At 73.5% G+C, this 42,613-nt stretch carries 35 protein-coding genes, 2 pseudogenes and 1 other annotated feature (1 of these 38 cut by a window edge); of the genes and pseudogenes, 8 read left to right on the forward strand and 29 right to left on the reverse strand.

Annotated features, from left to right (window positions below; genetic code table 11):
• The 3 genes from IH09_RS08340 to IH09_RS36780 form a co-directional block, all read right to left on the reverse strand.
• A protein-coding gene (locus IH09_RS08340; protein WP_240151026.1) for a hypothetical protein crosses the window boundary here: on the reverse strand, nucleotides 1-585 show its 5' portion. Its footprint begins 456 nt before the window's first position; 585 of the gene's 1,041 nt are visible here — the first part of the coding sequence; its start codon is at nucleotides 583-585; the stop codon falls past the left edge of the window.
• A complete protein-coding gene (locus IH09_RS08345) occupies nucleotides 582-899 on the reverse strand; it encodes a hypothetical protein (RefSeq protein WP_052855462.1) in 318 nt (105 codons plus the stop codon). Before IH09_RS08345 ends, IH09_RS08340 begins: the two co-directional genes overlap by 4 nt.
• 222 nt (nucleotides 900-1,121) lie before the next feature.
• Entirely contained in the window at nucleotides 1,122-1,703 is a 582-nt protein-coding gene (locus IH09_RS36780; protein WP_240151027.1) for a transglycosylase family protein, read from the reverse strand.
• A gap of 285 nt (nucleotides 1,704-1,988) precedes the next feature.
• Between IH09_RS36780 and IH09_RS08355 the strand changes: the two genes are divergently transcribed.
• Both IH09_RS08355 and IH09_RS08360 read left to right on the forward strand, forming a co-directional pair.
• Complete coding sequence (locus IH09_RS08355; protein WP_052855463.1) at nucleotides 1,989-2,786, forward strand: hypothetical protein; 798 nt, start codon at nucleotides 1,989-1,991, stop codon at nucleotides 2,784-2,786.
• A gap of 189 nt (nucleotides 2,787-2,975) precedes the next feature.
• Nucleotides 2,976-3,260, forward strand: coding sequence for a hypothetical protein (locus tag IH09_RS08360; protein WP_052855464.1), 285 nt, complete (start codon nucleotides 2,976-2,978; stop codon nucleotides 3,258-3,260).
• Between the two features lie 27 nt (nucleotides 3,261-3,287).
• Here the strand turns inward: IH09_RS08360 and der are convergent, their stop codons facing one another.
• The 14 genes from der to IH09_RS08430 all read right to left on the reverse strand — a co-directional run bounded on the left by der (nucleotide 3,288) and on the right by IH09_RS08430 (nucleotide 19,564).
• Nucleotides 3,288-4,748: a ribosome biogenesis GTPase Der gene (gene der / locus IH09_RS08365; RefSeq protein ID WP_052855465.1), complete on the reverse strand. Its 1,461-nt coding sequence runs from the start codon at nucleotides 4,746-4,748 to the stop codon at nucleotides 3,288-3,290.
• A gap of 96 nt (nucleotides 4,749-4,844) precedes the next feature.
• Complete coding sequence (locus IH09_RS08370; protein ID WP_052855466.1) at nucleotides 4,845-5,501, reverse strand: lysophospholipid acyltransferase family protein; 657 nt, start codon at nucleotides 5,499-5,501, stop codon at nucleotides 4,845-4,847.
• Nucleotides 5,498-6,229, reverse strand: a complete 732-nt coding sequence (gene cmk / locus IH09_RS08375; RefSeq protein WP_052855467.1) for a (d)CMP kinase — start codon at nucleotides 6,227-6,229, stop codon at nucleotides 5,498-5,500. The genes IH09_RS08370 and cmk overlap by 4 nt, the downstream gene beginning before the upstream one ends.
• An 85-nt stretch (nucleotides 6,230-6,314) precedes the next feature.
• Complete coding sequence (locus IH09_RS08380; protein ID WP_052855468.1) at nucleotides 6,315-7,400, reverse strand: prephenate dehydrogenase; 1,086 nt, start codon at nucleotides 7,398-7,400, stop codon at nucleotides 6,315-6,317.
• Nucleotides 7,397-7,759 carry a chorismate mutase gene (aroH, locus tag IH09_RS08385; RefSeq protein WP_052855469.1) on the reverse strand — a complete coding sequence of 121 codons (363 nt, stop codon included), beginning with the start codon at nucleotides 7,757-7,759 and terminating at the stop codon, nucleotides 7,397-7,399. The genes IH09_RS08380 and aroH overlap by 4 nt, the downstream gene beginning before the upstream one ends.
• Before the next feature lie 387 nt (nucleotides 7,760-8,146).
• A complete protein-coding gene (locus IH09_RS08390; RefSeq protein WP_052855470.1) occupies nucleotides 8,147-9,283 on the reverse strand; it encodes a pseudouridine synthase in 1,137 nt (378 codons plus the stop codon).
• On the reverse strand, nucleotides 9,283-9,948 hold the full coding sequence (gene scpB, locus IH09_RS08395; RefSeq protein WP_052855505.1) for an SMC-Scp complex subunit ScpB: 666 nt from the start codon (nucleotides 9,946-9,948) through the stop codon (nucleotides 9,283-9,285). Before scpB ends, IH09_RS08390 begins: the two co-directional genes overlap by 1 nt.
• Before the next feature lie 143 nt (nucleotides 9,949-10,091).
• Complete coding sequence (locus IH09_RS08400) at nucleotides 10,092-11,162, reverse strand: segregation/condensation protein A (protein WP_052855471.1); 1,071 nt, start codon at nucleotides 11,160-11,162, stop codon at nucleotides 10,092-10,094.
• Between the two features lie 166 nt (nucleotides 11,163-11,328).
• Nucleotides 11,329-11,979 (reverse strand): hypothetical protein, encoded by a 651-nt coding sequence (locus IH09_RS08405; RefSeq protein WP_052855472.1) that lies wholly within the window; start codon nucleotides 11,977-11,979, stop codon nucleotides 11,329-11,331.
• Nucleotides 11,976-13,139 carry a ParA family protein gene (locus IH09_RS08410; protein ID WP_094794467.1) on the reverse strand — a complete coding sequence of 388 codons (1,164 nt, stop codon included), beginning with the start codon at nucleotides 13,137-13,139 and terminating at the stop codon, nucleotides 11,976-11,978. Before IH09_RS08410 ends, IH09_RS08405 begins: the two co-directional genes overlap by 4 nt.
• Nucleotides 13,140-13,480: 341 nt before the next feature.
• Nucleotides 13,481-14,596 (reverse strand): alanine dehydrogenase, encoded by a 1,116-nt coding sequence (gene ald, locus IH09_RS08415; protein ID WP_052855506.1) that lies wholly within the window; start codon nucleotides 14,594-14,596, stop codon nucleotides 13,481-13,483.
• 166 nt (nucleotides 14,597-14,762) lie between these two features.
• A complete protein-coding gene (locus IH09_RS08420) occupies nucleotides 14,763-16,949 on the reverse strand; it encodes a tetratricopeptide repeat protein (protein ID WP_110952160.1) in 2,187 nt (728 codons plus the stop codon).
• 200 nt (nucleotides 16,950-17,149) lie between these two features.
• Nucleotides 17,150-17,776 carry an NUDIX domain-containing protein gene (locus IH09_RS08425; protein ID WP_052855474.1) on the reverse strand — a complete coding sequence of 209 codons (627 nt, stop codon included), beginning with the start codon at nucleotides 17,774-17,776 and terminating at the stop codon, nucleotides 17,150-17,152.
• A 117-nt stretch (nucleotides 17,777-17,893) separates the two neighbouring features.
• Entirely contained in the window at nucleotides 17,894-19,564 is a 1,671-nt protein-coding gene (locus IH09_RS08430; protein ID WP_052855475.1) for a CTP synthase, read from the reverse strand.
• Nucleotides 19,565-19,930: 366 nt separating this feature from the next.
• Here IH09_RS08430 and IH09_RS08435 point away from each other — a divergent pair, with 366 nt between their 5' ends.
• Both IH09_RS08435 and IH09_RS08440 read left to right on the forward strand, forming a co-directional pair.
• Nucleotides 19,931-21,772, forward strand: coding sequence for a glycoside hydrolase family 15 protein (locus tag IH09_RS08435; RefSeq protein ID WP_052855476.1), 1,842 nt, complete (start codon nucleotides 19,931-19,933; stop codon nucleotides 21,770-21,772).
• Nucleotides 21,773-21,950: 178 nt separating this feature from the next.
• On the forward strand, nucleotides 21,951-23,588 hold the full coding sequence (locus IH09_RS08440) for a PucR family transcriptional regulator (RefSeq protein WP_052855508.1): 1,638 nt from the start codon (nucleotides 21,951-21,953) through the stop codon (nucleotides 23,586-23,588).
• 124 nt (nucleotides 23,589-23,712) lie between these two features.
• Here IH09_RS08440 and IH09_RS08445 read toward each other — a convergent pair whose 3' ends face one another.
• The 6 genes from IH09_RS08445 to IH09_RS08470 all read right to left on the reverse strand — a co-directional run bounded on the left by IH09_RS08445 (nucleotide 23,713) and on the right by IH09_RS08470 (nucleotide 30,617).
• Entirely contained in the window at nucleotides 23,713-24,873 is a 1,161-nt protein-coding gene (locus IH09_RS08445) for a glycosyltransferase family 4 protein (protein WP_052855477.1), read from the reverse strand.
• 411 nt (nucleotides 24,874-25,284) lie between these two features.
• Nucleotides 25,285-26,073 carry a hypothetical protein gene (locus IH09_RS08450; RefSeq protein WP_052855478.1) on the reverse strand — a complete coding sequence of 263 codons (789 nt, stop codon included), beginning with the start codon at nucleotides 26,071-26,073 and terminating at the stop codon, nucleotides 25,285-25,287.
• 172 nt (nucleotides 26,074-26,245) lie between these two features.
• Nucleotides 26,246-27,973 carry a DNA repair protein RecN gene (gene recN, locus IH09_RS08455; RefSeq protein WP_052855479.1) on the reverse strand — a complete coding sequence of 576 codons (1,728 nt, stop codon included), beginning with the start codon at nucleotides 27,971-27,973 and terminating at the stop codon, nucleotides 26,246-26,248.
• A gap of 505 nt (nucleotides 27,974-28,478) precedes the next feature.
• Nucleotides 28,479-29,357: an NAD kinase gene (locus tag IH09_RS08460; protein WP_052855480.1), complete on the reverse strand. Its 879-nt coding sequence runs from the start codon at nucleotides 29,355-29,357 to the stop codon at nucleotides 28,479-28,481.
• A gap of 59 nt (nucleotides 29,358-29,416) precedes the next feature.
• Nucleotides 29,417-30,232 carry a TlyA family RNA methyltransferase gene (locus tag IH09_RS08465; protein WP_052855481.1) on the reverse strand — a complete coding sequence of 272 codons (816 nt, stop codon included), beginning with the start codon at nucleotides 30,230-30,232 and terminating at the stop codon, nucleotides 29,417-29,419.
• A 7-nt stretch (nucleotides 30,233-30,239) separates the two neighbouring features.
• Nucleotides 30,240-30,617 carry a hypothetical protein gene (locus IH09_RS08470; RefSeq protein WP_052855482.1) on the reverse strand — a complete coding sequence of 126 codons (378 nt, stop codon included), beginning with the start codon at nucleotides 30,615-30,617 and terminating at the stop codon, nucleotides 30,240-30,242.
• A gap of 74 nt (nucleotides 30,618-30,691) precedes the next feature.
• On the opposite strand from IH09_RS08470, the gene IH09_RS08475 reads away from it, so the two are divergent.
• The gene (locus IH09_RS08475) at nucleotides 30,692-31,039 is read left to right on the forward strand and encodes an SCP2 sterol-binding domain-containing protein (protein WP_052855483.1); all 348 of its coding nucleotides are present in this window, start codon (nucleotides 30,692-30,694) and stop codon (nucleotides 31,037-31,039) included.
• A gap of 534 nt (nucleotides 31,040-31,573) precedes the next feature.
• Here the strand turns inward: IH09_RS08475 and IH09_RS08480 are convergent.
• The 3 genes and pseudogenes from IH09_RS08480 to IH09_RS08490 all read right to left on the reverse strand — a co-directional run.
• Nucleotides 31,574-32,374: pseudogene (locus IH09_RS08480) on the reverse strand (ABC transporter ATP-binding protein); the annotation flags it as partial.
• A 277-nt stretch (nucleotides 32,375-32,651) separates the two neighbouring features.
• Complete coding sequence (locus tag IH09_RS08485) at nucleotides 32,652-33,698, reverse strand: FecCD family ABC transporter permease (protein WP_052855509.1); 1,047 nt, start codon at nucleotides 33,696-33,698, stop codon at nucleotides 32,652-32,654.
• A 137-nt stretch (nucleotides 33,699-33,835) separates the two neighbouring features.
• Nucleotides 33,836-34,894 carry a FecCD family ABC transporter permease gene (locus tag IH09_RS08490; RefSeq protein WP_172451111.1) on the reverse strand — a complete coding sequence of 353 codons (1,059 nt, stop codon included), beginning with the start codon at nucleotides 34,892-34,894 and terminating at the stop codon, nucleotides 33,836-33,838.
• 80 nt (nucleotides 34,895-34,974) lie between these two features.
• Here IH09_RS08490 and IH09_RS08495 point away from each other — a divergent pair, with 80 nt between their 5' ends.
• Together IH09_RS08495 and IH09_RS08500 are read left to right on the forward strand one after the other, a co-directional pair.
• On the forward strand, nucleotides 34,975-36,003 hold the full coding sequence (locus IH09_RS08495; RefSeq protein ID WP_052855485.1) for an ABC transporter substrate-binding protein: 1,029 nt from the start codon (nucleotides 34,975-34,977) through the stop codon (nucleotides 36,001-36,003).
• Nucleotides 36,004-36,155: 152 nt separating this feature from the next.
• Nucleotides 36,156-37,046, forward strand: coding sequence for a siderophore-interacting protein (locus IH09_RS08500; protein WP_052855486.1), 891 nt, complete (start codon nucleotides 36,156-36,158; stop codon nucleotides 37,044-37,046).
• Nucleotides 37,047-37,207: 161 nt separating this feature from the next.
• Here the strand turns inward: IH09_RS08500 and IH09_RS08505 are convergent, their stop codons facing one another.
• A complete protein-coding gene (locus IH09_RS08505) occupies nucleotides 37,208-38,233 on the reverse strand; it encodes an HAD-IIA family hydrolase (protein ID WP_052855487.1) in 1,026 nt (341 codons plus the stop codon).
• A 172-nt stretch (nucleotides 38,234-38,405) separates the two neighbouring features.
• Here IH09_RS08505 and IH09_RS08510 point away from each other — a divergent pair, with 172 nt between their 5' ends.
• The gene (locus tag IH09_RS08510) at nucleotides 38,406-39,671 is read left to right on the forward strand and encodes a DUF1015 family protein (RefSeq protein ID WP_052855488.1); all 1,266 of its coding nucleotides are present in this window, start codon (nucleotides 38,406-38,408) and stop codon (nucleotides 39,669-39,671) included.
• A 278-nt stretch (nucleotides 39,672-39,949) separates the two neighbouring features.
• On the opposite strand, the gene IH09_RS08515 is transcribed toward IH09_RS08510, so the two are convergent.
• Both IH09_RS08515 and IH09_RS40565 read right to left on the reverse strand, forming a co-directional pair.
• Nucleotides 39,950-40,819 carry a tetratricopeptide repeat protein gene (locus IH09_RS08515; protein ID WP_052855489.1) on the reverse strand — a complete coding sequence of 290 codons (870 nt, stop codon included), beginning with the start codon at nucleotides 40,817-40,819 and terminating at the stop codon, nucleotides 39,950-39,952.
• A 327-nt stretch (nucleotides 40,820-41,146) separates the two neighbouring features.
• A pseudogene (locus IH09_RS40565) lies at nucleotides 41,147-41,920 on the reverse strand (hypothetical protein); the annotation flags it as partial.
• A 501-nt stretch (nucleotides 41,921-42,421) separates the two neighbouring features.
• Nucleotides 42,422-42,613 (reverse strand) — a sequence feature (most likely nonfunctional fraction of RNA operon).

Genomic DNA, 42,613 nt, shown 5'->3' on the forward strand with positions numbered 1-42,613 from the left:
ATGCGGGCCGCGCAGCCAGCTGCGCAGCGCGAGATTGCCGAACCTGGTCGCGTACGGGATGCGCACGCCGAGCCGGCCGATGCCCGCCAGCGGTCGGCGGCCCACCAGTGGCCGCAGGTCGTTGACGCCCGGCAGCAGGCGCCGCGGCTCGCGGCCGTCGCCCAGGTCCGCGTAGGCGTGCCAGCGGCCCTCGGCGAGCGCGACGGTGCTGGGCAGTACGGCGCGCAGCCGGCCCGAGCCGTTCGGCCCGAGGGGCAGCCGCACCTCGTCGGCCGCGCCCTCATCGCCGCGCAACCGCAGCACCAGCGCCGCGCTCCAGGTGGTGTCGGCGTCCTGAGGCGCGGTCAGATCGAAGGTGAGGCCGCCCGCGGAGTCCGCGATGCAGTCGGCCCGCAGCTCCCCCGCCACCGGCGCTTCGCGCCCTTCCCGGCCGGCCGCCGGTCCGCCGCCCGTGAGCCCCGGCCCTGCGCCCTCCGGCCCGGTGTCCTCCGGCCCGGTGTCCTCCGGAACGTCCGGCCCCGGGCCGCTGCCCCCGGGCTCGTCGGCCTCGGCTCCGGCCGCGGGCAGCCACGTCGACGCGTTCATCCCGTCCGCACCTCTCTCACCACGGCACCCGCCGCGTCCTCGGTGGCGTATGCGCCGCTCGACAGTGCGCCCCGGGCGCACCACGGGGCACCGCCCCACCGGTGGCCGGGCGCCGGGGCTGCGCCGCCGCGGGCGGGGCCGCTCTCCCGGAGGTCCGGGAGCCGCCGCGGGCCGGGGACCGGCGCGGCGCGGTGGCGCCGTACGGGGACGGTCCCGGCGCCGTGCCGCGCGGCCCCGGTACGGGCCGGGGTGCGGGCCGTCCGGAGCTCTTCCCCGACGCCGTGGGCGTGGTGAATCAGGAGTGAGAGGTGCATCCCGTCCGTCCTGTGTCCCTGCTCTTCCGGTCGTGCCTGGCCGTCCCGTCCCCGCGGCTCGCCACCGGCCCTCGGTGACGTCACGCGTCCAACTACTGAACGTCAGGACCGCGCGCGAGGGTTCCGAGTTGAGGGCTTTCGCCAAGTTGTGCCGCGAAAGTTAGGGCATCGGTAGGCGGGCTGGGCAACCACACGGCCGCGCGATGCGTCCGGCCGTCGGCCCTACCAGGGCCGGCAGGCGCCCGGGAGGAAGGCGAGGCCGCCGCAGACCGGGACACCACTCCGGAGGGCCGGGACGGTTCCGGCCGCCGCGGTCCCCCCGGACGGGCCGCCGCGCCGTGCGGCATAGGTCCTGCCGCTCAGCCCGTAGTGCCCGGAGCAGCCGGGCCAGGCGGTCCAGCCCTGGTCGGCCAGCACCTTCTCCGCGATCTCGGTCTGCTGGCCGCGGGTGGCGAGGTCGGCGCGCGGCGCGTGGACGAGGCCCCCGTAGCGCTCCCAGGTGGGCTGCCCGAACTGGAGGCCGCCGTAGTAGCCGTTACCGGTGTTGATGTGCCAGTCACCGCCGCTCTCGCACTCGGCGATGCAGCCCCACGGCCATCCGTCGACGGCACAGGCGTACGGGGCCGGGCCGTCGCCGTCGCCACGCGGACCGGCGGCCGCGGCGCCGCCCGGCAGCCACAGGGCCAGCGCGGCGGCCGCCCCGGCGAGCAGCCCGGCGGCTGTCGCGCGGCGCCGGGGCACCGAGGTGGCGGGCGGCGCCGAGGAGCCGGCAGTCAGGAGCGGCATGACCGACGTGAGCAGCATGGCCGGTCACGTTAGGCAGCCGTACGGCGCGGACCGGCGGCGCCGCGCGCGGGGTGCGGCCGGCCCACCCGGTCCGGTGTACGCGGCACCGCCACCTGCGCCAGGTATTGCGCGCAAATTGACGGTGCGTGACCGGTTTCGGGACGCCTTTTCACCGATTCCCCCTGGGCGCCGAATGGTTCGATTCCGTTCCCGTCCACGCGTGACCCCTGCCCGAGCTCGCCCGTTGTTGTTCTACGAGCCGGGAGACCGCCCGGCCGCCGCTCAGAAAACGAGGAGCCACCCGTGCCGCGCATGCTCGACGTCAGTGACGACGTTCGCGCCGAGATCGGCGATGAAGAGGCCGACCGACTGCTGGCCGGTAACGGCGCCCCCGGCAGCTACGACTGCACCTCCTGCCGCACCCCGGGCGACAGTGAGCAGGAGCGCACCAGCACCGTCCTGTTCGTGGGCGAGGAGACCGCGGTGCTCGCGTTCGCGCACGCGACGTGCATTCCCTCGCAGGTCGTCCCGGTGTCGGAGGAGCAGCTCCAGGGAGCCGTGCGCTCCATCACCGGCGAGGACACCGCCGGTGCGGCGCCCGCACCGAGCACACCGATCCCCACCGGCGACCGCCAGGCGACCCTCGGCATCACCTGCGGCCTGGTGCTCATCGAGAGCGAGCTGCGCCCCGCGCTGGTCGTCGAGCCCAACGGCCCGATCGCCCGCCCCGGTTCGGTGAGCCTGGACGACGACTTCCTTCCCCTCCTCCTGGAGCAGGGCTTCCACGCGGTGAAGGACATGAACGAACTGCCCGTCCTGAATCCGGGCTGGTCCGCACTGCTGGCCATGGGCAAGCTGCACGCCGTCCTGCAGCCGGGCTCGGCCGGCAGCCAGTCCGCGTGGTGGCAGGCCCATCAGCCGCTGGCCGTCTCCGACGGCTGGCGCGCCGCCGCGAACAAGGCGCAGAGCGTGCTGATGTACGCCGCGCCGGCGGGCACCATCGGGCACCAGCCGCGGGAGGACCTGATGCGGCAGGCGCTGGAGCAGGCGGCCGCGCAGGGCGTCCTGGTCGCCGCGATGATGCCGCTGGCCGGCACCTGACCGGTCCGGCGCACCGCCGGACCGGCACACCGCACGCGGGGGCAGCACCGCCTGATACGGCGGTCCTGCCCCCGCGTGCATCCATTTCCGCCCGAAAAGCCGCATCCCGACGGCATCGGGATCGTTTGCACATACGTGCACACATACGACGCTTCTTCGCGTGCCCCGTACCCTCCCCCGATTCCCGGTATGCGCCCGCCGCATGATCCGGGAGCGCACACCGGCCTCGGTTCGGCGACGCCGATCTACGACGCGCTGTACGCCGAGTACCGCCGCTCCTTCCGGGCGCTGCCCGGGGACCGTACGGACGAGCCACCGGGCCCGGAGCTGCTCGGCGGTCACCGGGACTGGGCCCGGACGACGGCGTCGTCCGGCCACTGGGAGGTCGTGGCCCGGCAGCCGTACCCCTTCCGGGGCCATGTCCCGGCGGCACTGCCGCCGGGGCCGCGCGACTCCCGGCTGCACGGGCGCTGAACGCCCGCCGCGGCCGGGCCGCCGCCGCTACTTCTTCCGGCCGCGCTTCTCGCGCACCCGCACGGAGAGGTGGATCGGCGTCCCCTCGAAGCCGAACTCCTCGCGCAGCCGGCGCTCGATGAAGCGTCGGTAGCCGGCCTCCAGGAACCCCGAGGCGAAGAGCACGAAGCGCGGCGGCTTCGTGCCGGCCTGGGTGCCGAAGAGGATGCGGGGCTGCTTGCCGCCGCGGATCGGGTGCGGGTGGGAGGCGACGATCTCGCCGAGGAAGGCGTTCAGCCGACCGGTCGGGATACGGGTCTCCCACCCGGCAAGCGCGGTCTCGATCGCCGGGACCAGCTTCTCCATGTGCCGTCCGGTGCGCGCGGAGACGTTCACCCGCATCGCCCACGGGATCTGCACGAGGTCGCGCTCGATCTCCCGCTCCAGGTAGAAGCGGCGCTCCTCGTCGAGGTTGTCCCACTTGTTGTACGCGATGACCAGGGCGCGCCCGGCCTCCACGGCCATCGTGATGATCCGCTGGTCCTGGACGCTGATGGAATCGCTGGCGTCGATCAGGACGACCGCGACCTCGGCCTTCTCCACGGCCGCCGCGGTGCGCAGCGAGGCGTAGTAGTCGGCGCCCTCCTGGAGGTGGACCCGGCGGCGGATACCGGCGGTGTCCACGAACTTCCAGGTCTTGCCGCCGAGTTCGATCAGCTCGTCGACCGGGTCGCGGGTGGTGCCGGCCATCTCGTTGACGACCACCCGCTCCTCGCCCGCGACCTTGTTGAGCAGCGACGACTTGCCGACGTTCGGACGGCCGATCAGCGCGATCCGGCGGGGGCCGCCGAGTGCGGCGCCGAAGGTCTGCGCGGGCGCCTCGGGCAGCGCCTCCAGGACGGCGTCCAGCATGTCGCCGGTACCGCGGCCGTGCAGCGCCGAGACCGGGTGCGGCTCGCCGAGGCCCAGCGACCACAGCGCGGTGGCGTCGGCCTCACCGGACAGGCCGTCGACCTTGTTGGCGACCAGGACGACGGGCTTGCCGGAGCGGCGCAGCAGCTTGACGACGGCCTCGTCGGTGTCGGTGGCGCCGACCTTGGAGTCCACGACGAAGACGACCGCGTCCGCGGCCTCGATGGCGAATTCGGCCTGGAGGGCGACGGACGCGTCGATGCCGAGGACGTCCTGCTCCCAGCCGCCGGTGTCCACGACCTTGAAACGGCGGCCGTTCCAGTCGGCCTCGTAGGTGACGCGGTCGCGGGTGACGCCCGGCTTGTCCTCGACGACGGCCTCACGGCGGCCGATGATGCGGTTCACCAGGGTCGACTTGCCGACGTTGGGGCGGCCGACGACGGCGAGGACGGGCAGCGGTCCGTGCCCCGCCGCGGCGATGTCGCCCTCGACCTCCTCGGGGTCGAAGCCTTCCTCCGCGGCGAGCTGCATGAACTCCGCGTACTCGGCGTCGCCAAGCGCACCGTGCTCGTCGCCGGTGTGGATCTGGTCGTTCATGAAGTCCGTTCCTCGCCCTACTGAAATATGCGGCTGGCGCCGCGTGGCTTCGTCATCGGTGGACCGCCCGCAGGCGGCCCACTACTCAAGTGTCGGTCAGCGCCCGGTCAGGCGCCTGGCCGCCGCCAGGTGGGCGGTCAGCCGCTCCTGGATCCGCACGGTCGCCTCGTCCAGCGCCTTGCGGGTGCGCCGCCCACTGCCGTCGCCCGCCTCGAAGCCGTCACCGAAGACGACGTCGACGCGGCCGCGCAGTGGCGGCACGGCCGGGGTGAGCCGGCTCTTGCGGTCCGTACTGCCGAGCACCGCGACCGGGACGACCGGGGCCCCGGAACGCACCGCGAAGTAGGCGAGGCCGGCCCGCAGGGACGCGAAATCCCCCTCGCCGCGCGTGCCTTCCGGGAAGATGCCCAGCACTCCGCCGGCCTCCAGCACCCCGAGTGCGTCGGTGATCGCTTTGCGGTCGGTGGTGTCGCGGTCCACCTTCAGCTGCCCGATGCCGCGCAGGAACGGGTCCAGCGGGCCGACGAAGGCTTCCTTCTTGATCAGGAAGTGCACCGGCCGCGGCGCGGTGCCCATCAGCATCGGGCCGTCGAGGGCGTGCGCGTGATTGACCGCGAGGATCACGGGGCCCGCGGACGGTACCCGCCAGGCGCCCAGCACCCGGGGCTTCCAGAGCCCGTACATCAGGCCGATGCCGATCCGGCGGCCGACCGCGGCGCCCGCCGGGCTCGGTGCCGTGCCGCGTCCGGTCACCGGGTGACCCCGGCCCGTTCGGCGCAGGCACCCTCGATAAGGGTGACCACGCACTCGATGACCTGGTCCAGCGTCAGGTCGGTGGTGTCCACCTCGACGGCGTCGGCGGCCTTGGCCAGCGGGGAGGTCTTCCGGGAGGAGTCGGCGGCGTCCCGCTTGATCAGCGCCTCGCGGGTGGCGGCCAGGTCGCCGGCCTCCTTGCCCTTGAGTTCGCCGCTGCGGCGGGCCGCCCGCGCCTCGGCCGAGGCGGTCAGGAAAACCTTGAGGTCGGCGTCGGGCAGGACGGTGCTGCCGATATCCCGGCCCTCCACGACGATGCCGTGCGGCGCCTCGGCGGCGATACCGCGCTGGAGGTCGGTGATCAGGGTGCGCACCTCGGGGACGGCGCTGACGGCGCTGACCGCGGCGGTGACCTCCTGGGTCCGGATGGGGCCCGCGGCGTCCAGACCGTCCACCGAGATCGTCGGGGCGGCCGGGTCGGTGCCGGAGACGATCACGGGCTTGGCGGAGGCGTCGGCCACCGCGGTCGCGTCGTTCACGTCGATGCCGTTGGAGAGCATCCACCAGGTGATGGCGCGGTACTGGGCGCCGGTGTCCAGGTAGCCGAGGCCGAGCTTGGCCGCCACGGCCCTGGACGTGCTGGATTTGCCCGTGCCGGCAGGTCCGTCGATGGCGACGATCACTGCGGCCGGGGCGGTCCGGGCGGCGGTTTCCACGGTGACGAACACCTTTCTCGTACACAGGGCGGCGGGCTGAGGCCATACAGACCTCGCACAAGGTTACTGGCTCACCCGCGCCCCGCCGTCCATGGTGTCACTGCCGGATGGACCAGCCCCGTTCGCGCAGCTCCGCGGTGAGCACCGGCACCGCCTGCGGCTCGACCATGAGCTGGATGAAGCCCGCCTGCTGGCCGGTGGCGTGTTCGATACGGACGTCTTCGATGTTGACCGCGGCGCGGCCGGCGTCGGCGAAGATCCGGGCCAGCTCGCCCGGCTGGTCGCCGATGTAGACGGCGACGTTCTCGTACACGGCCGGGGCGGTGCCGTGCTTGCCCGGCACCCGCTCGCGGCCGGCGTTGCCGCGCCGCAGCACGTCCTCGATACCGTCGGCGCCGGCCCCGCGCGCGTCCTTGTCGTCGCTCTCCAGGGCGCGCAGCGACCGTACGGTCTCGTCCAGGTCGGCGGCGACCTCGGCGAGCACATCGGCGACCGGGCCGGGGTTGGCGGACAGGATGTCGATCCACATCGCCGGGTCGGAGGCGGCGATCCGGGTCACATCCCGGATGCCCTGGCCGCACAGCCGTACGGCGGTCTCGTCGGCGCCCTTGAGGCGGGCGGCGACGAGGCTGGAGAGCAGCTGCGGGGTGTGCGAGACCAGGGCCACGGCGCGGTCGTGGGCGTCCGCGTCCATCACCACCGGGACGGCACGGCAGAGCGCCACCAGCTCCAGGGCGAGGTTCAGGACCTCGGTGTCGCCGTCGCGGGGCGGGGTCAGCACCCACGGCCGGCCCTCGAAGAGGTCGGCGGCCGCGGCCAGCGGTCCCGAACGCTCCTTGCCGGCCATCGGGTGCGTACCGAGATAGCGGGACAGGTCGCAGCCCGCCGCCTCCAGCTCGCGGCGCGGGCCGCCCTTGACGCTCGCGACGTCGAGGTATGCGCGCGCCACGCCGCGCCGCATCGCCTCGGCGAGCGCCGTCGCGACATGGGCGGGCGGCACGGCGACGATGGCCAGATCGACCGGGCCGGGGGGCGCCTCGGCGATGCCCGCACCGAGCGCGGCAGCCGTCCGGGCCTGGGCCTGGTCGTGGTCCTCCAGGAACACCTGCACACCCCGCGCGTGCAGTGCGAGCGCGGCCGAGGTGCCGATCAGGCCCGTACCGATGACGAGGGCGGTCCTCACTGCGCGATGTCCTTCCGCAGCGCCCCGGCGGCGCCGAGGTAGACGTGGGCGATCCCGGTCTTGGACAGACCGGTCTCGACATGGGCGAGCACCCGCACCACGCGCTCCATGGCGCCGGTGACGTCCAGCTCCTGGGCGCAGATCAGCGGGACGTCCGTGATGCCCAGGCCGCGCGCGGCGGCGGCCGGGAAGTCGCTGTGCAGATCGGGGGTGGCGGTGAACCACACACTGATCAGGTCGTCGGGGACGAGGCTGTTGCGCTCCAGGATGGCGGTGAGCAGCTCCGCGACCCGCTCCCGCATGTGCTCCGCGTCGTCCCGCTCCAGCTGGACGGCCCCGCGGACCGCTCGTACCGCCACGTCACTGCTCCCTGTGTTGTGTACCGCTTCCGACGTGCCCCCGCACGCACGGTCAAGCGTATCCAGGGGCACCGACAGCCGTGCGCGGCGCCCGTCCGCCCCGTGCCGCACCGGAACCGGGTGGCGGCCACCGCCCCACCCGCCGCCGATTCGCCATGGCCACGGGTCACGGCCTGGTCGCCGAGCACACCGGCGGTGCGTAGAGGCGAGCACGGAGGGCTTCTGCCAGGGATGGACGGTTCCGCGAACCGGCGCCCGGTGAACGGGGCGCCGCGAGCCCGGTCGCCCGGGACGGACGGCGACTCCCGGGCTCCGGTGCACGGGTCCCGTACGGCGACCGGGCCTCCCGTACGCGGCCGGAATGGGCGGCCCGTGGGCCGCGCCCTCCTAGAGCTCGACCTCGCGCATCAGCATGCCGACCTCGGTGTTGGTCATCCGGCGCAGCCAGCCGGACTTCTGGTCGCCCAGGGCGATCGGGCCGAAGCTCGTCCGGACGAGCTTGTCGACCGGGAAACCGGCCTCGTCGAGCATCCGGCGCACGATGTGCTTACGGCCCTCGTGGAGCGTGACCTCGACGAGGTAGTTCTTGCCGGTGTTCTCCACGACCCGGAAGTGGTCGGCGCGGGCGTAGCCGTCCTCCAGCTGGATGCCGTCCTTGAGCTGCTTGCCCAGGTCGCGCGGGAGCGGGCCCTGGATCGCGGCGAGGTAGGTCTTCTTGACGCCGTAGCGCGGGTGCGTCAGGCGGTGGGCCAGTTCACCGTGGTTGGTGAGCAGAATGATGCCCTCGGTCTCGGTGTCCAGCCGGCCGACGTGGAACAGCCGCGTCTCGCGGTTGGTGACGTAGTCGCCCAGGCACTGGCGGCCGTCGGGGTCCTCCATCGTGGAGACGACACCGGCCGGCTTGTTCAGCGCGAAGAAGAGGTACGACTGGGTGGCGACGGTCAGGCCGTCGACCTTGACCTCGTCCTTCTCCGGGTCGACCCGGACGCCCTGCTCCCTGACGATCCGGCCGTTGACCTCGACCCGCGCCTGATCGATCAGCTCCTCGCAGGCCCGCCGCGAGCCCATACCGGCCCTGGCCAGCACCTTCTGGAGCCGCTCGCCTTCCTGGTCTCCGAAGGTCTTGGGGGTCTTGATCTGCGGCTTGTCGTGGCGGGCGCGGTTGCGCTCCTCCACCTGGGCGTCGTACTCACGGGGCCGCGCCGGGGCCTGGCCGCGGCCGCGCCCCGCTCCGCCCCGGGCGCCGGGGCCGGACTTCGCTCCCGTACGGGGGCCGCCCTTGGCGCCGCCGCGGGCCGCCGCGCCCCGGCTGCCGCCCTTCGGCGCGCCCTTGCGCTCGTCGTCGCGGCCCGCGCCGCCCTGGCCACCGGATCCACCCACGTCGTAGCGGCGCTCCTCGGGACGGGGCCGGCCCGCGCGCTTCTGCTGGTCGTCGCGGCCCCCCGTGCCCGAACGCCGGCGGTCACCGCCGGCGCCCGCGCCTCCGTTGTTCCGGTTTCCGCTGTTCCTGCCGCTGCTTCGCATCAATGATCCGTCTGAGAGTCGCCGCTGTCGTCTACGTCGAACGACGGGATACCTTCCGGGGAGTCACCCTCGACCGCGTCCGCCTCCGGGAGGAACGGTGCGAGCTCCGGGAGCTCGTCCAGGCCGCGCAGGCCCATCCGCTCCAGAAAGTAATTCGTCGTCCTGTACAGGATCGCACCTGTTTCAGGTTCCGTCCCCGCCTCCGCCACCAGACCGCGCTGGAGGAGGGTGCGCATCACGCCGTCGCAGTTCACGCCGCGTACGGCCGAAATCCGGGAACGGCTGACCGGCTGACGGTACGCGACCACGGCCAGAGTCTCCAACGCGGCCTGCGTGAGCCGGGCCTGCTGCCCGTCCAGGACGAAGCTCTCCACCGCGTCCGCGTACGCGGCCCGGGAGGAGAACCGCCAGCCGCCGGCCACCAGCCGCAGCTCGAAACCGCGGCCCTGGCGGGCGTACTCGTCGGACAGCTCGCGCAGGGCCAGCGCGACGGCACGGCGGGGCCGCTGCAAGACCCTGGCCAGGTGCTCCTCGGTCGCGGGCTCGTCGACGACCATGAGGACGGCCTCCAGGGCCGGCTTCAGCGCCAGCTCCGCGACGCCCAGCGCCCCGGCGGGCGCCGTCGCGGCCCGCTCCTGCGGACCGGGCTCCGCGCCGTGCCCCACACCGGGCGGGGCGCTGCTCGCCGCTCGGCCGTACGCATCGGCCGTGCCGATCGCGTCGGCCGTATCCGTCGTGGCGGCGTCACCCGTTCCGTACGTGCCGACTCCGTATGTGTCGTCGCTCTCGCCTGCCTCGTGCCCGCCGGTCACGTGCGCTCCGTCTCCGTTCCGTCCTCGTCCTCTGCTGCTCTTTCCGCCTCGGCCGGCTCGTCCGGCATCGGCGCCTCGGTGGCGCGCGCGTCCGGTTTCCGGTCGAACTCGTCGGTGACGACCGGGTCGGCGTCCGTCGTACCCGTCCAGCGGACCGTCAGCGGCCCCAGGGCCTCCTCCTGGTCCAGCGCCACCACGCGCTCCCGGTAGAGCTCCAGCAGCGCCAGGAAACGGGCCACGACGGTGAGGGTGTCCGGCGCGTCCGCGACCAGTTCCCCAAAACCGGCCTCGCCCGCCTCCCGCAGCCGCGCCACCACCACCTCGGCCTGCTCCCGCACGCTCACCAGCGGCGCGTGGATGTGGTCGAGGTGGAGCTGCGGCCTGGCCCTGGGCCGCATCGCCCGCACCGCCAGTTCGGCGAACCCGGCCGTCCCGATACTGATGACGACCTCGGGCAGCAGCTCGGCGTGGTGCGGCTCCAGTCCGACCGTACGGGGGAAGCGGCGCGCCTCGTCCGCCAGCCGCCCGCTGAAGATGTCCGCGATCCGTTTGTACGCGCGGTACTGGAGCAGCCGGGCGAAGAGCAGGTCGCGGGCCTCCAGCAGGGCCAGATCCGCCTCGTCCTCGACCTCGGCGGCGGGCAGCAGCCGGGCCGCCTTCAGGTCCAGCAGCGTCGCCGCGACGACCAGGAACTCGGTGGTCTGGTCCAGGTCCCAGTCCGGCCCCATGGCGCGGATGTGCGCCATGAATTCGTCCGTCACCCGCGACAGCGCGACCTCGGTGACGTCCATCTTGTGCCGGGAGATCAGCTGGAGGAGCAGATCGAAGGGGCCCTCGAAGTTGTCCAGCCGGACGGTGAACCTGCCGTCGTCGCCCCCGGGGGACGGTGCTCCGTCCGGTGCCGGCCCCCGCGGCTCGTCCGGACCACGGGGAGGTGCCGCCGACGGCCCGTCCCCGGGGGCGGGCGGCTCGGCGGGCCGGCCGGGATCCGGTTCGCCGTCCGGCCCGCGGCCGATGGTGCGCCGCGGCGCGCGGAGGGAGCGGGCGTCGTCGTTGGTCGTCGGCATCGCGGTCCATGGTGCTGCGGTCCCCGCGCCGGGGCGACGGGCTGGTCACGGGCGGGATTCCCGGCGGCTCCGCCAGGGGTGCCCCGCCGAAAAGGCAGGCTATCCCGCCGGTCCGCCCCGCCGGGAACGCCGCACGGCCGGGGCCCCGGCGGGGCGGCAGGACGTCCTAGCGTCCGCGCAACCGCCGTACGAGGATGCTGGCGTCGCCGCGCGACTCCAGGTCGGCGAGGACGACGGCCACCGCCTCGCGGACGATCCGGCCGCGGTCGACGGCGAGGCCGTGCTCACCGCGCAGCACCAGACGCGCGTGTTCGAGGTCCATGAGCTCCTCGGCGGAGACATAGACGGTGATCTTCTCGTCGTGCCGCTCCCGGCCGCTGGGGCGCCGGTTGGCCCCGCGGCCGCCGCGACGGCGGCCCGTCCCGGCCGCCTCTTGACCGTTCTGTCCGGCCTGTCCGGTCGAGCCGGTCTGGCCTGGCGTCCCGGCGGGCTGGCCCGCCTGGTGGCGGTGACCCTTGGGGCCTCCCTGGTCCGCCTCGCGGCCGCTGTGCTCGGCCGGGGCGCCGGCCGGAGCGTCCGTACCCGCGCCCGGCCCACCGTCGGCGGCCGACGGGCCACCGGCCTCCGGCTGCCGCAGCCGGACGGCGGTGGACGCCTCCGGCGCGTCCACGGCCGGATCGGCCTCGCCGGCCGGCGCGGGCACCCGGGGTGCCTCGCCGCCGGCCGCGGAGCCGTTCACCGCGCGGCGGGGAGACGAGGACTGGAGCCCCATCCCCCCGGTGGTGCGGAACAGTTCGTCGGCTCCGGGCAGACTCACTCGGCGTGACACCGGGCGAGCACCTCCCTGGCGAGCTGACGGTAGGCGGCGGCACCGACGGAGTTGGAGGCGTACGTGGTGATCGGCTCGCCTGCGACGGTGGTCTCGGGGAAGCGGACCGTACGCCCGATGACGGTGTGGTAGACGTGATCGTCGAAGGCTTCCACGACGCGTGCCAGGACCTCGCGACTGTGCACGGTGCGGGAGTCGTACATCGTCGCCAGGATGCCGTCCAGCTCCAGTTCGGGGTTGAGCCGCTCCTGGACCTTCTCGATCGTCTCGGTGAGCAGCGCCACCCCGCGCAGCGCGAAGAACTCGCACTCCAGCGGGACGATGACCTTGTGAGCCGCGGTCAGCGCGTTGACGGTGAGCAGACCGAGCGAGGGCTGGCAGTCGATGACGATGTAGTCGTAGTCGGCCAGCAGCGGCTTGAGCGCCCGCTGCAAGGTCGATTCGCGCGCGACCTCGCTGACCAGCTGGACCTCCGCCGCCGACAAGTCGATATTGCTGGGCAGCAGGTCCATGTTGGGGACCGCGGTCTTCAGCAGCACCTCGTCGGCCGACATACCCCGCTCCATGAGCAGGTTGTAGACCGTCAGGTCGAGCTCCATCGGGTTGACGCCGAGGCCGACCGAGAGCGCGCCCTGCGGGTCGAAGTCGACGAGCAGTACGCGTCGTCCGTATTCGGCGAGGGCGGCGCCCAGGTTGATGGTCGAGGTGGTCTTGCCGACCCCGCCCTTCTGGTTGCACATCGCGATGATCTTGGCGGGGCCGTGATCCGTCAGCGGTCCCGGGATCGGGAAGTACGGGAGCGGGCGCCCGGTCGGGCCGACCCGTTCGCGGCGCTGGCGCGCGGCGTCCGGCGCGAGCGTCGCCGCGTATTCGGGGTCCGGCTCGTACTCCGCGTCCGGGTCGTAGAAGTGCCCCTCGGGCAGGTCGTCGTAGTCGGCGAGTCGGGCGCGTTCTCCACTGCCCCGGTCGCCGGCCGTGGCGTTCACGTGATGGCCGTCCATGCTGTGGTGGGCTGTCGTGGTCATGCCCTGACGGGCTGCGAAGGTGTGGACTGCGACGGAGCCGACAGCCTCCGGCCCCGAGGGACCTGGGCCCCGTCCAACCGCTCCTGGCCGGCCACCTCCGGGAGTAAATGTCGACTCATTCACAAGTCGTCTTACCTCCTTGGATGTGACCAGGAAACTTATCGATAGGTCAGCGTGGCACCATGCCGACGGTTGGCGACTCTATGGCGTGTCGGGCATCCGCAGCAACACAATCCACCGGACCCGGCGCGATGTGTCGGTAACGGAACCCCGCAATGTCAAGGGTGCAAGCGGCATGAGCCCGATGTTTCGAGGGTGGGCGAAGCGGTTAAAGGGTTACGTTCACGGCGAGTTGGGAGCCGCCGGCCCGGCGACGGGGTCTCGGCGTGTCGCACACGCGACCGGCCGGGCCTTGTCGACAAGGCCCGGCCGGTGGTACAGCGTTGACGTGCGCGCTTGACGCGTCAGCCGAGCAGCGTGCGCAACTCGATCGATTCCAGACCGTGCGCCTCGGCGACGGAGGTGTAGACCACCTTGCCGTCGTGCGTGTTCAGGCCCTTGGCCAGCGCCGGGTCACGGCGCAGCGCCTCGACCCAGCCGCGGTTCGCCAGCTCCACGATGTAGGGCAGCGTCGCGTTGGTGAGCGCGTAGGTGGAGGTGTTCGGGACCGCGCCGGGCATGTTGGCGACGCAGTAGAAGACCGAGTTGTGGACCGGGAAGGTCGGCTCGGCATGCGTCGTGGGGCGGGAGTCCTCGAAGCAGCCGCCCTGGTCGATCGCAATGTCGACAAGGACACTTCCGGGCTTCATCTTGGCGACGAGCTCGTTGGTGACCAGCTTGGGGGCCTTGGCGCCGGGGATCAGGACGGCACCGACGACGAGGTCGGCCTCGACGACGGCCTTCTCCAGCTCGTAGGCGTTGGAGACGATCGTCTGCACCTTGGTGCCGAAAATCTTGTCCGCCTCGCGGAGCTTGTTGATGTCCTTGTCGAGCAGCGTGACGTGGAAGCCGAGGCCCACGGCGATCTGCACGGCGTTCCAGCCGGAGACGCCGCCGCCGATGACGACGGCCTTGCCCGCGGAGACACCGGGGACGCCGCCGGGCAGCACGCCGCGGCCGCCGGCCTGGCGCATCAGGTGGTACGCGCCGACCTGCGGGGCGATCCGGCCCGCGACCTCGGACATCGGGGCGAGCAGCGGCAGCTGGCGGCCGGCCGTCTCGACGGTCTCGTAGGCGATGGCGGTGGTGCCGGAGGCCAGCAGCGCGTCCGTGCACTCCCGGGAGGCCGCGAGGTGCAGGTAGGTGAAGAGGGTCTGGTCCTTGCGGAGGCGGTGGTACTCCTCGGCGATCGGCTCCTTGACCTTCAGCAGCAGGTCGGCGGTGGCCCAGACCTCGTCGGCGGTGTCCAGGATGCCGGCGCCGGCCGCGGCGTACTCCTCGTTCGTGATGGACGAGCCGAGACCGGCGTCCTTCTCGACGAAGACCTGGTGGCCGTGGCGGACGAGCTCATGCACTCCGGCGGGCGTGATAGCCACCCGGAACTCGTTGTTCTTGACCTCGCGGGGGATGCCGACCTTCACGTCGATCACGGTCCTTGGAAGAGTGCTTGCAGGAGAATCCATCCCTCATGCCAGGCATGGGGAACCGACCGCGAAGAACGCGGTGGATCCAGTCTATTGAAGGATCTCCTGTTGTCTAGCCTTGCAAAGCCATAAATTTCGTGAGGCGTGCTACCGATTTCGTAGGTCACTGCGGGTGATCTTCGAGGAGCCGCTCCCCCACGGCCCGGTGGAGCCGTGCGGCTGCTGGGTCGCCGAGCCGTTCGAGGGTGTCCGCAATCCGCAGTTGCAACGCCGCTTCCAGCCTCCCGTCGCCCGCGTTCCGGGCGAGGTGCACCGCCTCGCGACAGGTCCGCAGCGCCTCCTCGGGCCGGCCCGCGTACTCCTGCACCCGCGCCACCTCACCGGCCGCCCGCGCCTGACCCACGAGATCCCCGAGCCTGCGGTACGTGCCGGCGGCGGCCCGCCACTCCCGCAGCGCCTCGCCCCACCGCCCCGCGTAGGTGTGCGCGCCGCCGATCCGGCCGTGCAGCCGCGCCGCGTCCGCGCTCTCACCGCGGGTGAGCCGCAGCTCCAGCGCCCGCCCGTACCAGTCGGCGGCCCGCTGCCAGTCGCCCAGCTCGCCGTACGTACCGCCCAGCGACTCCAGCGCCCGGCCGGTGGCCACCGGGTCCTTGACCGAACGGGCCACCGCCAGCGCGGCCCGGTAACGGGTGAGCGCGTCCGTGTTCCGCCCGGCCTGGCCGTCCAGGTCCGCGAGGTTGAGCAGGGCGGCCGCCTTCTCGTGCGGCAGGCCGCGCCGTTCGGCGACCTCCAGGACGAGCCCGTGCAGGACATAGAGGTCCGGCGCGGCCGCCGGGCCCCGGTGCACGAGCAGCGTCCTGGTCAGCGCGGCCATCAACCGCCGGTCCAGGGTGTCGAGTTCACCGTCCGCGACGGCGATCCGGGCCGCGTCGAGCAGCGCCGCGCGGCGGCCGCGCAGCCACTCGGCGGCGGACTCGCGGGAGGCAAAGCGCAGCGAGCGCGGCAGCCCGGCCGTCTTCTGCCGGACGGCGGAATCGGCCGGTTCGCCCATCGCCCGGCAGGACAGGAGCAGCCGGACGGTCCGCTCCAGCATCCGGGCGCGGGCCAGCTGGACATCGGCGGGCCGCTCGTGCTCCTGGAGCAGCGCCCGCACCATCGCCTCCAGGCAGCCGGGCAGCCGGTAGCGGGGGTGTGACGCGGTCTCGGCGGTCCGGGCCGCGGCGGGCCCGTCGTCCTGCGGGGCCGGGCCCGCCGCGGCGCCCTCCGCCCGCAGCAGGCCCAGCGTGGCGAAGTCGCGCAGCGCCGCCCCGGCCGCGGCGACCGAGCAGCCGGCCAGCGCGGACGCGAGGTGCGCGTCCACCAGGCCGGCCGGTGCCAGGGTGAGCAGCCGCAGTATCCGGGCGGCCGGCGGCGGCAGCGCCTCGTAGGCCAGCCGGAAGGCGCGGTGCAGCGGACGGGCGCCGGTGGGCAGATCCGGCGGCAGGTCGATGGCGCGCAGCGCCTTGCGCAGGTCGGAGAGCGACGCCCGGGGGCGGGCCGCGAGCCAGCCGCCGGCCAGTTCCAGTGCGGCGGGCCGGCCGCCGCACTCCTCGGCGACGGATTCCGCGGTGCGCGGATCCACGGCGATCCGGGTCGGTCCCACGTAGCGGCGGAGGATGGCGACCGCGGCGGCGCACTCCAGACCGCCGAGGGCGCACGGCCGCACGTCCGGGACGCCGGTCAGCGGTCCGTGGGAGACCACCACGACCAGGGAGTCCGAGGCGTCCGGGATCAGCGGCCCCACCTGGTCGCCGCCCGGCGCGTCGTCGAGCAGCACCAGGGCGCGGCGGCCGGCGAGCGCGCCGCGCAGGAGCTCGGTCAGCTCGTCCTCGGTGGCGCCCGGCGGGGCGTCGGTGCCGAGCGCGGTGAGCAGTTCGCGGGCGGTCTCGTCGGTGGGGACCGGTGCGCCGCCCGGTCCGGTCAGCAGGGCCCGCACGACCCCGTCGGGGTAGTCGTCCGCGAGCCGGCGGAGCAGTTCCTCGGCGAGGGCGGTACGGCCCGATCCGGGGACGCCGGCGATCAGCAGGACCCGGCTGCGGGTGCCTTTGCGGCCGGAAAGGGTGTCGAGGCCGGGGCGTTCGATATCGGCGTGGAGCGCCTCCAGTTCGCGCTCGCGGCCGGCGAACCGGGCCGCCGGAAGCTCACCGAGAGCCACGGTGGCGCTGCGCCCGGCGGCGGCGCGGCGGCTCGGGTGGTGCGGCGCGAGGCCGTCCCGGCCGGGCTCCGCGGTCCGGCGGCCGGGTGCCGTGGGGGCCGCGTTCTCCGTCGCTCCGGGCGGGCGGTGTCCGCCGCCCACCGCCTGATCCGTCACGGGCCACTCTCCCGTCCAGCTGCGCCTGCGAGCCCGCCGCGGCCGCGGACGGGAACGCGACCGAGCGTAGTTCACCGCCGGTCACGCCCCGTGCGGAGCACGGCGGTTGGGTCACCCGACCGGAACAGCCGATGATCCGACCGGTGGCGGCGGGGGACGGTGCGGCGCCCCGCCATCGCCCCCCGTACCGGACCGGTGGCTCAGGACGCGAAGGGCCGGGCCGGCCACGGCGCGTCGGCCGGCCGCAGGGCGTCGGGGCCCGCGTCGTGCCGGGCCGCGGCGAGCGCGAGGACGCCCACGACGAGACAGTTGTTGTGCAGTTCGCCGGCGAGCGCGCCGCGGACCAGATCGGCGAGCGGCACCCGCGCCAGCTCCATGTCGGCCTCCTCCTCGGAGACCTCGAACCGCTCCCCCTCGGCCTCGGACAGCTCCCGGGCGAGGAAGATCCGGACGGCCTCGTCGCAGCCGCCGGGGGTGGTGTAGACGTCGGTCAGCACCCGCCAGTCCGCCGCCTTGACGTGCGCCTCCTCGTACAGCTCGCGCTCCGCGGCGTGCAGCGGGTGCTCGCCGGGGATGTCCAGCAGACCGGCGGGGATCTCCCACAGCTTCTGGCGTACGGGGTGGCGGTACTGGCGCAGGACCAGCACCCGGTCCGCTTCGTCCAGGGCGAGGATGGCCACCGAGCCGGGGTGGACCTGGTAGTCACGCGTGACGGTGGCGCCGTCCGGCATGACGACCTCGTCGGTGCGCACACTGGTCTTCTTGCCGGTGAACGGCGTCGTGGTCGCGGTGACCGGCCATTCCTCGGGCGTGTCCTTGATGACCATGCGCGTCCTCCTGTTTGAGCCTGTACCCGCTGCTCGTGCTCGTACCGATACGGAAAACCGGGGCACGGACCTGGGAAGAGGCCCGTACCCCGGCAACCGTATCCGTCGTGCCGTGCCCTACTTGGCGGTGCCCGGCTTGCGCACTGTCTGCTGCCGCTGCACGGCCGCCTTCACCAGACCGGCGAAGAGCGGGTGCGGGCGGGTGGGACGGGAGCGCAGCTCCGGGTGCGCCTGGGTGGCGACCAGGTAGGGGTGCGTCTCGCGCGGGTACTCGACGTACTCGACGAGCTTGTTGTCCGGGGAGGTGCCGGAGAACAGCAGCCCGGCCTTCTTCTCCAGCTCGCCGCGGTAGGCGTTGTTGACCTCGTAGCGGTGGCGGTGGCGCTCCTCCACGTAGGGCAGGTCGTCGTAGACCTCGCGCACGATCGAGCCCTCGGCGAGCTTGGCCGGGTACATGCCGAGCCGCATCGTGCCGCCCATATCGCCCTCACCGGCGACGATGTCCATCTGCTCGGCCATCGTGGAGATGACCGGGTCGGCCGCCGCGGGGTCGAACTCGGTGGAGTTCGCGCCCTCGATGCCGGCCAGGTTGCGGGCCGCCTCGATGACCACGCACTGGAGGCCCAGGCAGAGGCCGAGCAGCGGGATGCGGTTCTCGCGGGCGTAGGTGATGGCGCCGACCTTGCCGTCCACACCGCGGTCGCCGAAGCCGCCCGGGATGCAGACCGCGTCGCAGTCGGCGAGCTGTCCGGCGGCCCCGGCCGGGGTCTTGCAGTCGTCGGAGGTGACCCACTTCACCTTCACGCGGGCCTTGTTCGCGAAACCGCCGGCCCGCAGCGCCTCGGTGACCGAGAGGTAGGCGTCCGGCAGGTCGATGTACTTGCCGACCAGCGCGACCTTGACCTCGTGGTCGGGGTTGTGGACGCGGTCCAGCAGGTCCGCCCACTGGGTCCAGTCCACATCGCGGAAGGGCAGGTCCAGCTTCCGGACGACGTACGCGTCCAGGCCCTCGGCGTGCACGACCTTGGGGATGTCGTAGATGGACGGGGCGTCGGGGCACGCGATGACCGCGGCCTCGTCGACATCGCACATCAGCGAGATCTTGCGCTTGATCGCGGTGGGGACCTCGCGGTCGGCGCGCAGCACGATCGCGTCGGGCTGGATACCGATGTTGCGCAGCGCCGCGACCGAGTGCTGGGTCGGCTTGGTCTTCAGCTCACCGGACGGGCCGATGTAGGGCAGCAGCGAAATGTGCACGACGAAGACGTTGTCCCGGCCGACCTCGTGGCGGACCTGGCGGACCGTCTCCAGGAAGGGCAGCGACTCGATGTCGCCGACCGTGCCGCCGACCTCGGTGATGACGACATCGACGTCGTCGGTCGCCATCCGCCGGATGCGGTGCTTGATCTCGTTGGTGATGTGCGGGATGACCTGCACGGTGTCGCCGAGGTACTCGCCGCGCCGCTCCTTGGCGATCACGGTGGAGTAGACCTGGCCGGTGGTGACGTTCGCGCTGCCGTCGAGGTCGACGTCGAGGAAGCGCTCGTAGTGGCCGATGTCCAGGTCGGTCTCGGCCCCGTCGTTCGTGACGAAGACCTCACCGTGCTGGAACGGGTTCATCGTCCCGGGGTCGACGTTGAGGTAGGGGTCGAGCTTCTGCATCGTGACCCGCAGACCGCGCGCCTTGAGGAGGGCACCCAGGCTGGAGGCGGTGAGCCCCTTGCCGAGCGAGGAGGCGACGCCCCCCGTGACGAAGAGGTGCTTGGTCGTCGTGGATTTGGGCGGCATGGCCAAGAGGGAGCTCCCGTGGTCGCGAGGTGAGAGGTGCGTGGCGGCGCTGGTCCCGGAAGTTTCAGGGGGTGCCGTCGCTGCGGTCGGGGGTGCCGTGACATCTGCCTGGTCCCACCGGTCCACGGGGTACCAGGCTAACAGCGACCGGCCATGGTCGCTCCCGGCGACGCTCTCGGCGACCGGCGTGACGGAGGCCACCCGATCGGACCACCTCACTCCTCGCGAGCGTCGCGCGGATCACCCGCGTGCGTCGTATCCTGCTCGGACACTCGCAACGAGCCGTCCGGTAAGGCACCACCCCCGCCCGATTTCCGGTCCCGCTGCTCGGCGAAGTTTCATGGGCAGGACGGACAGAAACGTCCCATGGGGGGCGTCACTCCAGTTCGACGGGAGAGGCACGTGGCCGGGCGCATCGAGGACTACGCACTCATCGGCGATATGCAGACCGCCGCTCTAGTGTGCCGGGACGGCACGGTCGATTGGCTGTGTCTGCCCCGCTTCGACTCACCGGCGGTCTTCGCGGGACTGCTGGGCACCGAGGAGCACGGATTCTGGCGGATGGGGCCCGCGCACGGCCCCGCGGAACAGCCGAAACCGGCCGACCGCCGCCGTTACAAGGGCGATTCGCTGGTACTGGAATCCGAGTGGGACACCCCGCGCGGCACGGTACGGGTGATCGACTTCATGCCGCCGCGGGACGGCGCACCGCAGGTGGTCCGCATCGTGGAGGGCGTCAGCGGACGCGTCCCGATGCGCTCCGCACTGCGGATGCGGTTCTCGTACGGCTGGGTCGTGCCGTGGGTCCACAAGGTCGACGGCCGTACGGTCGCGGTCGCGGGGCCGGATTCGGTCTGGCTGGACACCGCCGTGGAGACCCATGGCGAGAACCTGACGACGTACTCCGACTTCACGGTGGGACCGGGCGAGCGGATCGCGTTCACGATCAGCTGGCAGCCCTCGCACCACAAGCCGCCGGCCCTGGCGGACCCGGAGGGATCGCTGGAGGCCACCGAGGACTTCTGGCGCGAATGGGTCGATCACTGCACGTACCACGGCCCGTACCGCGATGCGGTGGTCCGTTCGCTGATCACGCTCAAGGCGCTGACGTACGCGCCGACCGGCGGGATCGTGGCGGCGCCGACGACCTCGCTGCCGGAGTGCCTGGGCGGGGTGCGCAACTGGGACTACCGCTTCACCTGGCTGCGGGATGCCGCGATCACCCTGTCGTCGCTGCTGCGCACCGGCTACCGCGAGGAGGCGCGGGCCTGGCGCGAGTGGCTGCTGCGGGCGGTGGCCGGCGATCCGGAGAACCTCCAGATCATGTACGGCATCGCCGGGGAACGGGAGTTGGGCGAGAACGAGCTCAACTGGCTTCCCGGGTACGAGAATTCGCAGCCGGTGCGGGTGGGCAACGGCGCCGCGGGCCAGCTCCAGCTGGATGTGTACGGCGAGGTCATCGAGGCGCTGCACCTGGCGCACATGACCGGCCTGGCCCGTAACGACTACGCCTCTGTGCTCCAGTTGAAGCTGATCAGCTGGGTGGAGAAGCACTGGGACGAGCCGGACGAGGGCATCTGGGAAGTCCGCGGCCCGCGCCGCCACTTCGTGCACTCCAAGGTGATGACCTGGGTCGCGGTGGACCGTACGGTCAAGCTGATCGAGTCAGGGGACGTGGACGGTCCGCTGGAGCGGTGGAAGGACCTGCGCGAGACGATCCACCGGGATGTGTGCGAGAAGGGGTACGACAAGGAGCGCAACACCTTCACCCAGTCCTACGGTTCGCAGGAACTGGACGCCTCGCTGCTGCTGATCCCGCAGATGGGCTTTCTGCCGCCGGACGACAAGCGCGTCATCGGCACCATCGAGGCGATCCAGCGGGAGCTGGCCACCGAGGACGGCTTCATCCTGCGCTACCCGACGTCCGGCGACGGCCTCGGGGTCGACGGGCTCGAAGGCGACGAAGGGGCCTTCCTGGCCTGCTCGTTCTGGCTCGCCGACGATCTGGCGATGATCGGGCGGGTGGAGGAGGCCCGCAAGCTCTTCGAGCGGCTGCTCGCCCTCCGCAACGACCTCGGTCTGCTGGCGGAGGAGTGGGACCCGAAGCTGAAGCGGCAGGTGGGCAACTTCCCGCAGGCGTTCAGCCACGTTCCGCTGATCGACACGGCCCTGCGGCTGACCGCGAGCGGGGCGTACAGCGGCGGATAGCCGCCGGGCGCCCGGCGGGGGCGGGAACGCGTGGGGCCCGGCGCGGGCTCCCGTGCCCCGCTCCGCAGCGCCGCCGGGCGGGGGCCGGTCCTCCGGGCTCCGGCCCGGCCGGCTCCTCCCCCGCCACGGTCCGGACTCGGCGGCTCCGGACGGCGCACTGCGGGTACCGTTCGACGCCATGGGGCCGGAAGCGAAGATCGAAGCCGAGATCACGGTACGCAGGGCGCTGGAGCTGCCCGCGCTCCGGCGCGGTCTGCCGGAGGTGCTGGCCGGTGCGGACCGGCTGGACCGCGCGGTGCGCTGGGTACACGCCGGGGAGGTCCCGCACATCGCCTCGCTGCTCAAGGGCGGTGAGCTGCTGCTGACCACCGGCCTCGGCCTGGGCGCCCGGCCCTCCGAACAGCGCGCCTTCATCCGCAAGCTCGCCGACCGCGAGATCGCCGCGCTCGTCGTGGAGCTCGGATCGCGTTTCGAATCGCTGCCCTCGGCGCTGATCGACAGCGCGCGGGAGTGCGGGCTGCCGCTGATCCAGCTGCACCGCGAGGTCCCGTACGTCACGGTGACCGAGGAGATCCACACCGAGATCGTCAACAGCCACTACGCGCTGCTGCGCCGCGCCGACGAGGTGCTGCGCCGCTGTACGGACGTCCTGCTGCGCGGCGGCGGCGCCCCCGAGGTGCTCCGGCTGCTGGCCGCGTTCACCGGCAATCCGCTCTGCCTGGAGGCGCCCGACGGCAGCCCGCTGTACGCCGCTGGGCCGGAGGGCGCCGACGGCGAGGGCGGTCCGGCGGACGCCGATCCCCTGCTGGCCTGGGAGGGCCTGCGCGACACCGGCGTACGCATCGACGTCCCCGGTGGCGGCCACGGCCCCGACGCCGTCCGCGCCCGGCTGGTCCTGCTGCCCGTCAACTCCCCGCTGGCGCCGGTGCACCGGATCGCCGCGGAGCGCGCCGCCGGCCTCCTCGCCGTCGTCATGCTGCAGTCCCGCCAGGAGGAGGTCCTCGCCGCCCGGGGCCGCGGCGACTTCCTCGCCGATCTGGCGGAGGGCCGGATCGCCGCGGCCGAGGCCCCCGGACAGGCCCGGCTGCTGGGTTTCCGCCCCGGCGGCGACCCCGTGCTCCCGGTGGTGATGCGGCTGCCGTCCGGGCTGCCCTACCCCGGCAGCTGGGCCCTCCTCGCCCAGGCCCTGCGCGAGGAGCTCGCCGCCCCGGGGGTGCCCGTCCTGCTCGGCGTGCGTCCCGTGGAGGGACGGGTGCCGATGCTCGTGGCGCTGCGCGCGGGCCAGGACCGGCACGCGCTCGCCGACCGGATCGCCGAGGCGCTGCGCGCGGGAGTCGTCCGCGCGGGCCTGGACCGGCCCGCCGCGTACCGCCCGGTGGTCGTCGTCGGTACGGCGGGCGACTGGGCCGCGGCCGGCCCCGGACTGCGGCACGCGGCGGAGGCGGCGGCCGCGGCCCAGGGCCTGCCCGAACAGCCCTGGTACGACGCGCGCCGCCTGGACATCGAGCTGCTGCTGTGGCGGATGCGCGAACACGGCGAACTGGGCGTGCTCGCCGACTTCGTGGACCGCGCCATCGGCCCGCTGCTCGCACACGACCGCGGCGCCCGCCAGCCGCTTCTGCCGACCCTTGAGGCGTATCTGGCGAGCGCGGGCCGCAAGGCCGAGACGGCCCGCGACCTCAATGTGAACCGGCAGACGCTCTACGACCGCCTGGCGCGGATCGCGCAGTTGCTGGGCACGGACCTGGACGACCCGCAGACGGTGCTGGGCCTGCGGCTCGCGCTGCGCGCCCGGCGCCATACGGACCGGCCGTAGCGGGGCGGGCGAGCCGGGTGCCGTACCTGTCGGCGGCATGGAGCGGGGCGGACCGTCGGTGCCGCCCGCTCCGCGGAGGCGGCGGGACCGGCCGGACCGGGACCCCAGGGCGTGGTCCTGGCGCCTAACCGGACCGGACCGGCTGGGTCAACTCGTCGTAGACGCCGAGGATCTGCGCGACGGTGTCGTCCTCGCTCGGCCAGCCGCCCGCCTGGGCCCGGCCCGCTTCGGCGAGCGCGGCCCGGCGTACCGGGTCGGCGAGCAGGCCGAGGACGGTACGGGCCAGGGCCGCGGCATCGCCGTAGCGGATCAGTTCCGCCGCCCGGCCGACCAGTTCACGGGTGCCGCCGGTGTCGGTGGCGACCAGCGGTACCCCGGCCCGCAGCGCCTCCTGCGCGATCAGGGAGCGGGCCTCCCAGCGGCTGGGCAGCACCACCAGGTCCGCGGCGGCGAGGAGTTCGGGCACGTCGTCGCGGCGGCCGAGCAACTGGGCGGGCAGCTGCTCGGCCTCGATGCGGCGCTGCAGCGCGGCCCGCCGCTCGCCCTCTCCCGCGATGACGAGCAGCGGCCGCGGGTCCAGTGCGCACCAGGCGTGCGCGGCGTCCAGCAGTACGTCGTGGCCCTGATGCGGGTCGAGGCGGCCGACCACGAGGAGTAACGGGCGGTCCACCGCGCCGAGTTCGGCCCGCTTCTTGTGGCGCGTCAGGCCGTGCCCGTCGGGCTCGGACGGCGCGGTGGCGGGCCGGGGGCGGGGAATCGCGACCGGCGCCAGGCGTGCGTCACGCGCGCCCCGCTCCCGCGCCCGGTCCACGAGATCGGAGCAGGCCCCCAGGACGACGGCGGCGGCCCGTGCCACCCGCCGCTCCATCAGCCGCACCAGCCCGGCCCGCGCGCCCTCGGGGTGCGCCTTGGTATGCCAGGAGATGACGAGGGGAACCCGCCCGCCCCGGGGGCCGCGCAGTCCGTGCAGCGCCAGCGACGCGCGCAGTCCGGCCCGCAGTCCGTGGGCGTGCACGAGGTCGGCGTCCCAGCAGGCGCTGCGCAACGAGGCCACGCCCACCGGGTCGGTACGCGGCGTGATCTGCGCGAACCGTGCGCCCGTCCCCGCGAAGTCGTAGACCGCCTCGGTGTCCGGCGTGGCGCAGACGGTCACCCGTACACCGCGTGCCACCAGGCCGGCGGCCAGCGACCGGACGTGTGCGGCGCTGCCGGCGCCGCCGTGCCCCAGTACCTGGACCGTACGCAGCGGCCACTGCCCGAGGGGCGGGGTCGGGGTGCTGGTCACGTGGTCGGGGCTCCTGGGTCGGCGGACGGGACACGGACCGTGCCGGTGCGCCGGTCCGAATGCAGCGGGGCGGTGCGGCCGCGGTGCCCAGGAGCGGACGGGCCGCGATCCGGCGGGCGGCGCCGAACGCACCGCGCCCAGGATGCCAGCCCCGCGGCGTCAATTCGGCACCGTGCGCCCGCCGTTCCGGTGGGAAGTCTCACCCTCACCACCGCAGGATCACCCACATGGGTGATAAATCGGCCACTCAGATGACCGTTCAGTTGAATTTCGGCCACTCGTTCGATGAGTGCCGGTCTCCTGGTGGGCGGTGGCCGAGGGAGGCTGCCCGCCCCGGGGCGGCCGGCGGGCACCGCTCCCTCACCTCGTCCCGCGGGTCCACCGCCCCGGGCGGGCGGCCACCGGCGGGGGTCAGAACGCGGCGGCCGTCCGGCTGACGCGGTCGCCCGCGGCGGCCGCGGCGATCAGGCCGGCGGCGTGGACGGCCAGCCCCGTACGGCCGTTCCCGGTGACGATGGCGAGGCCGAGCGCCGCACCGAGGGCGTGCGCCCCGCAGTCCCCGAGCATCGTGCGCTCACCGAGGTCGTCCGCGAGGACGGCGGCCGCGGCCCCCATGGGTGCGGCGGACAGCGGACCGGCCGGTCCGCGGCGCAGCAGTCCCGGGGCGCCGATGGCCAGGACGGCACCGGCCGCGCGCCCCGGCCGGACGTCCAGGAGGTTCACCAGATGGGCCGAGCCCGCGATCACCACACCTGCCAGCACCTTGTCCACCGGGCGGGCGGTCAGGAGCGCGCCCGCGGCGAGCCCCGCGGCGCCGATCCCGAACAGTTTCACGGCCCCGCTGGTCACCTCGCCGTGGCGCAGCGCCGAGAGGTGCGCGCGGAATCCGCGCCGGGGATCACCGGCGCCGTACACGTCGTCGTACGCACCGCAGCCGCCGGCCGCCAGCACGGCCAGGGCCGCCGCGCCCCGGGCCCCGGCGGGCAGGCCGGGCGCGGTGGCGGCGGCGAGCGCCGTCCCCGCGGCCGACGCGAGCCCCGCGTGCAGGTGCACGGTCCGGCCGGCGTAGTTCGTCCGCTCCCACCGGCCGGCACCGCCGGGCGGCCGGCGCCGCAGCACCTCGTACGCGGCCCGCGTCGCACCGGCCGCCCCGGTCAGCGCCCGTATCCGGCCCGGCACCCTGTCTCCTGCCACCGTCATCCCGCTCCTTTCATCCGGCACCGTGCCGCGTTCGGCTCCCGTCGCCTCGGGAGGCGGGAGCTCCCCGGCCCCGCCGCGCTCCGGACGCCGGCCTCGGGCAGTGGCGCACGGGCGGGCGGAGCCAGGGCCACGGGCGGCGTCGTGAACGACCGGCCCGGTGGCCGGGCGCCGACTACCGCCCCGTGCGGGCCGTCTCCAGCAGTTCCTCGGCGTGTGCCCGTGCCGTCTCGGAGTCCTCCTGGCCGGCCAGCATCCGGGAGAGTTCGCGGACCCGCTCCTCGCCCTCCAGGACCGTCACACCGCTGCTGGTGACCGAGCCGTCGTTCGTCTTCTCCACCAGCAGCTGCCGGTCCGCGAACGCCGCGACCTGCGGAAGGTGCGTGACGACCACGACCTGCGCCGATTTCGCGAGCCTGGCCAGGCGGCGGCCGACCTCGACGGCCGCCTTGCCGCCGACGCCCGCGTCGACCTCGTCGAAGAGATAGGTGGGTACGGGGTCGGTACCGGCGAAGACCACCTCGACGGCGAGCATCACCCGGGAGAGCTCACCGCCGGACGCCCCCTTGGCGATCGGCCGGGGCGGGGCGCCGGGGTGCGGGGCCAGGAGGAGTTCGACCTCGTCGGCGCCGGCCGGGCCGTAGGCGACCGCGCGGCCGCCGACCTCGATGCCGTCGGCCTCCTCCGCCACCTCGGTCTGCCGGATCTCGACGCTCACCCGGGCGTGCGGCATGGCCAGTTCGGCCAGTTCCGCGGTGACCGCGGCCGCGAACCGCTCCGCCGACGCGGTGCGGGCGTCGGTCAACGCCTGTGCCAGCTCGCCCAGTTCGGCGCGGAGGGCGTCCCGTTCCCCGGTCAGTTCGCCGATCCGGTCGTCGTCGCCGTCCAGTTCGGCCAGCCGCGCCGAGCTCTCCTCGGCCCAGGCGAGCACGGCCGCGATGTCCCGGCCGTATTTGCGGGTCAGATGGGTCAGGGCGGCGCGGCGCTCCTCGACCGCGGCGAGCCGCAGCGGATCGGCGTCCAGACCGTCCGCGTAACTGGCCAGCTCGCCCGCCACGTCCGCCATCAGGATGCCGATCTCACCCAGCCGCTCGGCCAGTGTGGCCAGCTCCTGGTCGTGGCCGCGGACGCCCTCCAGCACACGGTGGGCGCCCGCGACCAAGGTGGTGGCGTCGACGCCCTCGGGGTCCTCGGGGTTGCCCGCCAGCGCGGCGTGCGCGGCGGTCGCGGCGGAGGCGAGGGCTTCCGCGTGGCCGAGCCGCTCGGCCTCGGCGGCCAGCTCGGCGTCCTCACCGGGCACCGGCTCGGCGGCGGCGATCTCGTCGAGACCGAACCGCAGCAGATCGGCTTCCTGGGAGCGTTCGCGAGCCCGCGTCGTCAGCTCGGCCAGCTCGGTGGCGACGGCGCGCAGCCGGCGGTGGGCGGCCGCGTACTTGGCGAGCGGAACGGCGACCGCGTCCCCGGCGTAGCGGTCCAGGGACTGGCGCTGGCGGGCCGGCCGCAGCAGGCCCTGCTGATCGGTCTGGCCGTGGACGGCGACCAGGTCGTCCGCCAACTCCCCCAGCAGGCCGACCGGTACGGACCGGCCGCCCAGATGGGCGCGTGAGCGGCCCTCCGCGGAGACGGTCCGGCTGATCAGCAGCACGCCGTCGTCCAGCTCCGCGCCGGCCTCCTCGGCCCGGACCGCCGCCGGGGTCCGGGGGCCGATGCCGAGACGGCCCTCCACGACGGCCGACTTGGCGCCGATCCGCACCAGGGCGGGGTCCGCGCGCCCGCCGAGCAGCAGGCCGAGACTGGTGACGACCATGGTCTTGCCCGCGCCCGTCTCACCCGTCACCGCCGTGAAGCCTGGGGACAGCTCGACAACGGCGTCGTCAATGACGCCCAGGGACCGGATCCGCATCTCCTCCAACACGGATACGACCTTACGAGGTCCCGGGGCCGCCCCGCGACGCCTGCCCCCACTCCCGTCCCCCCGCCCCTGCGGAAAACCCCAGCAAAAATTGGGTGAGTTCCGCATGGCGCGGCACCGCGGCCACCCGGCACTCTGATCACAGAGCGCGACGAGAGGGGTACTCATGGACGGCAAATCGGCGTGGGCGACGGCGCGCGGCCACCGGCCCGCGTGCGGGGACGGCCGGGGCGGCACCGTTCACCGCGACCGTGGCCGCTGCGCCACCACCGGAGCGCGTGGGCGCGGCGACCGGCACGGACGGTGTCCCCCCGACTGCCGGGCGGCGAGTGGGACGGTCACGGCGCCGGGAGCGGGGCCGCCGGACTTCCGGCACGGTCCTCACTCCGCTGCGCTGCCTCCGCGGACCCTGCCTCGTCCCCCTCCTCCTACACGGCGGAGACCGGCGGCACCGCTACTGCGGCACCGCTACTGCGGCACCGCTACTGCGGCACCGCTAGTGCGGTGCGCCCCGCCACCCCGCCACCGGGAGGGCGAACTTGGCGACCAGACGATCCGTGAAGGAGGCATGATGCAGCCGAGCGAGGCGTACGGGTACGGCGCCGCGCCGTACCTCGACCCGTGCGCCGGCCGGAAGTTCCACGCTCCGGCGGCCGTCGCACCAGAGCACCCCGTGCGGGGTCTTGGGCTGGACCTCGACCGCCAGCACCGAATGCGGCGAGGTCACCAGCGGCTTGGCGAACAGCGCGTGGGCGCTGATCGGGACCATCAGCAGGGCCTCGACCTCGGGCCAGACCACCGGTCCGCCCGCCGAGAAGGCGTACGCGGTCGAGCCGGTCGGCGTCGCACAGACCACCCCGTCGCCGCCGAAGCGCGAGACGGGCCGGCCGTCGACCTCGGTGACGACCTCCAGCATCCGCTCCCGCGCGGCCTTCTCGACCGACGCCTCGTTCAGCGCCCAGTCGGTGTGCACGATGTTGCCGTTGTTCCGGACGAGGACATCGAGCGTCATCCGCTCCTCGACCTCGTAGGTGCGGGTCACGACCCGGTCGACGACCTTGTCCAGATCGTCGCGTTCGGCCTCCGCCAGGAAGCCGACCCGGCCGAGGTTGACGCCGAGCATCGGCACCCCGGAGGTCCGGGCGAAGTCCGCGCCGCGCAGCAGGGTGCCGTCCCCGCCGAGCACGACCAGCAGTTCGCAGCCCTCGGCCGCCCGCTGCTCCGACGCGACCAGTTCGACCGACGGCGGCAGCGGCAGGTCCGCGGCCTCCTCCGCCAGCACGCGCACCCCGATCCCGTTGCGCAGCAGCCCCTGGACGACGCGTTCGGCGCTGCGGATGGCCGCCGGGCGGCCGGTGTGCGCGAGCAGGAACACGGTCCGCGCCGCGCCGCCCTTCTCGTGTGCTGCGCTGCCTTCAACTGCCTGGGTAGTGGTCAACGAGGCCCCTCCGCCACTGCACGGTCGACATCCGCCGGGTCGAGTGCAGGCGCCCCGGCGCGCAGCCACAGAAAGTACTCGACATTCCCGGAAGGTCCAGGCAGCGGGCTCGCGGTCACGCCAAGAACACCGAGACCCAGTTCGGCCGCCCGGCCCGCGACGGCGCGCACCGCCTCGGCCCGCAGCTCGGGGCTGCGCACCACCCCGCCGCTGCCCAGCCGTTCCCTGCCCACCTCGAACTGCGGCTTGACCATCAGCACCAGATCCGCGTCGGGCGCCGCGCAGCCGACGAGCGCCGGCAGCACGAGCCCCAGCGGGATGAAGGAGAGATCGCCGACGACGAGATCGACGGGCACCGAGTCGATCTGTTCGAGCGTCAGTTCGCGTACGTTGGTGCGGTCCTTCACGGTGACCCGGTCGTCGCTCTGGAGGGACCAGGCGAGCTGTCCGTAGCCGACGTCGACGGCCACGACATGGCCGGCGCCGGCCCGCAGCAGGACGTCGGTGAAACCGCCGGTCGAGGCGCCCGCGTCCAGCGCCCGCCGGCCCGCGATCTCCAGGCCGAGCGGGACGAAGGCGGCGAACGCGCCGGCGAGCTTGTGGCCGCCGCGTGAGACGTAGTCGGGGGCGCTCTCGTCCGCGCGGACGACCACGGCCGCGCTGGTCTCCACCTGGGTGGCCGGTTTGGTCGCGGTCACCCCGCCGACGGTCACCCGTCGCGCGGCGATCAGCTGGCTCGCGTGCTCGCGCGAGCGGGCCAGCTTGCGGCGCACCAGCTCCGCGTCGAGTCGGCGTCGTGCCACTCCTGCCACCTGTGGTTCAGCTCCTGTTGTCGTGCGTCGTCGTGCCGGGCGTCGTCGTGCCGGACATTTTCGTGCCGGGCGCCGTCGCGGAAGGCGCGGGCGGTCCGGGGTGCTGGTCGAGGGCGGCCAGCACGTCGCGCAGCCCACGGTGCACATCCTCGTACACCTGGAGGTGCCCGCTCACGGCGAGGCGGTCGGCGTCGGCGAGACGGCGCAGCCGGTCGTCGACCGCGGCGTCGCCGGCCGGGGTGATCCCGACTCCCAGCGGCCGCGGCCCCGCGGGCTCGGCGGGCCGGGAGGACTCGGTCGATCCGGCAGGCCCGGCGGACTCGGCGACCGCGGTTTCGGTGCCCGTGGGTGCCTCCGGCTCCGGGCCGGACGTCGGCTCTTGCATGCTCCAGACGCTACCGCGAAGTACCCCGTCGACGACGAACGGGCCGCCCGCGACCTGGCGTATCGTCGCTCCTGATGGCAACCCTCGACCAGTGCCGCGCCGCGCTCGACCGGCTGGCCCAGAACCTGTCCGCGGCGGACGGCAGCGTCCGCAGCGCCGCCGCACTCGACCGCTCGCTCAGCTGCCGCATCACGGACCTGGACGTCACCTTCCTCGGGCGCCTGGCCGACGGCACCGTCCAGGACCTGACGAGCGTCCCCGGCCCGCCGCCGCACAAGGCCGAGATCAGGCTGTCGATGGCCGGGGACGATCTGATCGCGCTGGTCGACGGCCGGCTCAACTTCGCGAAGGCGTGGGGCACCGGCCGCGTCAAACTGGAGGCCGGCCTGCGCGACCTGCTGCGCCTCAGGACGCTGCTGTAGTCGCCTGTGGTCGCCGCCGTGGTTGCTGCTGTCGTGGTTACCGTCACGGTTCCCACCGTGGTGCGTCTCGTGGTTCCCGGCGCGGTGGCCGCCGGGGTCAGGCCGCCGGGCGCTGCCGGGTCGTAGCTGCGCTGCCCGGCCCCGTAGCCGCTCTGCCGGTCCATCACCGCTCCGCCCGGTCGCCGCTCCGGGGCAGCCCATCGCCCCGCGGCCTCACCGCCCCCGACCCACCGAGGCCGCACCGACAAGGCCACACCAGCCGCCCCCACCGCCGGAATCAGACAACCTGCGTCACACCACCTGCATCACATCGCCTGCATCAGACCACCCACGTCACACCGCCGACGTCGCAGCCGCGGCCCGGTCCCCGGAGCCCGCACCGGACGCACCGCCGGTCCCCATAGCCCCGGCCGCCGCGCCACCCCCGCCCTCGACACCGTCCACAGCGACCACACCCGCCGCCGTCTCGCCCGCCCCGGGCCCGCCACCACCCACTCCAGGCGCGCCACCCGCCACGGAGCTGCCCCGGTCTCCCGCGCCCCCGCCCTTACGGGGCTTGCGGGCCGCGGGGATGATCAGCGGGGTGCCGGTCTCCGGGTCGTCGATGACCTGGCAGCCGAGCCCGAAGACCTGTCCCACGAGCTCCGCCGTGACGATGTCCGAGGGCGCGCCCTCGGCGATGACGGCACCGTCCTTCATGGCGATGAGATGAGTCGCGTAACGGGCGGCGTGGTTGAGGTCGTGCAGTACGGCGACGAGCGTGCGGCCCTGTTCCTCGTGCAGTTCCGCGCACAGGTCGAGCACCTCTATCTGGTGCTGGATGTCCAGATATGTCGTCGGCTCGTCCAGGAGGAGCAGCGGCGTCTGCTGGGCCAGCGCCATCGCGATCCACACCCGCTGCCGCTGCCCGCCCGAGAGTTCGTCGACGTAGCGGTCGGCCAGTTCGCCGACGCCGGTCGCGGCCATCGACTCCCGGACGATCCGCTCGTCCTCGCCCGACCACTGGCGCAACAGGCCCTGGTGCGGATAGCGGCCCCGGGCCACCAGGTCGGACACGGTGATCCCGTCCGGGGCGATCGAGGACTGCGGCAGCAGCCCCAGCGTCCGGGCGACCTTCTTGGCCGGGAGCGAGGAGATGACCGAGCCGTCCAGCAGGACCGACCCCGCGGTCGGCTTGAGCATCCGGGACAGCGCGCGCAGCAGCGTGGACTTGCCGCAGGCGTTCGGGCCGACGATGACCGTGAAAGAGCGGTCGGGGATGGCGACCGAGAGATTCTCGGCGATGACCCGCTGGTCGTAGGCGAGGGTGACGTTCTCGGCCGTGAGACGGCTCACTTCAGCGCTCCTGGGGTTCGTCGTGTCGTTGCTGTGGTCCGGCGTACGGGGCGCGGCCCGCCCGTTTCCCGCCGGTTCGCCGAGGTCCGGCCGGTATCCGCCGCCGCGGGCGGGCCGGTGGCCGTGGCGGCAGCCGTGGACCCGGCCCCGTCCGTGGCCGTCCGGAACTCGCCCGCCGAAGCCGCCGCGGCCCTCACCGGATTCGCCCCGTCCGCCCCGTCCGCGCGCTCCGTCTTATCCGTCACGTCCGTCACGTCCGTCGCGTCCGTCATGTCCCTCACACCCGTCCGGCCCTGCGCTCGGTGGCCAGCAGCCACAGCAGATAGCCGCCGCCGAGGACACCGGTCAGCACACCGACCGGGAGCTGGTCGGCGCCGAAGAGCCGCTGTGCGGACCAGTCCGCGGCGACCAGCAGCGCGGCGCCCATCAGGGCGGACGGCAGCGGGTTGGGGCCGGGCGAACGGGTCAGCCGCCGGACCAGCTGCGGTGCGGTGAGCGCCACGAAGGAGATCGGGCCGGCCGCCGCGGTGGCCGAGGCGACGAGCAGGACGGCGGCCGGCAGCGCGATACCGCGGACCCGGTCGACCCGTACGCCGAGCGCGTACGCGGCGTCGTCGCCCATCTCCAGCATCCGCAGCGGACGCCCGTAGCAGAGCACCAGCGGGACGAGGACGGCGCAGACGGCGGCCAGCGGCCAGACCTGGTCCCAGCCCCGGCCGTTGAGCGAACCGGTCATCCAGATGGTGGCCCGGGTCGCCTCGACGATGTTCGCCTTGGTCATGAGGTAGAGCACGAGGGCGTAGAGCATCGCGGCGGCGCCGATGCCGACGAGGACGAAGCGGTAGCCGTGGATACCCCGTTTCCAGGCGAGCAGGAAGATGGCGGCGCCGGTGACCACCCCGCCGACGACCGCACCGGCGGCGACCGCGAAGGGCCCGCCCTGGAAGTAGACGATGACCGTCAGCGCGCCGACCGCCGAGCCCTGGCCGAAGCCGAGGACATCGGGGCTGCCCAGCGGGTTGCGCGAGACGGTCTGGAAGACGGCGCCGGCGATCCCGAACGCGGCGCCGACCAGCAGTCCCACCAGGACGCGCGGCAGCCGCAGGTCGCGGACGATGAACTCCTGGCCGGCGGTGCCGCCGCCGGTCAGCGTGCCGACCACCTCGGCCGGCGTCATCGGGTAGTCGCCCGAGCCGATCAGCACGATGCCCGCCGCCAGCGCCACGGCCAGCAGCAGCAGGCCGACGAGGACGGCGCGTACATCCAGCCGCAGCGAGAGCCCGCCCGGGGTGCGGACCGGCAGCACCCGCCGACGCGCAGCCAGCGGCCGCTTGCCGGGAGCCCTCTTGCCGGGCCTGTCGGGTGTACCGGACCGTTCGGGCCGCGCGCCGGGCGCCGCGGCGCCCCCGCGGCCGCCGCCGGCCGCGGACTTCGTGCCCTGCTCGGGCTTCACGGGCGAGATCACAGCTGGGACATCCTCCGGCGCCGTACGAGGTAGATGAAGACCGGTCCGCCGATGACGGCCGTGACGATGCCGACCTGGAGCTCGCCGGGCCGGGCCACGACCCGGCCGAGGATGTCCGCGCCGAGCAGCAGGACCGGCGAGAGCACCGCGGAGTACGGCAGGATCCAGCGCATATCGGGTCCGGTGACGGCCCGTACGGCATGCGGCACCATCAGGCCGACGTAGACGATCGGGCCGCAGACGGCGGTCGCCCCGCCGCACAGCAGCGTGACGGCGGCCATCGACAGCACCCGGGTACGGGTCAGCCGGGCGCCCAGCGCCTTCGCCTGGTCGTCGCCGAGCGCGACGGCGTTCAGCGGCCGGGCGATCAGCAGCGCGAGGACGGCGCCCACCGCCAGGAACGGCGCGATCCCGGTGACCGTTTCCATGGTGGCGGCGGCCAGCGAACCGACCGTCCAGAAGCGCATCTTGTCCAGCGCTGCGGTGTCCATGAGGTTGACGGCGTTGATGTAGCCGACGAGGACGGCGGTCAGCGCGGTGCCGGCCAGGGCGAGCCGTACGGGCGTGGCGTTGCGGGTGCCGCCGAGGACGTAGACCGCGACGGAGACCACCGCGGCGCCGGCGAAGGCGAACCACACATAGCCGGTGAGCGAGGTGACGCCGAGGAAGCTGATGGCGGAGACGACCGCGGCCGAGGCGCCCGCGTTGACGCCGAGAACTCCGGGGTCCGCGAGGGGGTTTCGGGTCAGGGCCTGCATGACCGTACCGGCCAGGCCGAGGGCGGCGCCGACGATCAGTCCGAGGAGGGTGCGCGGGAGGCGCACATCGCGGACGACCACATCGGTATCGGAACCGGAGTAGTGGAACAGCCCGTGCCACACCTGGTCGAGGGGTACCTGCTTGGCGCCAACGGCTATGCCGAGCACGGTGATGACGGCCAGCACGGCCACGGCGGCGAGCAGCCCCGCGGAGCGCGTGAGGTGCCGCGGTCGTGGTGCCGCGGGGGCCACGGGGGCCGGGGCCGCCGCTGCTTCGGGGGGACTGTCAACCAACACGAAAGTTAGGTTAGCCTACCCTCAAAACGGACCGGCAAGTCCGTATCGGCACGACCGCGTCAGAGAGAAGCACCACCACCATGAGCACCCCCCGAAGCGTTACTCCGACCCGTCGCGGCATCCTGGCCGCGGGCGGCGCCCTCGGCATCGGCGCCCTGCTCGCCGCATGCGGCGGCGACAAGAGCTCGGGGGACGCCAAGAGCGGCGCGAAGAACGGCGCCTGGTCCTTCACCGACGACCGCAAGGTCACGGTCTCCCTCAAGAACGTGCCGCAGCGCATCGTCGCCTTCACCGGCACCGCGGCCGCGCTGCACGACTTCGGCATCGACGACCAGATAGTCGGCGTCTTCGGCCCGACCAAGCTCAAGGACGGCACGGCCGACCCGCAGGCGGGCGGCCTCGACGTCGACAAGGTCACCATCATCGGCAACGCCTACAACCAGTTCAACGTCGAGAAGTACGCGGGCCTCAGCCCCGATCTGCTGGTCACCAACATGTACGAACCGGGCGCCCTGTGGTTCGTACCGGACGACAGCAAGGACAAAATCACCCAGCTCGCCAAGAGCGTCGCCCTCACCTCCTCCCGGGTACCGCTCGTCAAGATCATCGAGCGGTACGCGGAGCTGGCGCGGTCACTCGGCGCCGACCTGAAGGCCAAGCAGGTCACCGACGCCAAGGCCCGCTTCGAGAAGGCGTCGGAATCGCTGCGCAAGGCCGCCGCGTCCCATCGGGTCAAGGTGCTGGCCTGCTCCGGCAGTCCGGACCTCTTCTACGCCTCCAACCCCGGCATCAGCGCCGACCTCATGTACTACAAGTCCCTCGGCGTGGACCTGATCGTCCCCGACCACCTGGACAAGGGCGGCTACTTCGAGAGCCTGAGCTGGGAGAACGCCGACAAGTACCAGGCCGACGTGCTGATGCTCGACAGCCGCACCGCCACCCTCCAGCCCAAGGACCTGGCCGCCAAGCCGTCCTGGGCCAAGCTGCCCGCCGTCAAGTCCGGCCAGATCACCCCCTGGTCGAGCGAACCGCGCTTCTCGTACGCGGGCTCGGCCCCGCTGATCGAGGCCCTCGCCAAGGCCGTCGAGAACGCGAAGAAGGTCAGCTGACGTACGACTGCGGTGGACCGCCGTCCGCACGGCGCACGACCGCGATCCACCGCGGCGCACGGCCCCCGCACCACGCCCACACCCCGAAGCGCACCCCGCGCCGCCACATCCGCCACCGACCAGCCGCAGCACGGTTCCGGGAGGTTCCCCGTATGACCACGACCGCCGTACCCGCCACCGCCCCCTTCCGCTTCTTCGATGTGCGCGTCGTCCGCACCCGGCGGCTGAGCACCTCCATGGTCCGGATCACCTTCGGCGGCGAACACCTCGCCGAACTGGCCTCCGGCGGCCGTGACCAGCGCTTCAAGCTCTTCCTCCCCCGGCCCCACCAGGACGTGCCGGTCCTCGACGACACCGGCGACGACTGGTTCACCGCCTGGCGGGCGCAGGATCCGGCCGAGCGCGCGGTGATGCGCACCTACACGATCCGGGAACAGCGCCCCGCGTCACGGGAGTTCGACGTCGACTTCGTGCTGCACGGCACCGGGGACGCGGCCGGTGCCCCGGCGGCCGGACCGGCCGGCCACTGGGCGGCGCACGCCCGGCCCGGCGACCGGGTGTCCCTACTCGGCCCCGCCGTCGAGGACAACGGCGGCGTCGACTTCCGGCCGCCGGCCGGCACCGACTGGGTTCTGCTCACCGGCGACGAGACGGCGCTGCCCGCCGTGGCCGGCATCCTGTCCTGGCTCTCCCCCGGCACCCGCGCCAAGGTCTGGCTGGAGGTCGCCCACGAGGACGCCCGGCAGCCCCTGCCCACCCTCGCCGACGCCGACATCACCTGGATCGTCACGGACACCGCGACCACGGCCGGGGGTACGCCGGTGCTCGACGCGCTGCGCGCCGCCGAACTGCCCGAGGGCACGCCGTACGCCTGGATCGCGGGCGAGGCCGGGACCGTCAAGGCGGTGCGCCGGCATCTCGTCGGCGAGCGCGGGATGGACCGCCGGGCCGTCAAGTTCACCGGATACTGGCGCCGCGGCGCCACCGAGGAGGACCTGCTCGCGGAACTGACGGCGGGCGCGGCGCCGGCCGACCAGGACTGACCCGCCGACGCCGGCACCGGACCACACCGGCACCACCACCACGACGGCCCCGCGCACCGCAACCCGAGCAGCGCACGGGGCCGTCCGTCCGACGTGGCGCGCACCGCCCGCCCGGCCGACGCGCGCCACCGAAGGGCCTGGCAGCTCGCCGGGCCCTTCACTCACTTCCCGATACGGGCCAGCGCCTTCCCCGCGTCCGCCGCGCAACTGCCGTGCCCCGCCGCGGTCCAGGCCGCCGCGCACAGCGCCCGCAGCCCGTCCAGCGGGGCACCGTCGCCGTCCAGGACGAGCGCGCCACCGCTCAGCGCGGCCGTCCAGCCGCCGCACCGGAAACCGCCGTCCGCCGCGCTCACGGCCGGCTGCGGCCCCAGTATCCCGCGCAGGTCGGCGTCCACGTAGGTGGGCCGGTGCTGCGGCGGGGCCGCCAGCAGCTCCGCCGCGGTGGTGACTCCGGTGAGCACCAGCAGCGAGTCGACCGCACCGTTGTAAGCGCCCTCGATGTCCGTATCGAGCCGGTCCCCGACCACCAGCGGCCGCTTCGCACCGGTCCGCAGCACCGTCTCCCGGTGCATCGGCGGCTGCGGCTTCCCCGCCACCTGCGGCGCCCCGCCCGCGGCGATCCGCACCACCTCCACCAACGCACCGTTGCCCGGAGCTATCCCGCCCTCCCGGGGGATGGTCAGATCGGTGTTGGACGCGAACCACGGCACCCCGCGCTGCACCGCGTACGCGGCCTCCGCCAGCTGCCGCCAGTCCACCGCGGGGTCGAAGCCCTGCACCACGGCCGCCGGGTCGTCGTCCACGGAACCGACGGGTTCCAGCCCGCGCTCGCGCAGCGCCACCAGCAGTCCCTCACCGCCGACGGCCAGCACCCGGGCGCCGGGCGGCACCTGCTCGGAGATCAGCCGGGCCACCGCCTGCGCCGAAGTGATCACGTCCGCCGGCCCGGTCGGCAGCCCGAAACCGGTGAGCTGGCTCGCGACCGTCTGCGGGGTCCTGGCCGCGTTGTTGGTCACATAGGCGAGGTGCATACCGCCGTCCCGCGCCGCGGCCAGCGACTCCACGGCATGCTCGACGGCGTGTCCGCCCTGGTAGACGACCCCGTCCAGATCCAGCAGCGCCGTGTCGTACGCCTCGCTCAGCGCGCGCTCACACCCACCGGGCCGTTCGCGAACCTGCTCACTCATGCCGTCTCGCTCCTCACACACACCGGCACCCGTACGAACCGTCGTTCTCGCGGCTGCCGCTTCCCGCGCCCCGCGGCCCGCCCTCGGCCGCCTCGCGCACACGGATATTTCCAGCCACACACTGGCTGTCCCTCGATCATCCCTCACCGGACAAGCGGCTTAGCATTCTCCAATGACCTGTACCGACGGCCTCCGCCTCCTCCCCTTCCGCGGACTGCGCTACGCCCCGGACCGCGTCAGCAGCCTCACCGCCGTCACCTCACCCCCCTATGACGTCGTGGTCCGGCCCGACGGCGTACGCCACCTGGAGACGGCCGACCCGTACAACATCGTCCGGCTGATCCTCCCGCAGGCCGCGGACCCCGCCGCCCGCCACCGCCAGGCCGCCGACACCCTCCGCCGCTGGCGCGAAGAAGGCGTCCTGACCCCGGACCCCGAACCCGCGCTCTACGTCTACGAGCAGCGCAGCGGCGATGTGCTGCAACGCGGGCTGATCGGCGCGCTGCGCCTGGACGGGCCGGTACTGCCGCACGAGGACGTCATCCCCGAGGTGGTCGAGGACCGCGCCGCCCTGATGCGGGCGGCGGCCGCCAACTTCGAGCCGCTGCTGCTCTCGTTCCGCGGCCAGGGCACCGCGACCGGCGCCACCGCCGTCATCGAGCGCACCGTGCACCGCACACCCCTGCTCGCCACCACCACCGACGACGGCTTCGCGCACCGCCTATGGGCCGTCACCGACCCCGGCGACCTCGCGGCCATCGACAGCGACCTCGCCCGCCGGCGGGCCCTGATCGCCGACGGGCACCACCGCTGGGCGACCTACCACCGGCTGTACGAGCAGCAGGCCGACGCCTCGTCCGCGTCACCGTGGGCGTCCGGCCTGGTCCTGCTGGTCGACACCGCCCGCTACCCCCTCCAGGTCCGCGCCATCCACCGCGTACTGCCCCATCTGCCGCCGGCCAAGGCGCTGGCCGGCCTGGCGGGCGCGTTCCGGGTCCGGCCGCTGCCGGGCGAGCTGCCGGCCGCCCTCGCGGCGCTGGCGGAGACGCCGGGCAACGCCTTCGTGCTCTCCGGCGGCCCGGACTCCTTCCACCTCCTGGACCGGCCCGATCCGGAACTGCTGAACCGGACGGTCCGCCGGGACCGGCCCAAGGCATGGCAGCAGCTGGACGCCACCGTGCTGCACTCCGTCCTGCTGGACGCGGTCTGGCAGATCCCCGACCACCCCTCGGACATCAGCTATCTGCACCACACCGAGGCCGCCGTCGAACAGGCCGCCCGGCACGGCGGTACGGCCGTCCTGATGCGCGCCACGTCCGAAGAAACGGTCCGCCAACTCGCCGAACAGGGCGTGACGATGCCGCGGAAGTCCACCTCCTTCGGCCCCAAACCCGCCACCGGCCTCATCCTGCGCACCCTGGACGACGACGTGCACTGAACCGGACCACGGCCCCTTCCTGGGCACCGGGCACCGGCCACCACCCGCCAATACGTCATATCCGCCGATGAGTTCACCCTCCCCCTCCGCAACCGCCCCGGCCACACAACAACCAGCGGACGGCCGTCCCCCTCCAGCGCCCCAGACCCCGGCCACACCACCGGCTCATCCCGTCCCCTCGCCCCCACCACCCAACGCGTCCCCAAACGGCGGAGGGCGGGACCCCCTCGGGATCCCGCCCTCCGTCATCTCACCGCACCGAGCACGGCCGCAGGCACTCAGCCCTTCTCAGGACGCTTCTCCTCGCGGACCTGATCGGCATCCGTGTCCTCGACGACGACCTCATCGGTCACGTCATCGGCACCCGCACCGGCCGACGCGACGGACTCACCCGAAGCCTCGCCACCGTCCGCATCGGCACCCGCATCAGCCTTGAGCGCCTCAACGGCCTTACCCGCCTCGTCGGCGGTACCGGCCTCCTCCGCGGCGTCGGCCTCATCAGCCTCTTCCGCGCCTTCCAGCACGTCGGTGAACTCCACCCCGTCCAGCTCCGCAAGCCGGTCCGAGGCATCCGTCGTACCGTTCTGGTCGGCCTCCAGCGCCTTGGCGAACCAGTCGCGGGCCTCGCCCTCGCGCCCGACCTCCAGCAGCGCGTCCGCGTACGCGTACCGCAGTCGCGCGGTCCACGGGTGGACGGCGCTCGACGCGAGCTCGGGGCTCTGCAACGTCACGACCGCCGCGTCCGCCTGGCCCATGTCCCGACGGGCACCGGCCGCGACCAGCCGCATCTCGACCTGTCCGGCCTTGTCCAGCCGCTTCACCTCGGGCTCGCCGGCCATCGCCATCGCCTTCTCCGGCCGGCCCAGCCCGCGCTCACAGTCCGCCATGACGGGCCACAGCTCCACGCTGCCGGTCATCCGCCGCGCCGCCCGGAACTCGGCCAGCGCCTCGCTGTACTTGCCCACCGCGTACGCCGCGAAGCCCGCGGCCTCACGCACCGCCGCGACCCTGGACGCCAGCCGCAACGCCACCCGCGAGTACCCGTACGCCTGCTCCGGGTCCTCGTCCAGCAGCTTCGCCACCATCACCAGGTTCCTGGCAACGTCCTCGGCAAGCGTCTTCGGCAGGCTCAGCAGCTCCTGCCGCACATCCTTGTCGATCTCCTCACCGGTGACGTCCTCCGGAATCGGCAGCCGCCTGATCGGCTCCCGGTCCCGGTCCCGCCGGTCATCCCGTCGATCGTCCCGACGGTCATCCCGCCCACGACCGGCCCCGTACGGCCGACGCCCCCGGTCGTCATCCCGCCGGAACCCACCGCCGTCATCGCCCCGGTCGTCCCGCCGGAACCCACCCCGGTCACTACCGCGGTCATCCCTGCGGTCGCCCCCACGGAACCCACCGCGGTCACCGCCACGGTCGTCACGGCGGTCGTCACGGCGGAAGCCACCACGGTCGCCCCCGCGGTCATCCCGACGGTCATCCCGACGGAACCCACCACGATCGTCCCGCCCACCGGAACCACCGCCGTAACCGCCACCGGGACGCCCCCCACGGTCATCCTCACGACGCGGCCCACGCGGCCGGTCGTCCTGACGGAACCCGCCACGGTCGCCGCCCGAAGGCCGGTCATCACGACGGAACCCGCCACGGTCACCACCGGAAGGCCGGTCATCACGACGGAACCCGCCACGGTCACCACCGGAAGGCCGGTCGTCACGACGGAACGCCGGACGATCACCACCACGGCTGTCATCACGCCGGAACCCACCGCGGTCACCGCCACGGTCGTCACGGCGGTCATCCCGACGGAACCCACCACGGTCATCCCGCCCACCGGAACCACCGCCGTAACCGCCACCGGGACGACCCCCACGGTCATCCTCACGACGCGGCCCACGCGGCCGATCATCCCGACGGTCGCCCCCACGGAACCCACCACGGTCGCCGCCGGAAGGCCGGTCGTCGCGACGGAACGCCGGACGATCACCACCACGATCATCGCGCCGGAACCCGCCACGGTCACCGCCCGAAGGCCGGTCATCACGACGGAAGCCTCCGCGGTCGCCGCCCGAAGGCCGCTCGTCACGACGGAACCCACCGCGGTCACCACCGGAAGGCCGGTCGTCACGACGGAACGCCGGACGGTCACCACCACGGCTGTCATCACGCCGGAACCCACCGCGGTCACCGCCACGGTCGTCACGGCGGTCGTCGCGGCGGAAGCCACCACGGTCGCCCCCACGGTCATCCCGACGGTCATCCCGACGGAACCCACCACGGTCATCCCGCCCGGAACCACCGCCGTAACCGCCACCGGGACGACCCCCACGGTCACCACCGGAAGGCCGGTCGTCACGACGGAACGCCGGACGATCACCACCACGGCTGTCGTCACGCCGGAACCCGCCGCGGTCACCGCCCGAAGGCCGGTCATCGCGACGGAAGCCCCCACGGTCGCCACCGCGGCTGTCGCGGCCCGCGTAACCGCCAGCGCCGGCCGGGCGGCCACCACGGTCGTTGTCACGACGCGGCCCCCGGCCGTCACGCCGGAAACCACCGCGGTCACCGTCATCGCGCCGCTGCGGCCGGCGCTCCGAACGATCGTCGGAAGAGTTGGTGGACATCGACGTGACTCCTGTCTTCGGTACTGCATTCATTCTGACGCACCGACGACTTCGGCGCGCTTCGGCAAAACAAAAAGGACCCTTGGTCCCAGCGTGAACGCTGGGACCAAGGGTCCTTGAAAGATTGTTCGGCGGCGTCCTACTCTCCCACAGAGTCCCCTCTGCAGTACCATCGGCGCTGAAAGGCTTAGCTTCCGGGTTCGAAATGTAACCGGGCGTTTACAGTGGACGCGAGCAACTGAGGACAAGCCCTCGGCCTATTAGTACCAGTCAACTCCAACCGTTACCGGTCTTCCATATCTGGCCTATCAACCCAGT

Origin of the sequence: Streptomyces celluloflavus, from assembly GCA_000720995.1 — a bacterium.
Classification (GTDB): domain Bacteria; phylum Actinomycetota; class Actinomycetes; order Streptomycetales; family Streptomycetaceae; genus Streptomyces; species Streptomyces celluloflavus.

Coding starts and splice junctions, on each gene's coding strand:
- IH09_RS08345 (WP_052855462.1), bottom strand. CDS start 899: ATGCACCTCTCACTCCTGATTCACCACGCCCACGGCGTCGGGGAAGAG.
- IH09_RS36780 (WP_240151027.1), bottom strand. CDS start 1,703: ATGCTGCTCACGTCGGTCATGCCGCTCCTGACTGCCGGCTCCTCGGCG.
- IH09_RS08360 (WP_052855464.1), top strand. CDS start 2,976: ATGCGCCCGCCGCATGATCCGGGAGCGCACACCGGCCTCGGTTCGGCG.
- der (WP_052855465.1), bottom strand. CDS start 4,748: ATGAACGACCAGATCCACACCGGCGACGAGCACGGTGCGCTTGGCGAC.
- IH09_RS08390 (WP_052855470.1), bottom strand. CDS start 9,283: ATGCGAAGCAGCGGCAGGAACAGCGGAAACCGGAACAACGGAGGCGCG.
- IH09_RS08400 (WP_052855471.1), bottom strand. CDS start 11,162: ATGCCGACGACCAACGACGACGCCCGCTCCCTCCGCGCGCCGCGGCGC.
- IH09_RS08425 (WP_052855474.1), bottom strand. CDS start 17,776: ATGGTCATCAAGGACACGCCCGAGGAATGGCCGGTCACCGCGACCACG.
- IH09_RS08430 (WP_052855475.1), bottom strand. CDS start 19,564: ATGCCGCCCAAATCCACGACGACCAAGCACCTCTTCGTCACGGGGGGC.
- IH09_RS08435 (WP_052855476.1), top strand. CDS start 19,931: ATGGGGGGCGTCACTCCAGTTCGACGGGAGAGGCACGTGGCCGGGCGC.
- IH09_RS08440 (WP_052855508.1), top strand. CDS start 21,951: ATGGGGCCGGAAGCGAAGATCGAAGCCGAGATCACGGTACGCAGGGCG.
- IH09_RS08450 (WP_052855478.1), bottom strand. CDS start 26,073: ATGACGGTGGCAGGAGACAGGGTGCCGGGCCGGATACGGGCGCTGACC.
- recN (WP_052855479.1), bottom strand. CDS start 27,973: ATGCGGATCCGGTCCCTGGGCGTCATTGACGACGCCGTTGTCGAGCTG.
- IH09_RS08470 (WP_052855482.1), bottom strand. CDS start 30,617: ATGCAAGAGCCGACGTCCGGCCCGGAGCCGGAGGCACCCACGGGCACC.
- IH09_RS08475 (WP_052855483.1), top strand. CDS start 30,692: ATGGCAACCCTCGACCAGTGCCGCGCCGCGCTCGACCGGCTGGCCCAG.
- IH09_RS08495 (WP_052855485.1), top strand. CDS start 34,975: ATGAGCACCCCCCGAAGCGTTACTCCGACCCGTCGCGGCATCCTGGCC.
- IH09_RS08500 (WP_052855486.1), top strand. CDS start 36,156: ATGACCACGACCGCCGTACCCGCCACCGCCCCCTTCCGCTTCTTCGAT.
- IH09_RS08505 (WP_052855487.1), bottom strand. CDS start 38,233: ATGAGTGAGCAGGTTCGCGAACGGCCCGGTGGGTGTGAGCGCGCGCTG.
- IH09_RS08510 (WP_052855488.1), top strand. CDS start 38,406: ATGACCTGTACCGACGGCCTCCGCCTCCTCCCCTTCCGCGGACTGCGC.